The organism is Ruegeria sp. A3M17, assembly GCF_003318255.1.
In the GTDB taxonomy this organism is placed as follows: domain Bacteria; phylum Pseudomonadota; class Alphaproteobacteria; order Rhodobacterales; family Rhodobacteraceae; genus Ruegeria.
Genome location: NZ_QOCF01000011.1, coordinates 1 through 54,635, shown reverse-complemented (window position 1 = coordinate 54,635; position 54,635 = coordinate 1). Strand labels below are relative to the sequence as shown.

Genomic DNA, 54,635 nt, shown 5'->3' with positions numbered 1-54,635 from the left:
TACCGAACCCGAGGAACCGACACCCGGAACCGAAGAACCGGAAGAAGTCGCCTGTTTTGACGTTCAGGAGTTTCTTGCCGAGATCCGGGCATTCGTCCAATCGATTCAGGCGCAGTTCGACCAGTTTGATTGGAACGAAACGGACTATGCCGATGCGGAACCCGAAACCGACGATTTCGATATGGTGATGACCGGCGGTGACAATCCTGTCGACGATGTTGAGACTTGCTCTGACATGGCCGGCGACAATTCAGGTGATGTCTTTGTGTTCAACTATTATGATTTCGACTGCATGATGGACGCCGCTTAACGGATACCACGGTGCGAGGCGGGGGCGAACCTGCCTCGCACTAATTTCTACTTCAATAGTTCAATAGACCTTTGGAACATACAGATCGTCTGGCAAAATCCGGCGTTCATATTCCGGGTTATACTTTCGATCCGGCAGATCGACCTTTTCCTGCGGCACATCCGAATACGGGATCTTGGTCAGCAGGTGTTCGATACAATTCAGGCGTTCGCGCTTTTTGTCGTTGCCTTCGACGATGTACCAGGGCGCTTCGGGAATGTTCGTGCGGAACAACATGTCCTCTTTGGCCTTGGTGTAGGATTCCCACCGAATGCGCGATTCCAGATCCATCGGCGACAGCTTCCACTGCTTCATCGGATCGTGAATGCGCATCAGGAATCGCAACTGCTGTTCTTCGTCGGTGATCGAGAACCAGTATTTCAGCAGGATGATCCCCGACCGGACCAGCATCCGTTCGAATTCGGGAACGTCTTGAAAGAACTGTTTGACCTGATCTTCACTGGCAAAACCCATGACCCGTTCGACGCCCGCACGGTTGTACCAGGACCGATCGAACAAAACGATTTCGCCAGCCGCGGGCAGATGCGGCACGTAGCGTTGGAAATACCATTGGCTTTGTTCCCTGCGACTAGGCGCGGGCAACGCGACCACACGCGCAACGCGCGGGTTCAGGCGCTGGGTAATCCGCTTGATTACCCCCCCTTTACCGGCACTGTCGCGACCTTCGAACAGGATGCACACTTTGGCGCCCGTGTGTTGAACCCAATCCTGAACCCTGATCAGTTCGGCCTGCAATCGCAGCAGGTTCTGGAAATAGACCTTGCGGTCCAGCATGTCAGGATGCTGTTCCTTATAGATCTTACGAACTTCCATCGACAGCATCGGCTCGCTGAATTCGATTTCGAGATCTTCATCCAGCGTGTCTTCGAGCTCGGCTTCCAGCCAGTCTTTTGGGGCATCATTGTTTTGGTAAGCCAAGATCTGCTCCTTATCAGTCAACGGGTTCCGACCATACCCAGAGAGTGTGACCGCCTGATGTCATCAGAAATAATTGATGAACGCTCCGCGCCGGTTCAATTTCAAGTTGGTGCGGGGCCGTAAAACAGGCAGACGTTCGGTCATTCCTATAATTGAACCGACCTGCGCCTAGATACAAGCGTCTGATTTGACGCAACGCCAGCCGTTAAGCACAGGCTGACCCTTGCACGGCCTTGCCATTTGGGGTTGTCCGACGGCATCAATACGCACCTGAATACATGAGAGAGCCGTGGCGCATTTTGTATCCCTTCTGCCATTGATATGGCCCTGGTTCATACTAACCGCCGGCATGGTCAGTGCGGCCTCGGGCCGGCGGCAACTTGGCCTGACGCTGCTGTTGGTGTTTGGTCTTGCCGCCCTCGTCCTGGGGCTGGTCACGCCTTTGGCTATTGGAATTGTTGCAGCCGGATTGCTGGGTGCTTCGACCCTGAACCATCTCACGGGTACCGGCGCGGCGGTTGGCCACGTCATGTTGATCGGCTGGTGTCTTGCATTGGGCGCGCATCTGGTGCCCGGATTTCAAAACCTGCTGGTGCTGGACCGGGTCTACGCCGGGCCGGACAGTTCGGCGTTTTCCATGTACTTGAACCTGGACAAGCCAATGGTGCTGTTCGCGGTTCTGCTGGCCTGGCCGGGAATGACCAAATCAGCGAGACCTGTCCGGAGAACTCTGCTTCTGGTGGGCCTTGCGACCTTGCCCGCCCTCTTCGCCGTTGGGCTGGCCGTGCAGGCCATCCGGCCAGAGCTCGGCCTGCCGCCCTGGTGGCTGATTTTTGCATTGTCGAATCTGTTTCTGACCTGCCTGACGGAAGAGGCTTTTTTCCGCGGGTACCTGCAGTCGCTTATTGCTTCCAAACTTGGTGCAGCGCTTGGCGTATCTCTGGCCAGCCTTCTCTTTGGTCTGGCACATTTTGCCGGGGGTCCGGCCCTGGTCGCTTATGCCGCGATTCTTGGTGCGGCCTGTGGCTTGGGATTTTATGCGACCGGTCGGTTGTGGGTGCCCGTTATGATGCATTTCGGCTTCAATGCCGTGCATCTGATCCTGTTCACCTACCCGACCCCAGCCTGACAGTCACACCGGCAAGGCCGTCGTCTTGAACACAGTGCGCAACGCAAATGAGCTTTGCATTTGCGCCACGCCGGGCAAACGCGACAGGTACTGACGGTGAATTCGGGCAAAATCCTCGGTGTTCTCGGCGACAACCTTCAGAATATAGTCCGCCGTCCCCGCCATAAGATGACACTCCAGCACATCCGGAATGCGCGCCACCGCTTTTTCGAACGCGTCCAAAAGCTCTTCGGCCTGGCCCTGCAACGTGATCTCGACAAACACGGTGGTCGGGACGTTCATCTTGCGTGCATCCAGCAACGCCACATAGTTTCGAATGTACCCTTCGGCCTCAAGCCGTTGGACACGCCGATGACACGCCGACGGCGACAGATTCACCTGATCTGACAGCTCGGCATTCGACATCCTGCCGTTTCGCTGCAGGGCGGCCAGAATCTTTCTATCAGTCGTATCGAGGCTCATACGCGCAAGTCCTTTGCAATAAATTCCAATAATACCGAAGATTCTCGCAAAGAAAACCCAAATGACAGGCAGAGTTTCACAGAAATTGCATCCCGAATTGCACATAATTTGGGCAGTTTATGAATGGAGGAGCGAGAAATGAAAATCGGTTGCCCCAAGGAAATCAAACCCCAGGAATTCCGTGTTGGCATGACCCCCAACGCTGCGCAAGAAGCTGTTGCGCGCGGCCACGAGGTCATCATTGAAACCAATGCCGGCATGGGTTCCGGCTTTGACAACGACTCGTACGTCGCCGCAGGTGCGCGCATCGTCGACACCGCAGAAGAAGTTTTTGCGACCGCGGACATGATCGTAAAGGTCAAAGAGCCTCAGGCGGTTGAGCGCAAGATGCTGCGTGAAGGCCAGCTGCTGTTCACCTACCTGCACCTGGCACCCGATCCGGACCAGACCCACGACCTGCTGGCGTCGGGCTGCACCGCGATTGCCTATGAGACCGTAACCGATTCCAAAGGCGGCCTGCCGCTGCTGGCGCCGATGTCCGAAGTTGCCGGTCGTCTGGCACCTCAGGTTGGTTCGTGGACCCTGCAAAAGGCCAATGGCGGCCGCGGTGTTCTGATGGGTGGCGTTCCCGGCGTTGGCCCGGCCAAAGTCATCGTGATCGGCGGCGGCGTTGTTGGCACGCACGCAGCCAAGATCGCGGCCGGCATGGGCGCTGATGTCACCGTTCTGGACCGGTCTCTGCCACGCCTGCGTTACCTCGACGACGTCTTTGGCGGCACATTCAAAAGCCAGTACTCGACCGCTGGTGCCACGGCCGAGCTGATCCAGGAAGCCGACATGGTCATTGGTGCGGTTTTGATCCCCGGCGCTGCGGCACCCAAGCTGATCTCGCGCGCGCAGCTGTCCACCATGAAACCCGGTGCGGTTCTGGTTGACGTTGCGATCGACCAGGGCGGCTGCTTTGAAACCTCCAAAGCCACCACCCATGCTGACCCGATCTATGAAGTGGACGGCGTCATGCACTACTGCGTCGCCAACATGCCGGGCGCGGTTGCGCGGACCTCGACCATCGCATTGGGTAATGCGACCATGCCGTTCCTGCTGGCGCTGGCAGGTAAAGGCTGGAAGAAAGCATGTCAGGACGATCCGCATTTGCTGGCAGGTCTGAACGTCCATGCCGGTCAGCTGACTTACGAAGCTGTTGGTACGGCGCTGGGTCTGGACGTTGTCTCGCCCGAGGCAATCGTCAACGCCTGAAGCACTCCCGCCCCTGAAAGTAGCCGCTGAAGCGGCTGCTTTGCAGCGTTGGGCATGGCGGCGCGCCTTTGGCGCGCCGCTTTTCTTTTGATCGAACGACTTTTGCACCAACAAAAAAAACGCCGCGCTAAAAGCGCGGCGCCGGGCCCAACCGGAGGAGGCCATTTCCAATGCCCGCGCGACGGGCGGGAGTTTTACCCTTCTTTGTGAATTTCCACCGAATGCGGGTAGGGAATCGAAACACCTTTGGCGTCAAACGCTTCCTTAACGGATTTGGTCAGGTCGAACTTCACATCCCAATAGTCCACGGCCGCGCACCACAGGCGCGCCGTCAAATCGACCGAGCTGTCACCCAGATTTGTCACACGCACCCAAGGTTCCGGATCACTGTGGATACGGTCATCGGCCTTTGCCACATCCAGAATGATCTTCATCGCCTCATCAGCGCTGTCACCGTAATCAATGCCAAACACCAGATCGACACGCCGCGTGTCATGCGCCGAGTAGTTCGTGATGATCGATCCCCAGGATTGCCCGTTCGGAACGATGATCTGAACGTTATCCGGCGTCACCAGTTCGGTCGTGAACAGGTTCAGATCCTTAACTGTGCCTGCGGTGCCACCGATATCGACATACTGACCCAGCTTGTAGGGGCGGAAGACGACCAGCATAACGCCTGCCGCAAGATCGCTCAGCGTTCCCTGAAGGGCCAAACCGATGGCCAGAGAGGCAGCACCCAGAATGGCGACGATGCTTGTCGCCTGAATGCCAAAGATGCCCAACACAGCAACCAGTACCATGGCCAATATGACCCACTTCACCAGACTGGCGACGAAATTCCCAAGTGTCTGATCAATATTCGGCGTCGCATTGATCCGACGCCGGACTACACCGGCAATGGCACCAGCTATGATCCATCCAAGGATCAGTACGACCAGCGCTTTGACCGCGCTTATGATCAGCGGGGCAAATGCACCCACCTGTGTTACGACCTCATCCACGCGCATCTCCTTTCGATTCACGGCAAACCCGCGTCTCTCAGCGCGGGGTTGGCGGAATAGTGGGCCATAAAGGCGCTTCGGTCTAGGTGTGAGATACGCAGGTTTTCCCCGTTGTTCTCACGTACACAGCCCCTGACCTTGTATGCACGACCTGGATACTGGCAAGACTGGGCAATTGTACCTACCTATTGCAGGCAACCCATGACAGGAGCCCCCCATGCTGGACACCGCCTCTCACCCGATCACGGCCCGCTGGCCCGCGCAGTTTCCCGACAGGATTCAGCTCTATTCTTTCCCCACGCCGAACGGTGTCAAAGCGTCGATCATGCTGGAAGAAACCGGTCTGCCTTATGAACCCCATCGGGTTACTCTTTCAGACTCGGATGTCAAAAGCCCCGAGTTCCTGTCGTTGAACCCCAACAACAAAATCCCGGCGATCATCGACCCGAATGGTCCGGACGGAGAGCCCATTGGTCTGTTCGAAAGCGGAGCGATCCTGATATATCTCGCCGAGAAAAGCGGCAAGTTTCTCGGTCAGACCAAAGCCGACAAATATCGCGTGATCCAATGGGTGATGTTCCAGATGGGTGGCATCGGTCCGATGTTCGGGCAACTGGGCTATTTTCACAAATTCGCAGGCAGCGAGATCGAAGACCCCCGCCCGCGCGAACGCTACGTGAACGAGGCCAAGAGACTGTTGAATGTTCTGAACCAACAGCTTGAAGGTCAGGATTGGATTGCCGGAGACTATTCGATTGCCGATATTGCTATCGCGCCGTGGTTGCGCGGGCTCGAATTCTACAATGCCCACAATCTTGTCGGCTGGGAAGACCACGCCAATCTGGTGGCCTATCTCGACCGGTTCCTGGAACGACCCGCGGTGCAAAAAGGCCTGATTACGCCGCCCCGAGACTGATTGCTTCGGCGATTTTTTCGGCAATCATGATAGTGGGCGCATTGGTATTTCCGCCGACCAGAGTCGGCATGACTGATGCGTCCACCACCCGCAGCCCCTCGACCCCATGAACCCGGCCTTCGGTATCGACAACGGCCATATCGTCGACACCCATCTTGCAGGTGCCCACCGGGTGATAAATCGTGTCGGCACGGCTGCGGATATCAGCCTCCAAGGCCTGATCACTGCCGTCATGGGCATAGAGCCGCTTTTTGCGCCAGGGTTCCAGCGGTTCGGATTCGAGAATTGATTCCATGATACGTGCCCCGCGCTTCAACAGATCCAGATCGCGGTCATCACTGAGATAAGCCGGATCAATACGCGGCGGCTCTCCGGCCCGGTCCGAGGTTATCCCAACGCTGCCCCTGCTGAACGGGCGCAACACACAGACATGGCACGAATACCCGTGCGGCAAGTGAATCTTGCGCATGTGGTCATCAACGATTCCGACAACAAAGTGCAGTTGAAGATCCGGTTTGGCAACGGATGGATCGGATTTGAAGAACGCGCCGCCTTCGGCAAAGGGGGTCGCAAACAGCCCCTCTCCGGTGCGGCGCCAGTCCAACCCCGCCTTAGCCAGGTTCCACAACCCGCCCGGGGTCAGCCCGATGACATCCTTACGTTTCGAATGATAGCTGAGGACATAGTCTAGATGGTCCTGCAGATTCTGACCAACGCCGGGCAAGTCGTGCAAAACAGGAATACCGTGCTGTTTCAACTCGTCTTCGGGCCCGATACCGGACAACATCAGCAATTGTGGCGAACCAAAAGCACCCCCCGAAAGGATGACTTCCCGGCGGGCGCGAATTTCGACTTCTTTGCCTTTTTGACGCAGCAACACGCCAGCCGCGCTTTTTTTGTCAAAAAGGATCTTCTGGGCTTCTGCCCCTGTCATGATTGTCAGGTTCGGTCGCGTCTTGACGCCCCGCAAATAGGCCGCAGCTGCCGAGCAACGTTCACCCTTATGCGCCCCGTCGTGGAACTGCGTGACCTGATACAGGCCTGCGCCTTCCTGCTCTGGCCCGTTGAAATCCTTTGTCTCGCGAATTTGTTGCTGGCCGCAGGCCTCGACAAACGCATGAGAGATGGCACGCGGCTCAGACTGGTCCGACACGCGCAAGGGACCGTCACCGCCATGGAGATCATCCGCACCGCGCGCATTGCCCTCGGCCTTGCGGAAGTAAGGCAGGGCACTCTTCCAGTCCCAACCTTCGCACCCCAAATCCGCCCATTCATCATAGTCGCTGGGATGACCACGCACATAAAGCATCGCGTTGATCGCCGATGAGCCCCCCAGCGCTTTGCCGCGTGGCTGGAACCCTTTCCGACCATTCAACCCGGGTTGGCGCACCGTTTGAAAAGCCCAATTGTTCAGCTTGGGTCGCCCCGAAACCATGGCCGCCACCAGGGCCGGAGCCCGGATCACCAGATCCTCACCCGCCCCGCCCGCTTCGATCAGGCAAACGCTTGTGTCTGGTTGTTCGCTCAGCCGCGCGGCCATCACACAACCAGCGGACCCGCCGCCTACGATGACATAATCGAATTCCATGGCTGCTCTCCCCTACTGCCCTATCAGACGGTAGAAAGCGCCCTGAAATCAGGCAAGCAAAACGTAGCGTGAGCTATTTTGGCAGGGCGCCCGTCAGAACATAGCGCAGCACATCAACCACTTGGCCCGGGTGCTCGGCCACAGCCAGCGCCGCTGCGTCCACTTCTTTCAGCGCGTGCTGGTGGTCAGCGCCGTGTAGCACGATCAAAGACTTGCCCAAAGCCGCAGCGTAGCCCGCATCAAAGGCCGCATTCCACTGTTTGTACTTCTCGCCGAACCGGACCACGACCACATCGGCATCCGCAATACCCTTGCGGGTGCGGATCGCGTTGACCATCGCGCCCTTGTGGTCATGCCAATACTTGTTCGGCTCGGCCCCCAGAATGGCCACACCGCAATCGTCGCTGGCCGCGTGATCGGTGACGGGGCTGTTGAAAGTGATATCCAGACCCTGAGCACCCTCAATGATCTGTTCCCGCCAGTCGGTGTGGATTTCGCCAGATAGGTAAACGTTCAGCATCTTTCGTCCTCCGCAATAACAGAAAGGGCGCGACCGCCCCTTCATCTTTTCAAAAACACTCCCGCCGGAGGCGGCCAAGAATCAACCGCGTAAAGTACCGCCAGTTGCCTTGGTAACCTTGGCGATGATCTTTTCGGCCACCGCTTCGATGTCTTTTTCCTTCAGCGTCGCATCCGTCGGCTGCAGGCGCACGGTGATGGCCAGTGATTTCTTGCCTTCACCCAGGCTGCCGCCGATGAATTCGTCAAAGACGCGGACGTCCTCGACCAACGCCTTGTCGGCGCCGGCTGCGGCGTTCACCAGTGTCAGCGCCTCGACGCTTTCGTCGACGACGAATGCAAAGTCACGCTCGACCGCCTGCAAATCGCGCAGTTCAAGCGCGGCACGGGTAGCGCCGGATTTACGCGGCAGAGGCACCTCTTCCGGCCAGATGGTGAAGGCCATCGCCGGGCCTTTGATATCCATCGCCTGCAACACCCGCGGGTGCAATTCGCCGAACACGCCCAGCACCTTTTTCGGACCCAGACAAATTTTGCCGTGACGACCCGGATGCCACCAGGCGTCACCGTCGCGCAGGACCTGCACCTTGGCGGGTGCACCAATGGCCGTCAGCACGGCCTCGGCATCCGCTTTGGCATCGAACACGTCAATCGGGCGCGAGGCACCGTGAACGTCCTTGGGGCCGTTGCGACCGACAAGCAGACCGGTGATCTGGGTTTTCTGATCGCCGGGCTCACCGTCATGGAACACCGGACCAACTTCGAACAGTGCAACATCAGCATACCCGCGGGCCTGATTGCGGGCGGCGGCCTGCAGCAGACCGGGCAGCAAATCTGGACGCATATGGCTCATCTCGGACGAGATCGGGTTTTCCAACTGAGTCGCTTCATCCCCACCACCAAACAAGGCAGCCGAAGCCTGATCAATGAACGTATAGCTGACGCATTCATTGTACCCCAGCGCCGCACAAGTGCGACGCGCCATCGACTGACGCCGCTGCGTCGGGGTCATTACCGGCTTGGGGATACCATCCGTCACACGCGGCAGTGGCTTGCCCTGCAATTTGGTCAGGGACGCGATACGCGCGACCTCTTCCACCAAATCAGCTTCGCCCATGATATCAGGACGCCAGCTGGGGACACGCGCCATCTCGCCTTCCAGACGGAAGCCCAAACGGGTCAGGGTCTGGCGTTGCTCGCTTTCCGGAATATCCATGCCCACCAGCGACTGCACGCGTTCAGCGTCCAGCTTGAAGGCGCGCGAGTGATCCGGTGCCTTGCCAGCTTCGACCACTTTCGAGGCTTCGCCACCGCAGATATCCAGGATCATCTGCGTTGCATGTTCTAACCCTTCCAGCGTGTATTCAGGGTCCACGCCACGTTCGAACCGATAGCGCGCGTCCGAGTTGATTTTAAGCGCACGACCGGCCAACGCGATCTGCACATGATCCCAAAACGCGCTTTCAAGGAACACATTCACGGTGTCCTCGGTACAACCGGTTTCCTCACCGCCCATAATCCCGGCAATCGACTCCGGGCCCTTATCGTCCGAAATCACCATCATACCGGGCTTCAGGGTGTATTCTTTCTCGTCAAGCGCAACCAGCTTTTCGCCGCTTTTGGCACGGTGAACGCGCAGGTTACCCTGCACCTTGTCCGCATCGAAAACGTGCAGCGGGCGGTTCTGGTCGAACGTCATGTAGTTGGTGATATCCACCAAAGCCGAGATCGGACGCAGGCCAATTGCCTTCAACTGATCCTGCAGCCATTGCGGGCTGGGGCCGTTTTTGACCCCTTTGATCAGGCGACCGGTGAAATGCGGCGCACCGTCCAGCGTATCCTCGTCGATCGTCACCTTGATCGGGCTTTCGAACTCACCCGGCACCGGTGTATAGCCGCGTTCTTTCAGCGTACCGACGCCACGTGCAGCCAGATCGCGAGCGATCCCGGCCACGCCCAGCGCATCAGGGCGGTTCGGCGTGATCGCGATCTCGATCATCGTATCGACTTTTGCCGGCTCGTTCTGGGCCAACCAGTCGACGAATTTGTCACCGACTTCGCCCGAGGGCAGCTCGATGATGCCGTCATGTTCTTCTGACAGCTCCAGCTCACGTTCCGAGGCCATCATGCCAAAGCTTTCGACGCCGCGGATCTTGCCCACGCTGATCGTCAGATCCAGACCGGGGATATACATGCCCGGCTTACAGACCACGACCGTGATACCTTCGCGTGCGTTGGGCGCGCCGCAGATGATCTGCAGATCGCCCTCGTCGGTCGCGACCGTGCAAACACGCAGCTTGTCGGCATCAGGATGTTTTTCCGCGTGCTTCACATAGCCCAGCGTAAAGCCCGCCAGACGGTCCGCAGGGTTCACGATCTCTTCGACTTCCAGTCCAAGATCGGTCAGCGTCTCTGCAATCTCATCCACCGACGCATCGGTGTCGAGGTGGTCTTTCAGCCAGGAAAGAGTGAATTTCATCGGTCGGTTTCCGCCAGTAAATCTAGGGTCAGACCGCGTGTAACGGATATTGCGGACAGGGGAAAGAGGGTGCGGGGGGCTTGGGCGCCTACTCTTCCGCGACCGTGTTGGAAACGCCCTCTGCACCGGCAAACACGGCCAGAATCCGCGCGATATCTTCGCCTGAATTCACGCCTGCATGAGGTGAGCGGAATGCCTCAACCAGCGCATCACCGGTTTTGTAGGTTTTGGTCCCGGCATCCCCGTAATCCACGGTGATTTCACCCTCTAGCATGTAAGCCGCCAATGGGGCCTCGTGCCGGTGCCAGCCGGTTTTTTGGCCGGGCTGCATGGTCACGATGGCCATGGTTATCTGCGCCTTGCCTTCGGGGTATTCCAGCGGTTCACCAATCACGGACTTACCGGTCTGCAACAGCACCTCAACCGGCGGATAGGTGTCGCGCGCCAGAACAGGTGTGGTGGCAAGGATCAGTGCGCTTAAAAGCAGGGTTCTCATAGGACCGTTCCATTCTCGGATCATTCCGGGCTAGTCAGATGTTCAGGGGTAGGTCGGTTCCCGCCCCAAAAGCTCATCCAGTTGTCGTCCGATCCAGCCATGCGGGATGAAGTGCCCGCCGGGATGCGTATCCAGCGAAACCTGTCCCTGTGCGCAATCGGTCCATTCCACCCGGCTGAGCGTCAGGATCGGCACCACGCTCCAATCCCCGCGCGGCGTCGCTGTTTCACACCCGAACTTCTGCAGCCACAGCGCCACCGGATAGGTCGTGTCCCTGCCCGGCCCAAAGGGGAAATCCATCACGGTGTCGCTGGTCCCGTGCACATGGCGCACCTCGGCCGGGGCTTGCGGGCAGTGCTCGGTTTGACGGATCGACCCCGCGACCGCCAGCAAAGCAGCCGTGTCATTGCCCGACTGGCACACATAGCGCCACGCCATCGCACCACCAAAGGAATAGCCCGAGACATAAATGCGTTCCGGGTCAATCGGATAGCGTTTGGCCACATCCTCAAGCACCCGGTCGGCGAAGGGGACATCGCGCGTGCCCGAAGTCCAAAAATCCCAGCTTTTGCCCAACCCGTTGGGCGCCACCAGCAGCACGCCGCGCAGCTTTGTGGCTCCGGCAATACGCTCATGGTTCACCACCACCGTCCCCTGCCGTGCCCAGCCATGGAAATGCAGCAACACCGGCAGAGGCGTTTCGCCGTCCCAGCCGTCGGGTTCAAGCACATGATAGGAACGGTCGCCGACCTGACAGGCGGTATCGCCGTGGCATGTATCCACGGCGGCGGCTTGGGTGGCGATGAGCAGAAACAGGAAAATCAGTCGGTAAATCATGCGACTGAACTTAACGAGCCCGCTCTCAGTGTCACGTCACAACCCCGTGGGATTCTGTGACAAGCCGCGCCTATTTTTTGAGCCGGTCAATGAGTTTTTTTGTTTTCCACAACTGGGACTGTTGATCACGCAATGTCTGATCTCGCATTTCCCAAACACGATGATGCGCCAACAAAAAAAGCCCTTGAAACGGCGAGGCCGCAAGCAGAATCAGAATGCTCAACCAACCGGGAAGAAAACTCGCGAGGCCGCAAAAGACCACGAACCATCCAAATAGCAGCACTGTCCCCACCCACCGGCGATTGCGTCCCGAAAACGCAAAACACCAGTCGTAATACTTGGAGAGATATACCCCAAGCAGGTACAATTAACGGCTCAAACCACCATGCAGGTTCGGCATATCCAGCGCCGCGAACCCGTAGTGGCGCAGCCAGCGCAGGTCGCTATCAAAGAATGCCCGCAGATCGGGAATGCCGTATTTCAGCATAGCCAGACGGTCGATGCCGATGCCAAAGGCAAAGCCCTGATAGACGTCCGGATCAATCCCACCGGCAGCGATCACCTTGGGGTGGACCATGCCCGAACCCAGAATTTCCATCCAGTCGTCGCCCTCGCCGATCTTCAGCTGACCGTTATCCCAGGAACAGCGGATATCGACCTCGGCCGACGGTTCGGTGAAGGGGAAGTGCGAGGCGCGGAAGCGCAACTCGACATCGTCGACCTCGAAAAACGCCTTCACGAACTCTTCCAGAACCCATTTCAGGTTCGCCATTGAGATGTCCTTGTCGATGGCCAGCCCTTCGACCTGATGGAACATCGGGGTGTGGGTCTGGTCATAGTCGGCACGGTACACGCCGCCCGGACAAATGATGCGGATCGGCGCGCCCTGTTTCTCCATCGAGCGGATCTGGACTGGCGAGGTATGGGTGCGCAGCACGTGCGGCGGGCGATTGTCGCCCTCGGCGCGGTGCATATAGAACGTGTCCATCTCGGCCCGCGCGGGGTGGTGGCTGGGGATGTTCAACGCGTCGAAATTGTGCCAGTCGGTCTCAATCCGCGGCCCTTCAGCCACCGAGAAACCCAGTTCGGCAAAGATCGCGGTCAGCTCCTCGGTCGCTTGGCTGACCGGGTGGATCGAACCCTGACGGCGCGCGCGGGTCGGCAAGGTGACGTCCAGCCATTCGTTGCGCAGACGTTCGTCTAGCGCAGCATCGACCAAAGCGGCTTTCTTGGCGGACAGGGCCGAGTTGATCTCATCCTTCAGGGCATTCAACGCAGGGCCAGCGACCTGGCGTTCCTCAGGGGTCATCTTGCCCAGCTCGCGCATCTTCAGCGCGACTTCGCCCTTTTTGCCGACAGCCGCGACACGGATCGCTTCGAGCGCGTTTTCTTCGCCTGCATCGGCGATCTGACCCAGATATTTTGCCTTAAGATCGTCCATGACGGTTCCCTGAATGCTGTTGAAGCTCTGCTATCACAGCAGTCTGCGAAAGCAAGAGGGGCGGATCAGATCGCCCGCAGCATTGCCACTTGTGGGCCGCACCGGACCGGGCGAACGGTTGGGCCATAAGTTTGCGGTTGATCCAAAAGCTCGGGGAACAGGGCGAACAGCTCGTCCGCGGCTTCGCGATCAAGACTCGACAGGCCCTGCGCGCCGGGAAAGAAGCTTTCCGAGATCAGGCCAGAGGTCGACACCAGTTGATGCCGGTCAAAGAACAGATGAACATAGTGGACAAGGTCGCAAGGCGCGGATGTGATGGTCGTGTCATTGACCATTGATTTGGCCGCCACAAGAACCTCATCTTCTCCGAACAGCAGCTGCGCCTGCCAACCTGAGACCAGCAGGCGGTGTTGCGGCGAGACGTAAATGTCCCCTTCCGCCCCCAACGCGTCGGAACGGATGCGAACGGGTGCAAAACGACCCCGTCCTGAAACAGTGCAGCCACCGGCCCAACGAATGATGCAAGCACCATCGTCCTGCGTCAGCACCAGATCACCCGGCCCCAGAGTTTCAACCCTGCGCGGACCATCTGGCGTGTCGACCAACGTGCCAGCCGCGAAACACGGCGCGCCTGAATCGCCGGGCGAGAGCGGCGCATGCACCAGTGTGTCCGGGTTGGGCTGATTGAATTGCAGGGTCGTTGTCGTTTGGTTAGGCCCCACAAGAACCGGAAGATTTTCCGAAGTTTCCCCGGCGGCCAACCCGTTTTGGGCGACGATATCTGTGGTTCCGCCACCGATATCGTAAAAATCAATGACCTCATCCGTCGACGTATTGGTCAGCGCATAGGCTTCATAGTTCGTAGAGCCACCGCCATTGGGATCGGTCAGCAGGATCGGAAAGAAATCCGCTGAAATCACAAAGACCTGTTCGTTGTTATCAGGGTCTGTCGAGACCTGAACCGACGGGTGATCCAGCGGAATTTCGATCCCGACCTGACCATTCGCCTGATAGAAGGACACAGTGAAATTGGCCGGATCCTCATCGGATCTCAGCGCAACCTCTAGGAACTCGGACACGCCGCTTTGGGCGGCGTAGGCATTGGAATAATGCAGTTCGCTGATACGGGCCATGACGCCATCACGCTCGGGAATATCCCGCCAATCATACTCGAAGGACCCTGCCACATGGCAAGGTCACATCGAATTAGTTGGCAAAAATTCTCCTAAAGGCAACAGGCCTAAAAGACGGTTAGTAACTGAAATCGGGATAAATCCGGGTCAGATCGCCGTTCCAGTCGCCGTTATAGTGATCCAGCAATTCATCCGCAGGAACCTTGCCGGTTTCGATACTGTCCTTGAGCGCATTCAGGAAATGCGTCTCATCCGGTACCAACCCACCTGCACCGGGAAAGGCGCGGGATTTCAGGCCGGCTTGGGCGATCGAAACCACCTCACCAGCCAGATCGTGCATGTTGATGTCGCCGACCTGCGCCTGCAGGCCGTCCCGGGCCGCGGCCACCCGCAGCTCTTCGCGCGTTTCGGCATCCCAGCCTTTGACCAGATCCCAGGCCGCATCCAACGCACCCTGATCATAGGTCAGACCGACCCAGAATGCGGGCAAGGCACACAGGCGCCGCCAGGGGCCACCGTCGGCCCCGCGCATCTCCATGAACTTCTTGATCCGCGCCTCGGGGAAGGCTGTGGTCAGGTGATCCGCCCAGTCAGACAACGTCGGCGTTTCGCCCGGCAATGCAGGCAGTTTGCCTTCCAGAAAGTCACGGAAGGACTGGCCCAGCGCGTCGATATACTTGCCGTCGCGATAGACGAAATACATCGGCACATCCAAGGCGTACTCGACCCAGGCTTCGAACCCGAACCCGTCTTCGAACACAAAGGGCAGCATACCGGTGCGCGCATCATCCAGATGACGCCAGATATAGCTGCGCCAGCTTTTCTGACCGTTTGGCTTGCCCTCAAAAAAAGGAGAATTGGCAAACAGTGCGGTTGCCACAGGCTGCAACGCTAGCGCGACGCGCAGTTTCTGCACCATGTCAGCCTCGGACCCAAAGTCGATATTGACCTGAACTGTACACGTCCGGCGCATCATCGACCGGCCCATGGTGCCGACCTTTTCCATGTAGTCATTCATCAGCCGGTAACGCCCTTTGGGCATCAGCGGCATTTCCTCATGGGTCCAGATTGGCGCAGCACCAAGGCCGATGAAGCCGACACCAATCTTGTCAGCGATATCCTTCACGTCACGCAGATGCGCGTTCACCTCGTCACAGGTTTCGTGAATGGTCTCAAGCGGCGCGCCTGACAATTCCAACTGCCCACCGGGTTCCAGCGAGACATTGGCGCCGTCTTTTTCCAGCCCGATCAGCTTGCCGGCCTCTTCCACCGGGGCCCAGCCGTGCAGATCGCGCAACCCCTGCAGCACTGCAAGAATGGAACGCTCACCCTCAAAGGGCAGCGGTTTCAGCGTGTCTTTGCAATAGCCGAACTTCTCATGTTCGGTTCCGATGCGCCAATCCTGTTTGGGCTTGCAGCCCGATTCCAGATATTCGGCCAGTTGCTCATGGCGTTCGATCGGTCCGCCGCCGGACTGGGGAATGGACATGAACCGTGCTCCGATCCTGATGTGTCTGTCGTTTGGTCAGTCGTGGTCTTAAACCGCGCCAGTGTCAATGCAGCCTCAAATGGGCCGGACGCAGAGGGGTACGTTCCCAAATAACCACAGGATGCGTCGCGCCACCGTTTAGTTCCGACAGCATTTGTTCGGTTTTCAAACCCGGAAGGGCCGAGAACACATCGAACAGCGCTTCGGCACCTTCCGCATTCACAGGAATGTGAAGCGTCGGCTGCCCCTGTTGATCCAAAATCCAATGCGCCGGGGACGATGTCGGGTCCAGCGCCAGGCGCTCGATTTCACGTGTCGCAACGATGCCGCCTGTCAGCGGCCCAAGGTAAGTGATCTGACCTTCATCGATTGTCACCAGACCGGGGCCGCCTGCACCGGTTCGAAACCGGGCACGTTGAATGCCAATAACGGCCAGCGCCACCGAGACTGCAATCAGAACCCAGCCCAGCCAACCCAGCAATCCACCGGGTCCGCCGATCCAGCTGAGGCCGACCAACAAGACGACCCCTGCCACCAGCACTTCACGCCAGCGCCACAGGGCCAGTTTGGCTTCGGGTCGGATGAAACTCATGCCGTGTCCTCGGGGTTTTTGAACAGAATCAGGGAATAGTGGCCTGCTGGCCGGAACCCAATTGCTATATAGGCACGCGCGGCGGCATCGCTAGCGGCAAACAAGACAGCGCGGGTTGCGCCGTTGCTGTGCGCCTCGCGTAGATGCAGCGCCACTGCCAGTCGTGCATATCCATACCCCCGAAGATCGGGCGGCGTATAAACACCGCCAATCTGGACAACCTCTGGCAAACGCGAGTTGAACCCGGTCATTCCTACTGGCCGACCATCAATCAACAAGGCCCGATGGGAATCGCGGTCGATATAGGCAGCGATATCTTTTTGTGCCTGAGGTTGCGCGCGTTCGGGGTCAAAGCCCATTGCTTCGATCAGATAGTCTTGCCGCCATCCCACTGTTATGGATCGGTCCAGTTCATCCAGCGGCACCAGTTTCGCGCCGGTGGCGTCCGGCATGACAAGATTACTCAGTTTCAGCGAGAATCCCGGCTCGTCGCTGTTTAGGGTTGCAGGCCGATCTTCCCATCTCGAAAGCTGCATGATCCGACGGGCTTGAGTGGCCTCAGCCGCCAGACCGAACAACTTGCGCCCTCGGATCAGGCGAATCGCCTGCCTCAGCTCGTCATCCGAGCATTCGGGGCATTGCGGCAGGACCATGCCTTCGTTGGTAATCCCAAAAACAGCCCGCGGGCCATCACCCAATGTCCACAAGTTCACGGCGCGCCGGTCTGAACCGCGCAAGCCGAAGTCCCGCAGGTTCGCCAGAGGGAACATGGACGTCTGGATGTGTTCGAACAGGAACCCGTCGATCTTTGGAACGTCTGCGCCTTGCGCTTCTCGCCAGCTCACACCCAGTCTCCCAGCGCCTGCTGCCACATGGTCAGCGCCGCAACGGCAGCCGTATCCGCGCGCAGGATGCGCGGGCCAAGGCTGACCACATGTGAAAAGGGCAACGCGGCCAGCCGCGCGCGTTCACGCTCGGAAAAGCCACCCTCGGGGCCGATGAGAATAGCCCAGGGCAGGTCCGTTTCATTGCCAGCCAACCGCCGGGCCGAGCCTACCTCGGCCTCATCGCAGAACATCAGTTGCCGCCCTTCCGGCCAGCTTTCCAATACGCGATCCAATCGCTTCAGATCAGCCACCTCGGGTACATAGGTCCCACCGCATTGCTCGGTCGCCTCAACGGCGTGCGCCTGCAATCGGTCCTGACGAATGCGGTCCGAATTGGTGAATTCCGTCTGCACCGGCATGATCCGCGCCGCCCCCATTTCCGCTGCCTTTTCAACGATAAAGTCAGTGCGCGCCTTTTTGATCGGCGCGAACAGGAACCACAGATCTGGGGGCAGTTGCAGCGGTTTGGTTTGCTCAAGGCACGCCAAAACGCCGCCCCGCTTGCCCGCCTCTGTCACCTCGGCCAGCCACTCTCCGTCTTGCCCGTTGAACAGCGCGACCTGTCCACCAACGGACAAGCGCATGACGCCAAACAGGTAATGGGCCTGCTCGCGCGTCAAAGGAACCGATTGCCCCTGACCCAGAGGGTGCTCTACATACAGTCTGATCTTTGCACTCATGAGACCTTACATATGCAAGGCAATGCCCCAACACCAGACGGTCAGGTTGCCGACGCTGTCAGCGGCAACTGGGTCGATTCATATGCGCCCGCGTTCACCCGCCCCTACCTGCGCCTAAGCCGGGCGGACCGGCCCATCGGCACATGGTTGCTGTTGATTCCCTGCTGGTGGGGATTGGCGCTGGCCATGCTCAGCGACGGCAACCCCCGGTGGGAGGATCTTTGGATCGCCATTGGCTGCGCCTTCGGAGCCTTTCTGATGCGCGGTGCGGGCTGCACATGGAACGACATCACCGACCGCGAATTCGATGGTCAGGTCGAACGCACACGATCCCGCCCAATCCCGTCCGGTCAAGTCAGCGTGCGCCAGGCCGTGATCTGGATGGGGCTGCAATGCCTGCTGGCGCTGATGATTCTGCTCACATTCAACCAAGCCGCAATTGCGATGGGTGTGCTATCGCTGTTGCCAGTAACGATATACCCATTTGCCAAGCGCTTCACGTGGTGGCCGCAGGTGTTTCTGGGGCTTGCCTTCAACTGGGGCATCCTGCTGGCCTGGGCTGCGCACACGGGAACCGTAAGCATACCCGCAATCACGCTATATCTGGCCGGGATCGCGTGGACGCTGTTTTACGACACAATCTATGCCCATCAGGACGCCGAGGATGACGAGTTGATTGGAATCAAGTCCACGGCCCGGCTGTTTGGTACCGACACTGCGCGATGGTTGAAATATTTCCTGGTGGCCACCGTGGCACTGATGGGATTGGCAATCATTGACGCCGCGACGACCCAGGTATCAATTATTGCCCTGGTGGTGGCCCTTGGCGGGCCTTGGGCGATGGGGTGGCACATGGCATGGCAACTGCGTGGGCTTGATATCGAGGACAACGCCAAACTGCTGCAATTGTTCCGCGCCAACCGTGACACCGGCCTTATTCCGCTGATCTTCCTTTGCGTCGCCTTGTTGCTCTGATTGCACCCGGGCCTAGGCCTCTGTAAGAGTTCTGAACACTCACCCGAGGAGTCGATTGTTCGCACATGCGTCTGCCTTATATCTTCGTCGTTGCCTTTGTCTTCCTTGCGTCCGCTGGGCTGTCCTTGCTGGCCGCAAGCTTTGCCGTAACAAAGGTCGAAGAAGCCTCGGAATTTGCCGTTCGGCGTGCGCTGGACCTGAAAGGCCATAACTGGGCCGAGGTCCAGTCAGACGGGCTGCGGGTGGTTCTGACCGGCACTGCCACGGATGAGGCAACACGATTTAACGCCCTGACGGCAGCGGGGACCGAGGTCGACACCTCGCGCGTGATTGATGAAATGGAAGTCGCGCCCACGACGCAGCTGGCCTCCCCACGCTTTTCTGCCGAAATTCTGCGCAATGACAGCGGTATCTCGGTTATTGGCCTTATCCCGGCCAGCGAAGATCGCGACGCTCTGACAAAAAGACTGCGCACGCTGAATGACGGGCCGATATCCGATTTGCTGGAAACCGCCGACTATCCAAAGCCCAAAGGCTGGGACGATGCGATCGCCTATGCCGTTGAGGCGCTGGCCCGACTGCCGCGAGCCAAAATCTCGGCCAGCCCCGGGCTTGTAAAGGTGACGGCAATTGCCGACAGCCAGCAGGAAAAAGAACGGCTTGAGCAAGCGCTGACGCGCGCGGCACCACCCAGCCTGCGCATTGGCTTGTCCATTTCCGCACCGCGCCCGGTCATTACACCTTTCACCCTGCGTTACCTGATCGACGAAAATGGCGGGCAATTCGATGCCTGTTCTGCCCAGGACGAACAGGCGCGGGACCGGATCGTCGCAGCCGCACAGGATGCTGGTCTGACCGGGCCTTATTCCTGCACCATAGGCCTGGGTGAACCCTCGCCGCGTTGGCCTGACGCTGCCGTGTTAAGCATTCGGGCGCTGTCGGAAATCGGCCAGGGTACGGTGACCTTGTCAGATGCGGATATCACTCTGGTCGCGGCCGAAGGCACTGGTGCCGCGCTGTTTGACCAGGTGATCGGCGAACTGGAAAACGCACTGCCCGAGGTCTTTGCCCTGCACGCGGTTCTGCCGGAACCCGAAACGGAAAACCAATCCGGCCCGCCCGAATTCTCAGCAACACGAAGTCCCGAGGGCCTGATGCAAATGCGCGGCCGGCTAGGGGATGAAACCCTGCGTGACATGGTCGACAGCTATGCCCGTGCAGCCTTTGGTTTCGAACACGTCCATACCGCAACCCGCGTGGCCCCTGACCTGCCCGCTGATTGGCCCATTCGCGTCCTCAGTGGGCTTGAGGCGTTGTCGCAACTGCACAATGGCGCGCTGACCGTGACACCGGACGAAGTGGTTCTGAACGGCATCAGTCACGACCCCAAAACCCGGGCCTATATTTCGGGGCTCTTGTCGGAAAAACTGGGCGAGGCACAAGATTTCAGCCTGTCGATCACCTATCAAAAGCCACCCGAGCCCGCAGACAAGCTGCCCGATCCGGATGTTTGCGAAGAGCGCATCGCCGAGGTTCAGGCGGGTTCCAAAATCGCCTTTGAACCAGGTTCTGCCACGGTCGCCGCCGAATCGCGCGATACGGTCAATCAGATCGCCGACATCCTGCGGGAATGCGGACCCATCCGGCTGGAGATTCAGGGCCACACTGACAGCCAAGGTCGCGAAGAGATGAACCAGCAGCTCAGCCAATCACGGGCACAATCCATCCTCAATGAGCTGCGCGCGCGGCGCGTGCCCACAGCCAGCTTTACCGCCTTGGGCTATGGTGAAACCCAGCCAATCGCCGACAATGACACCGAAATCGGGCGGGAAGAAAACAGACGCATCGAATTCCGCCTGATCCGGCCCGAATCCACCGCCGAATCTCAAACCGCGCTGGAAGCGATGGAAGACGAAACAGAGACGTCACAAGACGCAGAGCCAGAGGCCGAAGCCGCGGAAACGGATGCGGAAACCGACTCGGGCGCAGGGGACCAGTAAATTGAACAGAATCGAATTCATTATCGCGACCGCCGTCATATTGTTTGCCGCCTTTAGCATGGGATGGTTCGCCAACTGGCTGGCCCATCGCCTGTCGCGCGTCCGCCAAAGCGACGTCGCCGATCTGGACCGCATGAGCCAGGAGCTTCACGAAGCAGAGGAAACCCGTGACCAGGCGATCACCTATCTGCAACAACGCGAGGCCGAGTTGACCAACCAGCTGACCCAGACCGAGGCAGAACTGGCCGCCGCCATGGACGGCCTGCGCGCGGCGCGGCAAGAGGCTGAAGAATTGCGTGGGCGTATCAACAACGCGGATTGATCCCAGCCCCGGACTTAACAGCTGACCTGGGTTGGGGCAGACTGCACTTTCGGCACAAATCAGCCGATCGGAGGCAATCGCCTTCAATTTTTACAACAAATTCAATATTAGGAATTGGTGCATTTTTACACATGCACATGACTGTTCACTATCCAGAAAATTGGAGTGTACTATGAATTTCAAATCATCATTAACAACCGCCGCAACTCTAAGCATCTTCTCTGCTGTAGCCGCTTGGGCTTCAAGTGACGTGATACCTTCAGAGAACGATACCTTCACCAACTGGGGCGAAGAATCTGGTTGGACTATCTTTGTGGATGACACACGCGAGTCTTGCCTGATCGAACGCATGGACGAAAACCAGAACGTCGTTCAGATGGGTCTGACCAAGGACCACGAGATGGGCTATCTTGGTGTGTTCACGAAGAACGACATTGGCCTGAAGGGTAAGAAGGAAAAGATCTTCCTGTCACTCGACGGCAACGTCTACGAAGCTGAGGCGCACAAGAAGACTAAGCATCTCGCCGACGGATATACAGGCGGATACATCCTTGCGAACAACGCCCAGTTTGTGGATGACGTCATGAACAAATACGAAATGACCGTGTTTCCGAAGAAAGAGTTCGCATTCACCGTTAGTCTGGATGGTACTAAAAAAGCCATCGAAGCGGCACGGCAGTGTAACACCGAACAAAGCACCTAACTCGCTATGATAGACCCGGCACCAGATAATCCGGTGCCGGGCACAGAACCTACCACCGCGTCAGCGCATCTTCATCCTCATCCTTGGCTGCGACCCATTCCGCGCCGGATGTGGTGATTTCCTTTTTCCAAAAGGGAGCACGGGATTTCAGGTAATCCATCAGGTATTCTGCCGCCTCAAACGCATCCTTGCGGTGCCGCGCGGCAGTGGCCACCATCATGATCCGATCCCCCGGGGCAAGGCGCCCGTGGCGGTGGATCACCAGCACATCGCCCAACGACCAGCGCTGCTGTGCCTCTTCGGCTATTTTGGTTAGCGCGCGTTCGGTCATGCCGGGATAGTGTTCGATTTCCATCACATCCAGATCGCCGGATGCCAGATCGCGCACCACGCCGGTAAAGGTCACAATGGCGCCGTTGGCATCGTCCCCGGCGGCGAAAGTATTGGCTTCGGCGCCCAGATCGAACTCTTCCTGCTGAACCGAAATGCGCATCGTTTCAGCCGCCGGTCATCGGCGGGAAAAAGGCCACTTCGCGCACACCAACAAGCGATGCGTCAAAGTCAGACAGCTCTTGATCCAGTGCCACGCGCAATGCGGACAGGTCCGCAAAAGCGGCGGCATAGCGGTCTTCGCGCGCGCTCAGCTCGGCGACCAGATCGGAAACGGTCGCGGCCTCGGTCTCAATCCGTTCTTTCGGCAGGCCGATCCGTTCACGCACCCAGGCAAAATACAGCACGTCCATCCCTTAGCTCTCCTTCAGATGGGGCATGGCTTTACGTAGGTAGTCATAACCGGTGATCAATGTCAGCGCCGCGGCGATCCACAGCAACCACAGACCGACCCGGCCAGACCAGAACATCGCCTCAAGGTGCCAGCGCATATGATTTAGGTCTTCCAGCTGACCCGTTAGGACCAGATCCATCGTTTCGGCATCCATGCCGAACGTGGCCATCACAAAATTGTGCTCGAATATCCCCTGCGAAAACAGAACCGCGATCGCTACCATCTGAGCAGTCGTTTTCCATTTCGCCAGCTTGGTCACCTTCAGCGTTCCGGCCGTATCGCCCAAATATTCACGCAGGCCCGAGACAAACACCTCGCGGAACAGGATGACTGTCGCTGGCAGCACCAACCAGGGCGTCCAGTGCTCAGCGGAGTAACCCACAAGGATCATCAGCGCGATCACCACCATCGCCTTGTCCGCAATCGGGTCCAGCATAGCGCCGATCTTGGTTTCCTGTTTCCACGCTCGCGCCAGATATCCGTCGAACCAGTCGGTAATGGCTGCGGTCAGAAACAGGATCAGCGCAAACCAATCCGCATAGGGTCTGGTAAAATACAGAAACATTACGGCCAGACCGGGCGCGGCCACCAGGCGCAGGACGGTCAGGATATTCGGCAGGTTCCACTTCATGAAGCAGACCCTACATCGCCGACCGGGGACAGGAAAGACGGGGCGGAAAAAAACTGTACCGATCACAGAGGCTTGGTCAAAGCGCCGCAGTCCGGCGCGGCACCGGTTATTGACCTTGGCCCCGGGCCGGATTGTCGTCAGAGTGCAGCCGACCAAGCCCAATGGCAAAGACGACCCGATGACCCCAAATATTGAGACCGACGCGCGCGCCAACCTGATCGGTAGCGCATGGATGATCGGCGCGATGGCATGTTTTGCATTGGAAGACGCGCTGCTGAAAGCGGCGGCGGTTGCCTTGCCCGTCTGGCAAATTCTTGTCCTGTTCGGATTGGGTGGCGCGGTCATCTTTGCCTGTGTCGCCATCGCACGGGGCACGCGGCTGCTGCAACCGGATGTGCTGTCGCCTGCAATGAAGATCCGCGCGGTGTTCGAAATCCTTGGGCGGTTGTTTTACGTGCTGGCCATCACATTGACCCCATTGTCATCAGCAACTGTTATCCTGCAGGCCACCCCGCTTGTGGTCGTCGCCTGTGCCGCGCTTCTATTCGGAGAGACTGTTGGTTGGCGGCGGTGGAGCGCCATTCTCGTTGGCCTGATCGGCGTTGTCATCATCATCCAACCGACCGGAGACAGTTTCACCATCCTGTCCCTGTTGGCCGTGCTCGGGATGTTGGGATTTGCCGGCCGTGACCTGGCCAGCCGGGTCGCACCCGCCAGCCTTGGAGCCGAAGTTTTAGGGTTCTACGGCTTTGTCAGCGTGATTGTCGCTGGGTTTGCCTACAGCTTTTGGGAACAAGCCCCCATCGCGCCTGTGCCGTTGCTAACAAGCCTGCATATCGCCGGGGCGGTGGGCCTTGGCGCAATCGCATACACATCCCTGATGAAAGCCATGCGAACCGGAGAGGTGTCTGCCGTCACGCCGTTCCGCTATTCCCGCCTGCTGTTCGGTGTTGCCTTGGGCGTGATCTTTTTTGGCGAGGATCTGGACCAGACAATGTGGATTGGTAGTGGTCTGATCGTGGCCTCCGGCCTCTACATCCTGTGGCGCGGGCGCAAGGCCTAGCCCTTGTCATGGAAGAAATCATAAACTTTCTGCGCCAACCCTGCTGAGATCCCCTCGACCGCTTTCAAATCCGCCAGATTGGCCCGGCTCACGGCCTTGGCACTGCCAAAATGTGCCAGTAGGGCGCGTTTGCGTGCTGCCCCCACACCCGGGATTTCGTCCAGTGGTGTCGCGCCGACGGCCTTGGCCCGTTTCGCGCGGTGGGTGCCGATTGCAAACCGGTGCGCCTCGTCCCGCAGACGCTGAATAAAATACAGCACCGGGTCGTTGCGTTTTAAGGCAAAGGGGCGCTGACCGGTACGGTGGAACTCTTCCTTGCCGTGATCGCGATCAACGCCCTTGGCAACACCGACCATAGGGATGTCTTCGACCCCATGCTCGACCATGATTTCGCGCACAGCACTCACCTGCCCCGCGCCGCCGTCGATCAGTAACAGGTCGGGCCACAACCCCTTGTCACGATCCGGATCCTCTTTTTGCAGGCGAGTAAAGCGGCGGGTCAGAACCTCTTTCATCATGCCAAAGTCGTCACCGGGGGTCAGGTCATCACCCCGAATGTTGAACTTTCGATAGGCGTTTTTCATGTACCCTTCGGGGCCTGCCACGATCATCCCACCAACGGCGTTGGTGCCCTGGATATGAGAGTTATCGTAAACCTCAATCCGGTTCGGCGGGCTGTCCAGATCAAACGCTTCGGCCACGCCACGCAGCAGCTTGGCCTGCGTGGCGCTTTCCGACATCCGCCGTGCCAGGGATTCCCGTGCATTGCGCAAGGCCCCTGCAATCAGTTCCTGTTTCTCACCGCGCTGAGGCACTAGGATTTCGACCTTACGCCCCGCCTTCTCGCTCAGCGCCTCGTGCATCAGATCGGCATTTTCAACCGCATCCGACAGGATCAGCTGCCGGGGCGGTTCCTTGTTGTCGTAGAACTGGCCAAGAAACGCCTCCATCACCTCTGCGGCGGAAACATCCGCACCGACACGAGGATAGAAATCCTTGTTCCCCCAGTTCTGATTGGCGCGGATAAAGAACACCTGAACACATGCCTGCCCGCTGTCCATATAGAGGCCAATCACATCCGCCTCAGCCACGCCACGCGGATTGATGCCCTGCGAAGTCTGCACCTGCGTCAGCGCCCGAATGCGATCTCGCAGCCCGGCGGCACGTTCGAACTCCATCGCCTCGGACGCGGCCATCATCTGTTCGGCCAGCTCCTCTTGCACTTTGGTCGACCGCCCTGACAGGAACCGCTCGGCATCTTTGACGCTTTCGCCGTATTCGTCTTCCGAGATCAGACCAACGCATGGCCCCGAGCACCGCTTGATCTGATAAAGCAGACAGGGCCGCGTGCGGCCGTCAAACATGGAATCCGAGCAATTGCGCAGCAGAAACGCCTTTTGCAGCTGGTTCAACGTCCGATTGACCGCGCCTGCACTGGCGAAGGGGCCGAAATAGGTCCCCTTCTCTTTCTTCGCGCCACGGTGCTTTTTGATCTGCGGAAAGGCATGGTCCTTGGCGACCAGAATATTGGGAAAGCTTTTGTCGTCGCGCAGCAGCACGTTGTACTTGGGCTTGAGCTGCTTGATCAGGTTCTGCTCAAGCAGCAGCGCCTCGGTCTCGGTCCGCGTGGTCAGGAACATCATCGAAGCCGTCGCCGCGATCATTCGCTCAATCCGCCCCGAATGTCCCGGTCGCGCATAGTTCGACACCCGCGCTTTGAGGTTGCGCGCCTTTCCCACGTACAGCACCCGGCTGTCCGCATCCAACATGCGATACACACCGGGGGAGCTGTCCAATGTCTTCACATACCGCTGAATGCAGGCATAGCCGGTCAGTTGAGTGTCAGGGGTCGGTTCGCTGTTTGTTGTCATTTGCCTGAGATATGATTCTCTGACCATGGCTGCAATCTTGTGGCCCCCAGATCAAGAGAAAACAAATCCACGGTTTCTGTGGATAAGTGTGAAGATAAGTTTCTGAGCTTGGCTAATTTCCCTTGATTCATTAAGGAATCCTTGATTTGCACAAAAAATAGGCAGATATTTAACTCGTTGTTTTCATTGTAAATATTTTCATTCACAAGGCAAGTGTATGAAAAAAAAGACATTTTTGTAACGCGAAGGTAACGGAATCGAGAGCAGTGCAAAACTTGCAGCAGTTTTATCTATTCAGGGCCCAGAACATCCGGTGTTTTCCACCCCAGATGCTGACCCCCGTCGACGCACAATAGTTGGCCTGTGACCGCATGCGCATCCAGGAAATAACCCAAAGCCGCGGTGATATCGGATGGGTTCGATCCGCGCTCCAGAACCGTGTTCGCGCGCTGCGCATTGAAGTGTTCTTGGCTTTGCCGATGACCTTGCATCGTTGGGCCAGGCCCAATCGCGTTGACTCGGATCGCTGGCGAGAGCGCCTGCGCCGAGGTGCGCGTCAACGCCCACAAACCCATCTTGGCAATCGTATAGGTCATGAACTCTGGCGTGAGCTTGCGCACCCGCATATCCACCATGTTCACGATCAGCCCGGTGGCAACAGGCTCACCCGCCTCGTCCGTGCCCGGCTTCAGCCCCTGCGCAGCCATGGCCTGCGTCAGGACGAAAGGCGCGCGCAGGTTGCTGTCGAGGTGCCGGTCCCAGCTTTGCCGCGTGGCGGATTGAAGGTTGTCGTATTCAAAGATCGACGCGTTGTTCACCAGACAGGTGATTGGTCCGCCCAACGCCTCTGCCGCGCGGGGCAGCAAGGTCAGGACCTGCGCCTCATCCAGCAGATCGGCGTGCAAGGCGACCGCCTTGCGCCCAAGCGCCTGCACCTCGGCCACGGTTTCGGCAGCAGGTTGTTCAGACGTCGCATAGTGCACGGCGACGTCATATCCCCGCTTTGCCATATACAGGGCCATTGCCCGACCAAGACGAATACCTGCACCGGTCACCAACGCTCGGGCCATGGATTTCCCCTTATCTTCAGGTCACGCCAGCAGCGAGACGATGTAGACCGCATACAGCAGCGTCAACACCAGACCCCAGCCGCGCGTGATATCTTGTTTCAAGAACACGAACGGGATCAACAGAAGCGATGCGCCCAGCATGACCCACAGATCGAAACGCAGGAATTCCGGGTCCACCGGGATACGTCCAAACAACGTGGCGATCCCGACGATGGCCAAAAGGTTGAACATGTTCGACCCGATCACGTTGCCCAAGGCGACATCCGCCTGTCTGCGCAAGGCCGCCATGACGGTCGTGGCCAGTTCCGGCAGGGATGTCCCCACCGCGATCAGGGTCAGACCGATAATCGTTTCGCTGACGCCATATGTGCGGGCAATGATCGTGGCATTGTCGACCAATAGGTGCGCCCCCATCGGCAGGCCGATCAGGCCCAGGACCAGATAGATCGATAGTTTCCAATAGGGCATGTCCGGATCGGCCTCTTCCAGACCTTCCAGCTCATCCTCTTCCGCACAGGCTTCACCGCAGGCTTTGCGATGCGCGCGCGCATCGCGGAACGCGTTGAGCAGGACCAATCCCAAAGCAGCCAGCAAGATCGCACCACTGGCCATGTTGAACACGCCGCAAAATGCCAGGCCGATGAACAGCACCGTGGCCAGTAACATGAACACATAGTTTCTTCGGGTGTTGCATTCGCTGGTGTGCAGCGTGGCAAGCAAGGCTGGCAGACCCAGAACCAGCAAGATGTTTGCTGTATTCGACCCGACCACGTTACCCAGCGCAATCCCCGGCGCGTTTTCCTTGATCGCGCTGATCGCGATCAACAGCTCAGGGGCCGAGGTGCCAAAAGCGACGATTGTCAGGCTGACGATCAGAGCTGGCACACCCAAACGCAGGCTCAGGTTCACTGCACCGCGGACCAAAGCATCACCTGCCAGCAGCAAGATCAGCAAGCCGAGGCCGGATAACAGCCATGCCGTCATGTACGGCCTCCTTTTTCGCAGGAGCAAGGCCCCTTACCGATACTGAACCGTCCGCAGCGCGGGCATCTTGCAGACTGCAACTTCTTCTGCCCAGGAAAGCGCAGCTTGCCGAACATCGCCAGGACACCCATGGCGATCAGGAAAAGTGTGACAATCTTGACTATCACGTCACAAACCAAAGCGCGCGTAGGCCGCCCGCTCCTCAATTCCGGTTATGGCGTCCTGGGCAAGTGACGCCCCGAACCGCGACCAGAACGGTTTGCGGAGGCCATAGCGGCGGAACTTCACTTTGTCGCCGAACCGCTCCTGCATTTTCGGCCTCAGGTGCGCTACGCCGTCAATCAGGCCCAGTTCCTGCGCACGTCTGGCAAGCCAGACCTCGCCCGTGAACAGATCCGCACTTTGATCCAGCTTGTCACCGCGGCGGGCTTTGACATGGTCAATGAAGTTCGCGTGGATATCACCCAGCAAGCCTTGCAGCCGCGCGACATCTTCTTCTTTTTCCGGCGAGAACGGGTCGAGCATTGATTTTGATTTGCCTGCCGTATGTACGCGCCGCTCGATGCCTTGCCGCGCCAGAAGGACATGCGCGCCAAACCCGGCTGAAATCACACCGATCGACCCCAGGACCGAGCTGTCATCCGCCCAGATTTCGTCGGCGGCAGCGGCCAGCCAGTAGCCGCCAGACGCTGCAACGTCTTCGACAAAGGCAATAACGGGGATCTCAAGCTCTTCCGACAGCCGCCGGATTCGCGACCCGATCAGAGAGCTTTGCACCGGCGATCCACCGGGCGAGTTGATCTCAAGCGCCACGGCCGCAGGTTTACCCTTGCGAAACGCCTTTTCCAGAACGGGGGCCAGCGCGGTGTCGTTCAACGATCCACGCCCCGCCATTCCGATAGCGCCAGACAGGCGAACCACGGCCACGAGGGGCTGCTTTTTGACAAATGGCAGGCTGAGCTTCATGGGTGCCGATGTAGAGTGCGGCTGGGCCCTAAACAAGGGACCGTTCGAGCCTTAGACGTGACGTGAACCAAATTCACACACATGGCGGGCAAAAATGCAACGCCCTAGCTGCGAATGCGCCAACCGGTTTTGAAGATCCAGCCGATCACAGCCAGACAAGTCCCCGTGAAGACCAGAATCGCCAGCAGGCTGAATCCGATCGGGACATCGGCCAACCCGTAAAACGACCAGCGGAACCCGGAAATCAGGTAAACAACCGGGTTGAACAGGGTGATCGTCTGCCACACCGGCGGCAGCATCGAGATCGAATAGAACGTGCCGCCCAGAAAGATCAGTGGCGTGACAACCAGTTGGGGCACCAAAGAAATCTGTTCAAAGTTGCTGGCCCATATCCCGACGATAAAGCCCAACAGCGAAAAACTGAGGCAGGACAGGATCAGAAAGGCCGCCATCGCAAAGGGGTGTTCGATGCGTATGTCCACGAAGAATGTGGCTGTCACAAGAATTACCAGCCCGACAAAAAGCGACTTGGTGGCAGCGGCCCCGACGTAACCTATTACGATTTCGATGAAATTCACTGGCGCCGACAACAGTTCGTATATCGTACCAAGGAATTTCGGGAAGTAGATCCCGAAAGACGCGTTCGAGATTGCCAGCATCACAACGGACAACATGATAAGCCCCGGCACGATGAACGCGCCATAAGATACACCCTCGACCTCTTGGATGCGGCTGCCGATCGCAGTGCCGAAGACCACAAAATACAATGAGGTCGACAGGACCGGCGACAGAAAGCTCTGTGCCAGAGTGCGGAAGAACCGGGCCATTTCGAACCGGTAGATTGCAGCGATGGCAGACCAGTTCATGCGGGTTCTCCGGATACCAGGTTCACGAAAATCTCTTCCAGGCTCGACTGCCGGGTCTGAACGTCGCGCAGAACAAGCCCCGCCTGCGCCACATCGTTCAGCAAGGTGGTGATCCCAGTGCGGTCCGCGTGGGTGTCATAGGTATAGACAAGCGAGTCGCCATTGCCGTTCAACGTCAGGTTATGCACAACCAAACTGTCGGGAATGGCCTGAATAGGATCGGCCAGCATAACCTCGATCTGTTTCTTGCCCATCTGGGCCATCAGGGTGTTCTTGTCCTGCACCAGCCGCAGCTCACCCTTGTCAATGACACCTACCCTGTCGGCAATGGCCTCGGCCTCTTCGATGTAATGCGTGGTCAGGATGATGGTGACCCCGGCCTGTTTCAGCTCGGCCACGATCTCCCACATGTCCTTGCGCAGTTCGACATCTACGCCGGCGGTCGGCTCATCCAGGAACAGCACGCGCGGCTCATGTGCCAGGGCCTTGGCAATCAGCACGCGGCGCTTCATGCCACCAGACAGTTCCTTGATCGCGTTTTTACGCTTGTCCCACAGAGACAGCTTGCGCAGGATCTCTTCGATCCGGGCGTTGTCGCTGCCATATCCGAACAGGCCCCGCGAGAACCGAACCGTGTTCCAAACTTTCTCAAACGGCTCAAGCGCGATTTCCTGTGGCACCAGCCCGATCATCCGGCGCGCGGCACGAAATTCGGTCTGGATGTCATGCCCACCAACGGTAACGGTGCCCGAAGTCGGAGTGGTAATGCCGCACACGGTGGAAATTAAGGTCGTCTTGCCAGCCCCATTCGGGCCCAGCAACGCCAGAATTTCGCCCTGCTCGATATCCAAGGACACCCCTTTGAGCGCCTCGAATCCGTCGGCATAGGACTTACGCAAATCCCTGATGGACAGAATAGTTGTCATACACATTCCCTGTTCTGGCGGGGACACTACCGCGACCGCCCGTCACAGAACAGGTCAATTCCGCACATTGCTCTGCGCTTTTTTGTGGGCGCGCGGCTGGGTCAGGTCTGACTATGCTGCTGCAATTCGGCCACCCGTTTTTGTACAAGTTCGACATGCAACCGCGCGTCGTACAGTCCTTGCCGATAGGCCGCGGGCAGCCGCAACGTTGCGAGGCGTTCGTCCAAGGCGTTCAGATGCGCCTGCATCTCGCGCAGCTCGTTGACACCGGGATTGTTGGCCAGTTCCTCCTCAATTTCGCGGATTTCGGGGTAGTGCTGCCAAACTCGCCACCGCATCGCGTAGGCATAGGCCATAGGCACAAGCCGGATCAGAGGCACCACAATGAAAAAGAACGGCAGCAACAGCAAAAGAACCCGGTTAATCTGTGCTGCGATCCAATAGGGCAGCCAATTATGCCAGGTCGAAGGACCATCAACAATTAGCTGCCGGGCCGTATTGTTGATCGTCATCCCTGCACCTTCGAGGTTGGGGAATGCCCCCGGATCGGCGATAATTCCGCGGGCACTGTGCAATTCAATCGCCGCCATCGTCAGACGGTTGATCAGCGCGGGGTGCAAATCCGGTCGCACGACCAGACGGGCTTCGATCGCTATCAACTCTACCGGTCGCGGCGGAAGAACTGGGTCCAACGACATTCCTCCCGCCGGAACTGTCACCACCGTCGCGTATTCCAACCGCCGCGAAATCGCCTGAACATGGTCCAGCGCCAGCACGCGAAGCCCCGGCTCTGCATATGCGGCCTTCAGATAGGGAGCTTCGATGGGGGCAACATAGACGGCAATATCCAAATCTCCGTCCAACAAAGCCGCCGCGGCTTTTGCATAGGGGATTGAGAAATGTGTATTATCCCCCTCATTCAAGCCGACCGCCTTTTCGAAATCCCGAAAAGCCGCAGCCGTACCTGAGCCTGGTGCGCCGCTGTTGATCCTCAAACCGGTCCACAAGGCGGGGTTTTTGGGGATTGTTGCGCCTTCGTTGACCAAAAAGATGATGGGTTCAAAAAACGCTGCCCCGACGGCCTCAGCCTTTTTCGGATCAACCCGGATACCGCCTTGTAGAAATGCAGCGTCGACATCGCCCGCACTAAGCAGTTCAGCATTTTCGACCGAACCAGCGGTATCCAGTATTTCCAGTTGAATATCATCGCGCGCCAGAATTGCGGCGTAGTCCCGCGCAACGGTTTCATAAGCGCCGCCTTCTGGACCCGCCGCCAACATCATACTGCCAGGGGGATGCAGGCGCGAAAACACGCCTACCAACACCGCCAGCGCAACGGCGCCACCAAAAAGGAACCACAACCGCATCCGAGCCTCGCTCTCCATCCCGTTTGGAACGCTAAGGATCGCGTGACCATCTGGCAAGCCAACAGAATCCGGGCTTGCAATCCCCGGGTATCCCCGAAAACCTGCGCAGAAAGGAGAGGGCTCATGCTCAGCGGAATACGGATCATTGAAATTGAAGGTTTGGGGCCAGGTCCGTTCGCCGCCATGCTGCTGGCCGATCTGGGGGCGGACGTCATCACGATCCACCGCAAAGGCCAGCCTGCCGTACCGGGTATGCCCGAGCAATCCGTCCTGGACCGCGGCAAACGCTCGATTGACTTGAATCTGAAGGATGCCGCCGATCTGGACATCGCAAGGCGTCTGATCGCCTCGGCCGATGCGCTAATCGAAGGGTTCCGCCCCGGCGTGATGGAAAAGCTGGGGCTTGGCCCCGATGCTTTTCAGGAAACCAACCCAAAATTGATCTATGGTCGCATGACCGGATGGGGTCAGAACGGCCCGCTATCGGAAACTGCAGGGCACGATCTGAATTACATCTCGCTGTCCGGGGCACTGTGGTACGCGTCAGCAGCAGGCCAACCCCCGCAGACCCCGGCGACCCTAGTCGGGGATATTGGCGGCGGCGCCATGTATCTTGTCACCGGGATTCTAGCCGGGCTTCTCAACGCGCAGCGGACCGGACAGGGCACCGTGGTTGATGCCGCCATCTATGACGGATCGGCCCACATGATGAACCTGTTGATGAGCATGCGCCAATCCGGAAATCTGTCTGAAACGCGCGGTCACAGCCTGCTGGACGGCCCGCATTGGAGCCGCACGTACGCATGTCTGGACGGGGGGTTCATGTCCGTCCAGTGTCTTGAGCCCAAGTTCTACGCCGAATTCCTGCAAACACTGGGACTCACCAACGATCCCGAATTCAAAAACCAATATGTTCCGGCGCTATGGCCCAAACTCACACAGCGACTCACCGACTTGTTCGCCAGTAAACCCCGCGCCCACTGGGCCGATATGTTCCAGGGATCCGACGCCTGCGTTGCGCCCGTACTCGACCCGGTCGAGGCGCAAGCCCATCCCATGAACACCGCGCGCCAAACATGGATCGACCATGACGGCGCATTGCAGGCTGCGGCTGCGCCCCGCTTTTCGACCGAGACATGGCAGCCCAAAACCAGCCCCCGCCGAGGCGAGCACAAGCAGGATATTCTGGATCAACTGTCCACCAACGCGCCTCCCGACCCTTCACCTGGCTAAAAATATCCCGGGGTGAATTGGCCAGAGGCCAAGAGGGGCCGGCCCCTCTACGCGTCCCGCCAGGACCGAACCGTGTCTATCATCAGCTGAACATTGTCGGGATCGGCATCAGGTGTGATCCCGTGGCCCAGATTAAAGATGTGCGGCCCTTTCGAAAACGCCTCAACAATCTGGCGCGTCTCATCCACCAGCGCCTGTCCGCCGGTCACCATGTGCGACGAGGCCAGATTGCCCTGAACGCAGCCATCCACCTGCACATGCTCGACCGCCCAATCCGGCGACACAGAGTTGTCCAGCGCAACGCAATCCACGCCGGTGGTCTTGGCAAAACCTATGTAACCATCACCTGCCTCGCGCGGGAAGCCGATCACCGGTATACCGGGATGACGCGCTTTGATCGCCTGCGTGATCACACGGCAAGGCTCGACCGCATATTTCTGAAAGGCATCGCCCTTCAGCGACCCAGCCCAGCTGTCGAAAATCTTCACTACCTCGGCCCCGGCCTCGATTTGGGCCGAGAGATATTCGATGGTGGCCAGCGTGATCCGCTCCAGCAGCGCTTCGAACAGGGCTGTGTTTTCCTCGCGCAGCGCATGAGCCGGTCCCTGGTCCGGCGTGCCGCGACCGGCGATCATGTAGGTCGCAACCGTCCATGGCGCGCCTGCGAACCCGATCAGGGTCGTCTCGGACGGCAACTCACGCGACAGGATTCGCACGGTTTCATACACCGGCGACAACGTCTCATGGATATCCGATACCGGTTTCAGCGCGTCGAATTCGGATTGCTGCGTGATCGTGGATAGACGCGGGCCTTCGCCGGTGACAAACCACAGATCCGCGCTCAGCGCTTGCGGCACCAATAAAATATCCGCAAACAGAATAGCCGCGTCAAAGCCATAGCGGCGGATCGGCTGTAACGTCACCTCGGCCGCCAACTCGGGGTTATAACACAAAGACAAAAAGTCCCCGGCCTGCGCCCGGGTTGCGCGGTACTCCGGCAAATACCGTCCGGCCTGCCGCATCATCCAGATCGGCGGCACGTCCTGTACTTCACCCGCCAGCGCCCGCAGCAGTTTCTTTGTCTCGGCCATCTTTGTCCCCAATCGTCAGGTTTGTCGCCACGGGTCGTGCCTCAGTGGCAATTTGTCAAGCTCTGCCCCCATTGTCAGGGCAATGTGACGCGACTAAAGCTGTGCACATGACACTGACCCTGCCAACCCCCGCATCACCGCTCAAGATCGGCACTCGTGGCTCACCGCTGGCGCTGGCACAAGCCTATGAAACCCGGCAACGGCTGGGCAAAGCCTTTGATCTGCCCGAAGACGCGTTCGAGATTGTTGTAATCAAGACCACTGGTGACAACCGCGCCATGATTGATGCGGACCGCCCGCTGAAAGAGATTGGCAACAAGGGCCTGTTCACCAAGGAAATCGAAGAGGCAATGCTGCGTGGCGATATCGACATCGCGGTGCATTCCACCAAGGACATGCCGGTCGAACAGCCCCAGGGTCTGGTGCTGGACACGTTTCTGCCGCGCGAAGATGTGCGGGACGCCTTTATCTCACCCAGCCTGAGCTCGATCCGTGACCTCGCGCAGGGCGCAGTTGTGGGCACCTCATCGCTGCGGCGTCGGGCACAATTGTTGAACCGTCGCCCGGACCTGAATGTGGTCGAGTTCCGGGGCAATGTTCAAACGCGCCTCAAGAAGCTGGCAGATGGTGTGGCCGATTGCACGTTTCTGGCCATGGCCGGCATCCGGCGTCTGAATATGGAGGAGGTTCCCGCAACCGCCATCGCCGTCGAAGATATGCTGCCCGCCATCGCCCAAGGCACGATCGGCATCGAACGCCGTGGCGATGATTCCCGTGCGGCTGAAATGCTCGAGGCCATCCACAATGCTGAGACCGCGCAGCGATTGGCATCGGAACGCGCATTACTGGCCGCTTTGGACGGCTCTTGCGAAACGCCGATCGCGGGTTTGGCGGAAATAAAAGGTGATCAACTACGCCTGCGTGGTGAGGTTTTGCGCCCCGACGGGTCCGAATCAATATCCGAGGACACCTCAGGGTCGGTCGCAGATGGCCCGGAAATAGGTCGCGCCATGGCAGAATCCCTGCTGAAACAGGCAGGCCCAGGCTTTTTTGATTGGAAAAAATAAAAAAGTTTATGAAAAGTGAACTACTTCACTGAGACAGCGCCGTCGATGGTGCATAAAGTATTCATACCGGTTGTGAAGTCGGGTCGGTCTCGAAATAGTCGAAAGTTTTTTTAGTCCGTTCTCTTTTAAGTGGTATTCGAGGGGGCGAGACCAGACCCTGAAGTCCAACCAGTTAGGGCCGCTGTCAGAAATGACAGCGGCCCGCTTATTTTTATGACCTTGTGACCTCTATTCTGCGCTGATCGCCTGAACCGCTTTCTCAACGGCCATCCGCGTCTGATCCAGATCTGCTTGGGTCACAGCCAGAGACGGATAGAGTTTGCCGGGGGCTTTGAAAATCCCATGTGCGCGCAGCGAATCGTTGTAGACAACGTTAAGTCGGGGGTCGTCATGTTTGGCGCGTCGGTAGTCACGACAGTCCGTATCGGTGAAATAGATGTCGAAAAGCGTTTCGTCCCCGCAGATCTGATGCGGGATGCCGGCCCCGGTCAGCGCATCCATCTGCATCTGCTGAAGCTCGGCACCGATCGCGCGCAGACGGTCATACATGCCGTCGCGCCGCAAAACCTCCATTGTTTTCAACCCGGCAGCCGAAGCGACGGGGTTACCCGACAGCGTGCCCAACTGCATCAGCCAGCCTTCCTCGCCTACTTTCGCTTTGTCGAAATGCTGCATGATCTCGGCGCTTGCGCCCAGCGCGGCTAATGGGAAGCCGCCGCCGATGATTTTGCCCAAGGTGCAGATATCGGGCGTTACGCCATATTTCTCTTGCGCACCGCCATAGGCCAAACGGAATCCAGTGACGATTTCATCGAAAATCAACAGGACATTGTGTTTGTCGCAGAGATCGCGCAATCCCTGAAGGTATCCGGGTGCCGGAGGGACAATTCGTTGCAACGGCTCAATCATGATCGCGGCAACGTCATCATGCTCGGCCAGCAGGTTGGCAACGGCTTCCAGATCATTAAAAGGCGCGATCAGCATCTGCTCGGCCACGCTGTCGGGAATGCCCGCGCTGTCCGGGACCGCCTGGGGGAAGTTGACGTGCCGGCTGGGGGCCAGACTCATCTGTGCCTCGGCGCTCATCCCGTGATAGCCGCCTTCGAATTTCAGGATCTTGCTACGGCCAGTATAGGCACGGGCCAGACGGATGGCGTACATATCCGCCTCCCCCCCCGCGGCCACAAAGCGGACCTGCTCGCAACACGGCACCGCGTCAACGATGGCCTCGGCCAGTTCGATGCCCCGGGCGTTGTTGGCAAAGAAAGTCATACCCTTGGGCAGCTGTTCCAGCACGGCTTCTATGACCTCGGGGTGACCATGGCCCAGCAGCATCGGGCCCGAACCGATCAGGTAGTCCACATATTCATTGCCGTCTTCATCCCAGACATGGCTGCCCTCGCCGCGCGCGATGATGATTCCGGGATCGAAATTACCAAACCCACCGGCGGGCAGTACCTCATTCGCGCGGGCGATCCATTCGGATTGGGTGTTGATTTTCAGCATCTCAAACGATCTCCAAAATTGGCGGACCAAGAACCTCTGGGTCTGGCACAACACCTAACCCCGGTCCGTCGGGCGGGGCAATCCGGCCGTTTTCACGGTTTGGTGCGTCGGGGCAAATGCGGGGTGACACATACGATGACAGGTCGCACGTGTTCATCAGTGACCCGTGCGGGGTCGAGGCCGCAAAATGCAGCGAAGCGGCGGTGACTATATCCGAGCCCCAGGTGCATTCGGCACAAATCTCAGCCCCGAAATGCACGGTCAGATCGCGCGCCCGGCGCATGGCCGACAAACCGCCGAACTTCGAAAGTTTGAGCACGACAGCATCCATGCAGCCCAGCTCATGTGCCGCTGCAGCGACGCCAAATCATGGGCGTTCTCGTCGATCTTCATAGGTAAGCCAGTGGCCTGTCGAACCGCCGCACAATCCTCCAGTGTTTTGCAGGGCTGTTCCAGCATCACATCCAGATGCGCCACCGCCCTGCCCGTTCGCGTAGCTTGCAGGCGTGACGCACCGCAGTTCCAGTCGCCATAAACTAGAGGCCTCGGTCCAACAGCCTCACGCACTTTGGTCAGGCGTTCGGCGTCGGCCTGCCAATCACCCTCGACCCCCAGCTTGACCTGAAACTGGCGAATGCCGGTCTGGTAAGCCGTCTTGGCGATCCGCGCCATATCATCCGGCGCGATGCAGGTGATCGAGTGATAAAGCGGCATGTCTTTCCGCGTCCGCCCACCCAGCAACGCATAGACCGGTTGACCCGTCGCTTGTCCGAACAAATCCCACAGCGCGATGTCGACGAGGGACTTGGCATAGAGATGCCCCTGCAGGAACCCGTCCAGCTTTCGCATCGGCGCATCTACCCCGAAGGGGGACATGCCCAGAATCTCCGAGCCCATCTCTGTTACGGCGCCCGGTACGCCGCCTGCAAAGGCTGGCAGGTAATGCGGGATCGGGCAGACCTCACCCCAACCCCTTAGGCCTGTATCTGTCTCAAGGCACAGGATATGAGAGGTCACGGTCGCGCAGGTCTTACCCTCGGCCATGTGATAGGTCTCATGACTCGTCAGATTGACGGCCCAGAGCGTTATCCTGATGATCCTCAATGATAAACCCCGACGGGATCGCCCAATGCATCTTCGTCAGGGCGCACACCAAGTCCCGGCGCCTCTGGTAAATGCAGATGGCCATCGATGTTTCGTGGGCCTCGCCCGCCAGCGACATCGACGGTGATCATGTCCTGACAGGCCCAGACGGCGTGGCAATTTTCATCCGGGATGGTGGCCGCCAGATGCAAGGCCTCGGTATCGGCCAAAACCGAACCACCGGTGGCCATCACGAACATGTCGATTCCATGCGCCAACGCGATGTCCCGCATCCGTGCCGCCTTGGTCAGGCCACCGACACGGTTCAGCTTTATTCCGAACACCTCAGCCAACCCTTCGCGGGCAATGCGGGCGGCGTCTTGCAGGGTCACAAGACTTTCATCCACCGAAACGGGTGAGGCATGGCGGCCCGAGATCGCGGCGATATCGTCCAGCGACTCGCAGGGCTGTTCAAACATCACGTTCAAGTCCTCACAGGCGCTCATCACCCGCAAGGCTTGTTGGCGGGTCCAGCCGCGGTTTACGTCATAAAGGACGATCTCGCCGGGGCGTCGGATGCTTTCCACGTCGCGGACGCGGGCAATGTCGCGTTCTACATCGCCGCCGATTTTGACCGAATGCGCAACGTAGCCCCGGCTGCGATAGCGTTCCATCACTTCACGCGTTTCTTCGACGGTCTTCGCGCCGACCGACGAGGCAATTGGGCGCGGTGTGCGAGACCCGCCGCCCATCAGATCGGCAATTGGCAGACCGGCGGCCTGACCCGCAATATCCCAGCAAGCCATATCTATGGGGCTTTTGGCATAGAGGTGGCCGGGCAGAGCGATATCCATCGCCCGTTCGACATCCAGCACCCGACGCGGATCAAGGCCCAGAATGAATGGCGCCATCGTCTCAATCCCGGCGCGAATACCCGGCCCGTGTGCCGGGACATATGTGTGCCCCCACGGCGTACCCTCGCCCCAGCCGGTCAGACCCGTATCGGTTTCGATTTTGGCCAACGTTGCATCCAGCACGTCGAACTTCAGCCGGCCACCGGACAACCAGTAGGGATGCTCAAGCGGTAGGTCGACATGGTAGACCGAGAGACGTGTGATTTTCATTTCAGTTCCACTTCAACAAAGATCATCGGCGCATCCCCGGCATTGATCACGTTGTGTTCGACACCTTCGTCGCGGCGATAAGTTACTCCTGCAGCAACCGTTACTTCGTTGACCGAACCATCGGGCAGTTCCAGCCGCATATGGCAATCGGTTACGGCGGTGATGACGTAATCCATTGCGTGACGATGCCATCCCGTTTCGGCCCCCGGCGCAAAGTCAAATCGCGTCACACGCACGCGGGCGTCATCAATCATTTGGGTTGCAACGGCTTGCGGTCTCATAGGCTGAACTCCTCAATCGGCGCACCGAGGCATTCGAAATCGGGCACTACGCCCATTCCTGGGGCATCCGAGGCATAGAGCTTGCCATTCCGCGACATTGGTCCGCCGATTCCGGTGGATCGTGTGTTGTAGTTCATCAAGTCGGTGGTGTTCTGCAGGTATTCGGGCGATGTCGAGGCTGCAAAATGGGCGACTGCCGAGGTCGCAATTTCACCACCCCATGTATCCTCGCAGACCACAGCAATACGGTTCTCTACCAGATAGTCTCGCACCCGCCGCGCTTTGCTGATCCCGCCGAGGTTGGAAATTTTGAGACAGCAGATCTCGGCCCCGCGATCCGCGACGATGCGCTGCGCCATGTGTATACCGGTGAGACATTCATCCAGCTTCATCGGTTGCTCGGCCACGCGGCGCACCTGCCGGCATTCCTCATAGGTACGGCAGGGTTGTTCCAGGATGTAGTCCAGATCCCGCGTTGCCCGCGCCACCCGAATTGCGTTATCCACGCGCCAGCCCTGATTGGCATCGGCCATCGCTACTTCACCGGACATCAGCAAAGGCACAGTTGTCCGAATGCGGTCTATGTCGGTCGCCCAATCTCCGCCCACTTTGACCTGAAACTGGCGATAGCCCTGCGCGCGGAATCGATCCATTTCGGCGACTGTCTCATCCACAGCTTTCTGCGGCGCTACCCGGTACATCGGCGCGCCATCGGTCAACTTGCCGCCCAGCAACATCCAAACGGGTTGATCGCAAGCTTGCCCCAGAATGTCCCAGCATGCTGCATCGAACGGGGCCTTTGCATAACCGTGGCCCTGCACCAGATGATCCAAAAGTTGTTCGATCCGTCCCACCTGGCGTGGGTCTTCGCCCAGCAGTTTCGTGGCCACAAGCCGGGCCAGCGCAAGCACGCCTTCAGAATGCGCCACCATATAGTTTTTGCCACAGGGTGTGAACTCTCCACAACCTTGAAGACCCGCATCCGTATCGATGACCACAACCGAGGCTATGGCCGTTTCGATCGCATTACCCGCACCCCAAACGTAAGCGCCGCCTACATATGGCAGCCTGGATTGGTAAATGCGGATGCGGGAGATTTTCATGCGGCGTCCATTCTGGGCAAATCGTTCAATCCATCACCTCGCCAAAGGACAAAGGTCAGGATTGACTGTTCGGTTGTTGTCATGGCGTGGCTTTGCCAGCTGCTGTGATGTCGTGTCTGATTGGGGCCGACGTAAGTCTCGTCTTCTTCGACGCGGAACATCGCCCCGCCGCCCACGATCAGATAGAGCTCTTCGGCCTGATGGCTGTGCCAATCATAATCCAGACCCGCCCCCCAGTAAGCGACGTAGCCGCGCATTTGGGTCGAGTGGAAATGCCCGGTTGGGCCGAACAGCTCATAATAGCCATAGCGATTGAGGAAATCGGCTCCGACCTCCTCCTCAGTATAGGTGTGTTGCCACCGCGCCAGATGTGCGGTTGCCCTGATCGCGTCTGAAAGGGATCGCGTTGCGTGCCCGGTCGCGAAGTCAATTTGCTGAACGAGTTCAACGGCTGGGATTTGGTATGGCTCCAGATCGGCCGGCGTAAGGTCATCAGGCCAAGCGCCGAATTCTGAAAGTTCAGGATGTGATTGATGCAGCTGTCGGGCAGCTTCGAGAACGTCGTCCATCGTCATGGGATCACCACGATGTTCCCGGTGTGCTGCTTGGCAATGAAAGCGGCCTGTGCCTCGCGCAACTCTTCCAGGGGATAGGTCGCGGCCAGGGCGGGCTTGATCTCACCGGCCTCGATATACTGAACGATGTTACGCATCACCTGCGGGTCAATCACGGTAGAGCCGGTGAAGGTCAGGTCACGCAGGTAGAACGTGCGCAGATCGAATTCGACCATCGGCCCGGCAATCGCGCCCGAGCAGGTATAGCGCCCCCCACGTTCCAGAACGTCGATCAGGTTGGGCCAGTAGGGGCCACCAACCACATCGGCCACAACGGTGACCTTTTCATCGCCAAGCGCCGCGCGCAGATTTTCCGGGGCACGAGACAAGATTTTGTCGGCACCCAGTTCGGCAACGTCTGCGTGTTTTGCATCCGACGCCATCGCGATCACCCGTGCACCCCGGCGTTTGGCCAGTTGCACCAAGGCACCGCCAACTCCGCCCGAGGCTCCGGGCACCAGAACCGTGTCAGTGTCAGTTACATTTGCGCGGGTCAGCATGCCTTCGGCGGTCGAATAGGAACACGAGAACGTGGCCAGTTCGGCATCCGACAGGTCGGACCGGATCGGCACCGCGTTAACCGCCAAGGTCGTGGCATATTCGGCGAATCCACCGTCCCGTTCCGAGCCGAAATAGCCGGTTTTGTCCTTATTGCCCGGATCAGACGGGTCGCGCAGCCAGCCATCGGTGATAACGCGTTGACCGATCAGCCCGGGATCGACACCGCCACCCGCGGCGACGATTTCCCCGCAGATATCAGCCCCTTGGATTCGGGGAAAAGTGATGGGCGCGCCGCCCCATGTCGGATCCTCGTCACTAACTTCCTCGAACGCGCTGCCCGTAGTCGCATCGGTCACGGCTTTTGAGTACCAGCCGGACCGCGTATTGACGTCCGTGTTGTTTAGCCCGCAGGCAGCGACTTTGATCAACACCTCGCCGGCCGCGGGTTCCGGGCGCGGCCAGTCCTTATGCAGCACCATTTGTTCCAAGCCGCCATGGCCCATCGTGACCATGGCCTTCATTGTGTCAGGCAAGCTCATTATGCAGTCTCCAGAATAGCGTCGGTGCGGGGCAGCAGGCTTTGCGGATCGTAAGCAGGTTCGCCCAGAACACGGGCCGCGCGGGGTTGGCCGTGGATGACGACCTCCAATTCGGTGCCGGGGTCGGAAGCCTCGGGCTTGATGTACGCAAAGGCCAGGATCTTGCCCACCGTGTGCCCATAGACGACCGAGGCTGTTGAACCCACAACGCGTCCATCCAGCATCACCGCTTCTCCACCGTGGCCGTCAATTTCACCATCCGGCTCGATCTGCAGATACGCGCAGACCCATGGCAAATCGGCGTTCAAGGTTTTGTCTTTGCCCAGATAATCTTTGTCTGTACGCGCAAAGCGCAGCACGTCAGCCTCAGCCAGCGTGACCTCGTTGGTCAGCTCGCCCGCGCCTTTGAACCCCTTCTCCATCCGCATCACGTTCATGGCAAAGCTGCCATAGTCAGCGATGCCGTGCGGCTCACCCGCTGCCCAAAGCGCATTGTAGACATCGAGGCAGGCGGCATTGTGCATGTGCAATTCCCACCCCAACTCACCGGCATAGGACATGCGGAAGGCCCAGACCTTGTGACCCGCGACGGTGATTTCCTGTGCCGACAACCAGCGGAAACCAGCGTTGGTCAGATCGGCATCGGCACATTGCCCTAGAACGTCGCGCGACCGGGGACCGTTCAGCGACACGGCCGACCAATCGGTGGACAACGCGATTATCTGAACATCCTCGTGCGCGCGCTGTTGTGCCAGATGATCCAGCAGACGCTGTTCAAAGAAGGCGGCGCAGACCAGATAGAAGCGGTCTTCGGCCATGCGAACAATCGTGGTCTCCAACTCGATCCGACCACGGCGGTTCAGCATATGCGTCAGCGTGATTGAGCCGACCTTTTGCGGCATCCGGTTGGCGATCAGCCGGTCCACCAGCGCGTAGGCATCAGGGCCCGAGACTTCGACCTTGGTGAAGGCGGTCACGTCCATGATGCCCACGCGTTCGCGCACCGCCTTGACCTCAGCCGCGACCATGTCATCCGCAGGGGTCCGGCGGAAGGAGTAGTGATCACGCTGCTCGACCTCATCCCGCGCGAACCAGCGGGGGCGCTCAAAGCCATAAACCTCTTCATGTACAGCACCCTTGGAATTCAACAGATCATAGAGAGGCGACGGCTTGATCGGACGCCCTTCCAAACGGTTGAAATGCGGGAACGGGATCTCGTGGCGCAGGCAGTAATCTTCCTCAGCCTTGATCACCTGCCAATTCTTGGTCGCATAGCTGCCGAACCGGCGCGGGTCGAAGTCGCGCATCGAGATATCGGCCGCGCCATGCACCATCCAGCGTGCCAACTCGCGGGTCAAACCCGGCCCCCAGCCGATGCCGATCTGCGTCCCGCAACAACACCAATAGTTCCGCACACCCGGCGCCGGCCCGATCAGAGGGTTGCCATCGGGCGGATGCGAAATCGCCCCATGCACATCGCGCTGAATGCCCAACTCGGCAAAGATCGGCATGCGGTTCAGACTTTCCTCAAGCCACGGCATCACCCGGTCGTAATCCGCGTCGAACAACCAGTTCTCGTATTCCCACGGGCAGTGATCGTGCCAAACCGAGTTCGGGTTCTCTTTCTCGTAAATCCCGATCAGGCCGCGCTGCTGCTCCATCCGGATATAGCCCGAGACCTTGCGATCATCGCGGATCACCGGCAATTCTTTGTCCAGGTTCTGAAACTCGGGCACCGGCTCGGTCACAAAGTAATGGTGCGTCATCGAGGTCATAGGCAGCTGCAGACCCGACCATTCGCCCATCTGACGTGCATAGGTGCCGCCAGCGTTCACCACATGCTCGCAGGTGATGGTGCCCCGCTCGGTCTCAACCAACCATTCGCCATTCGCGGCCTGCGTGATGTTGGTCGCACGGCAATTGCGGAATATGCGCACGCCCTTCTGACGCGCGCCGGTCGCCATCGCCATGGTGACGTTGGTCGGGTCCACATGCCCATCATCCGGCGTGTATAGCGCACCCAATACGTCTTCGAGATTGTAGAACGGGTGCAGTTCGGCCACTTTTTCAGGTCCGACCAGTTCAATGTTGAACCCCAGCGACCGGCCCACCGACAGCGTATGCCGCAGCCAGTCCATCTCATCCTGGGTATAGGCCAACCGAAACGAGCCGCAGCCATGCCATGTCACCGGCTGGCCGGTCTCGGCCTCCAGCAGGCCGGAATACAAACCGATGTTGTAGTCGACGCATTTGCCCAACCCAAAACTGGACGTCGAATGCGTGATCTGCCCAGCGGCGTGCCAGGTGCTGCCGCTGGTCAGCTCGGCTTTTTCAAGCAGGACGGTATCACCGCCCCAACCTTCATGCGCCAGATGATAGGCCAGACCGACCCCCATGACGCCGCCACCGACAATCACCACGCGTGTATGGGACGGCAGATTCTTCTCGGACATGATTTTTCCTCTTCCCGAGTCGCGTTTCTGCTCGACAGGCTAATTCCACAGATGTACCATCGTCAATCATGAATGACACAAATGTATCATCAACTGTTCTGGATCGCTTGTCCGAAGAATGGGACGCGCTAACGCCGGAAGCGCAGAAGGCCGCGCGCTACGTGCTGGAAAACCCAACGGACGTTGGGGTTTCTACTGTGCGCGAGATTGCCGAGGCCGCCAGAGTAAAACCGAACACCTTCGTGCGGATGGCCCAGCAGGTGGGGTTCGAAGGCTACGAAGATTTCCGCGCCCCGTTTCGGGATGCGATCCGGCAGGGCCGTGTGTCGTTTCCGGACCGCGCCCGCTGGTTGCAGGACATCGGCAAGTCGGGGGAACTGGGTGGCCTCTATGCCGACATGATCGGCGCCGCGATCTGCAATATCGAAGAAACCTTTGCCGGGATCGACGCCGCAAACCTGAAGGCCGCGGCCGAGGATATCTGGAATTGTCGCCAGATTTTCACACTGGGTGTGGGCGTCAACAATTCGAACGCGCGCAACTTCACCTATCTGGCCTCAACCGGCATGAAACAGTTCCACGCCATACCCCGCCCCGGCTCGACCCCGGTGGATGATCTGGCTTGGGCTGACCAGCAGGACGTACTGATCGCGATTACCTGCCATCCCTACCGCACCGAAGTCATCGACGCGATCAAGCTGGCGCGGCAACAGGGGCTGACGGTCATCGGCATCTCGGACAGTCCGGCCAGCCCTGTGATCCTGAACGCACAGCATGGTTTTGTCGTGGCTGCTGACACGCCGCAATTCTTCCCGTCCTCCGTATCGACCATCGCTGTGCTGGAAACGCTGCTGTCCTTTGTGATCGCCGTGTCCAGCGATGAGATCGTCGAGCGGGTAGAACGGTTTCATCTTCGCCGCCACCAGCTTGGCCTTTACGCGGAGGAACCCGAATGAACGCCCCTCTGACGCATTCGCTCGACGCGCGGTATTATACCGACCCCGCCATTTTCGAGCAGGAGATGCAGGGGCTTTTGGCCCGCACGTGGCAGTTTGCCGGGCACGTGGCGCAGGTCCGGGAATCGGGCGATTACTTTGCTTTTGAAATCGCCGGGCAAAACCTGTTCTGCATTCGGGGCCGAGACGGCGAAATTCGCACGTTCTATAACGTGTGCCAGCATCGCGCACATGAGATGGTAACAGGCGCAGGCAACACCCGCGTCGTGGTCTGCCCCTATCACGCGTGGACCTATGAGCTGTCAGGCCAATTACGCGCTGGACCCAACATCAAGTCCGTTCCGGGTTTTGATCGCAGCGCCATCTGCCTGACCTCGGTTCGGACCGAGGTATTCAACGGATTCATCTTCGTCAATCTCGACGACGATGCCGCTCCAATGGACGACTGGTACCCCGGCGTGCGCGAGGAAATCCGCGCGTTCGTTCCGCATATCGACGATCTGGAACCGCTGGAGTGGGTCGAAATCCTGGAAAACTGCAACTGGAAAGTCAGTATCGAGAATTATTCGGAGTGCTATCACTGCCCGACCAACCACCCGACCTTTGCCGAGGGTATGGTCAAACCTGAGACCTACGACATCCAGCCCGATGCAGGCGGCGGTTACGTGCTGCGTCATACGACCGAATGCCAAAGTCTCGACAAGATGACCTACCCGATCGACCTGTCGGTGCCGCGTGCCGGCGACTACCAGTCATGGTTCTTGTGGCCGATGTTCTCGTTCCAATGCTATCCCGGCAATGTGCTGAACACTTATCACTGGCGCGCCATTGATGCCGATCACTGCACCGTCTGGCGCGGCTGGTACACCGAGGGTGGATCCGAAAGTGCGGTGATCCGGCAACTGGCCGTGCAAGACCGGGAGACCACAGTCGAGGAAGACATCCATCTGGTCGAGAGTGTCCATCGCGGCCTGAAATCCCGCGGGTATCGCCCCGGTCCGCTTGTGCTGGACCCCAGTTGTGGGGTGATGTCGGAACACTCAATTGCCCGGTTGCAACAATGGATGCGCGAGGCGGTGGATGGGCAGGCTTAGTATATTTTCTTCCGCGTTGGCGATTGCAATTTGTCTGACGTCCCCCTCAGCCGCATGTGGTGTATATACGGGCGAACGGACGTTTCTTGAGCATTTGCCAACAAAAGCAAAGCATTCCCAATTTGTCGCTTTCGTCGAGATCTCCGAGCTGACAACTGAGCCTTCGTGTTTTTCTGGAGAGCGCCTTTGCCTAGCCGAAGTAGTTTATGTAAAAGTTATCAATCCCTTAAAGAGTGCAAAATCAGATCAACGCGTGCGGGTTGCCCATGTGAAGAATAGTTGCACCGTCGATGAAAACATTCGTGTTGGGGAACAATATTTTATAGCAGGTGAAATAATCGACGGCACAGTCTGGAGCGGCCCAGCGGGCGCACAGGGATGGGATCGGACATGGCAGCCACCTTGGGATTGACCAAAGCCTACGTTGCGCGCGATTCCTGCAACGGGTGAAACCAAGACATAGTCGATCTAGATACGGTATGACGCCTTGACCGAACGGAGACCATACATGGCAGATATTTTTGACGAAGACCTGTTCCTGAAAGGCCTGGAGCAGCGCAAGAACACGCTTGGTGCGGAATATGTGGAAAAGAACCTGGCGGCGGCCGATGACTTTACCCGCCCGTTTCAAGAAGCGATGACGGCGTGGTGCTGGGGGTTTGGCTGGGGCGATGACGTGATCGATGCCAAAACGCGATCGATGATGAACCTGTCCATGATCGGCGCGCTTGGGAAGATGCATGAATGGGAAATTCACTGCAAAGGCGCGATCAACAACGGGGTCTCGCCTGAGGAAATCCGTGCCATCATCCATGTGATTGGCATCTACTGTGGCGTTCCACAAGCGCTGGAGTGTTTCCGCATTGCCCGCAAGGTACTGGGCCACACCTGACCCAGAGACCGTCTTATCCTACAAAAAGCGGCCGCTGGGGCTGCTTTTTTCATGCCTTGTGGGTCGCGCTTATTCGAGTGACACCCACAGCACTTTCGCGTCTTCCTCACTGGTTGAAATGCACCCGTGCCCCATTCCGCTGTCATAATAAAGCGAGTCACCAGCCTTCATCGGCAGAGGGCGATAATGCTCTGATACAAAGATCAGCTCGCCACTGATGACATACATGAACTCTTCACCTGTATGACGGATCCAGTTTTCGAACTCTGACAGGTCGCGGGCTTTGATTGTCGCGATATAGGGCAGCATCCGCTTACTGGTCAGCTCGGGACACAGCAATTCGTGCAAATAGGTCGGTGTGCTTTTTATCTCGCCTTCACCTTTCGGGGTAAAGTCGCGCCTTCCCGAAATCCCCGATTGCCCGGACTGCAGAAACAGCTGCGGTGTGCTCATATCCAGCGCCTGTGTCAGCCTGCGCACGATGTCGAAACTTGGCCGCGTCTGGTTGTTCTCGATCTTCGACAGGGTGGACCGACCGATTCCCGCCGCGCGTCCGGCCTCCTCCAAAGTCCAGCCTTTTGCACGTCGTGCGTCGCGGATGGAACGCCCCAGAACCTCACCTTCGTCCTGATCTTCCGGTGTGGAAACATCACCGCGAGTCTCGTCGCCCATAAAAATCTCCCTGTTTTATCAGAGGTTACAGATTTCCCTCAAACCACACAACTTCACAAATGTGAGATAAATGTTGCTTTAGCTACCCAAATTCCACTATAGGAAACAAAATTTCGTACTGAGGATTCGGTGCCTGAGGAGGAAACCATGTTCAAAACGTCGCTTACCGAAGCAGATCCGGTTGTCGCCGCGTCAATTGCGCGAGAAGGCAAACGTCAGGCTGAACAGATCGAATTGATCGCGTCCGAGAATATTGTCTCGCAAGCTGTGATCGACGCGCAGGGGTCAGTCCTGACCAACAAATACGCCGAAGGATACCCTGGCCGCCGCTACTATGGCGGATGCGAATTTGTAGACGAAGTTGAATCCGAGGCCATCGACCGCCTGAAACAGCTGTTCGGCTGCGAATACGCAAACGTTCAGCCGCATTCGGGCGCACAAGCCAACGGCGCCGTCAAACTGGCCCTGCTCAGCCCCGGCGACACGATCCTGGGCATGTCACTGGATGCAGGAGGCCACCTGACGCACGGCGCCAAACCAGCACAATCCGGCAAGTGGTTCCGCCCGGTTCAGTACGGCCTGACCGATGCCGGTCTGATAGACTATGATCAGGTCGAAGAACTGGCGAAAGCCGAAAAGCCGCAACTGATCATCGCTGGCGCATCCGCCTATTCGCAAAAGATCGATTTTGCCCGCTTCCGCGCCATTGCGGATGAGGTCGGCGCTTGGCTACTGGCTGACATGGCCCATATCGCCGGTCTTGTCGCAACCGGGCTGCACCCCTCACCCATCGGCCATGCGCATGTGATCACGTCGACCACACACAAGACCCTGCGCGGTCCGCGCGGCGGGATCATTCTGACGAATGACGAAGCGCTGGCGAAAAAGATGAATTCGGCCGTGTTCCCCGGCCTTCAGGGCGGCCCCCTGATGCATGTGATCGCCGGTAAGGCCGTCGCGTTTGGCGAGGCGCTAAAGCCCGAATTCAAGGACTACATGCAACGCGTTGTCGACAGCGCATCGGCGCTGGCAAACATCATGATGGCGCGTGGATGTGACATCGTTTCGGGCGGCACGGAAAACCACCTAATGCTGGTCGATCTGCGCCCGCTGGGCGTGACCGGCAAAGCCGCAGAAGCCGCGCTGGAGCGTGCCGGGTTCACCTGCAACAAGAACAGCGTGCCGGGCGATCCGCAAAAACCCACGGTGACCAGCGGTATCCGGCTGGGCACAGCAGCAGGCTGCAGTCGCGGGTTTGGACCGGAAGAGTTTAAACAGATCGGTCACCTGATCGGCGACGTGCTCGAGGCCTTGGCTCAGTCCCCCGAGGGCGACGCGAAGATCGAAGCCGAAACCCGCGAAAACGTCCGCGCACTCTGCGCCAGCCACCCGATCTACTGAGAGACTGCCCAATGAATATCTACGACCTCATCGTCATCGGGGGCGGACCCGGCGGATATGTTGCAGCAATCCGCGCAGCACAGCTGGGCCTGAAAGTGGCCTGCGTTGAAGGCCGTGGTTCGCTTGGCGGGACTTGTCTAAATGTGGGGTGCATACCCTCCAAGGCGTTGCTGACCTCCTCGGCCAAATATTCCGAGCTTGCACATCTCTCCTCCCATGGCATTGCTGTCGAGGGGGCCAGCATCGACCTGAGCTCGATGATGGGTCGCAAGGACAAGATCGTCGGCGATCTGACCAAGGGCATTGCATTTCTGTTCAAGAAAAACGGCGTCGATCTGATCGAAGGCTGGGCCAGCATCCCCACCGACGGTCAGGTCAAAGTCGGCGACGACACCTACGAAGCCAAGAACATCTTGATCGCAACCGGCTCAGAACCCACCCCGCTGAACGGGATCGAGATTGACGAGCAGGATATCCTCAGCTCGACCGGAGCGATCGCGTTGGACACGGTTCCGGAACATCTGGTGGTCGTCGGTGCCGGCGTGATCGGTCTGGAACTTGGGCAGGTCTGGTCCCGGTTGGGCGCGAAGGTCACAGTTGTTGAATATCTTGATCGCATTCTGCCCGGAATCGACGGCGAGATAGCAAAACTCGCTCAGCGCGCCCTGTCAAAGCGTGGCCTGAAGTTTCAGCTGGGATGCGCACTGAAAACCATCGACAGAACCAACGTTGGATTGACGCTGACACTGGACCGGGTCGGCAAAGACAAGGAAGAGGTGATCGAAGCCGACAAGGTTCTGATCGCCGTCGGACGCCGCCCCGTATCGCGCGGGCTTGGGTTGGAAGATCTGGGGATAGCTCTCGACCCGCGCGGCTTTATTCAGGTGGACACGTCGTTCCGCACCTCGGTTCCCGGCATCTACGCAATCGGCGACTGTGTCCCCGGCCCGATGCTTGCCCACAAGGCCGAAGAAGACGGTGTCGCCTGTGTCGAGATGCTGGCAGGTGAAGCCGGTCATGTGGATTACAACACCGTTCCGGGTGTAGTGTATACTGACCCCGAGGTCGCCTCGGTCGGTTTGACTGAAGAAGCGCTGAAAGAGGCTGGCACCGAATATTCGGTTGGCAAGTTTGCCTTCATGGCCAACTCACGCGCACGTTCGACCGGCGAGACGGACGGTGCCGTCAAGGTTCTGGCCGACCCCAAAGGCAAAATCCTGGGCGCCCATATCTGCGGCGCACATGGCGGTGACCTGATCGCCGAGTTGGTTCTGGCCATGACCAAGGGCGCAACCGTCGGCGAAGTCGCCTCAACCTGTCATGCGCATCCGGCAATGGGCGAGGCCGTCAAAGAAGCCTGCCTGGACGCCATGGGCCGCGCAATCCACGCCTGAGAGGGAACAGCCAGATGACCATCCAGCTTCGCACCCGCCATCCGGAAAAAGCCAAAAAGGCTGACAGCGTCATCCCGCGAAAGCCCAAGTGGATTCGCAAGAAAAAGGTCGACGGGCCCGAATATTACGAGACCCGCCGCCTGATGCGCGACCACAATCTGACGACGGTTTGTGAAGAGGCTGCATGCCCCAACATCGGCGAATGCTGGTCCAAGCGCCACGCCACCATGATGATCATGGGCGAGGTCTGCACCCGCGGCTGTTCCTTCTGCAACGTCTCAACAGGGCGCCCCGATGCACTGGACCTGTTCGAGCCGGGCCGTGTTGCTGCAGCGGTTAAGAAACTAGGCTTGCGCCACGTGGTGATCACCTCGGTCGATCGCGATGATCTGGCAGACGGCGGGGCCGAGCATATCGCCCAGACCATCCGTGCCGTGCGTCATCAGAACCATGGCACCACGGTCGAGGTTTTGACCCCTGATTTTCTGGGCAAAGGCGATGCGGCGGATCTGGTGTTCGATGCTGCCCCGGACGTGTTCAACCACAATCTGGAAACCGTTCCGCACCTGTACCCGACCGTTCGCCCCGGCGCACGCTACTATACTTCACTGCGACTTCTGGATGATGCCAAGCGCGCCAACCCAGAAATCTTCACGAAATCCGGCCTGATGGTTGGCCTGGGCGAGAGCCTGAATGACGTGCGTCAGGTCATGGACGATCTGCGCGCGGCTCAGGTCGATTTTCTGACCGTGGGTCAATACCTGCAGCCGACCCCAAAACACCATCCAATTGACCGGTTCTGGTCACCGGAGGAGTTCGCCCAACTGGAACAGATCGCAAGGTCCAAGGGCTTTTTGCATGTGTCGGCGACGCCGCTGACACGTTCCTCGTTCCACGCCGACGAAGATTTTGCCGCCCTCAAGCAGGCCCGCCAGCGGGCCATCGCCAACGGGGCATAAACCAAACGCAAATGGGAGGGAAACCATGGAAGCGTTAAATTCAATCGTAGGAGCCATCAATGGCGTCGTATGGGGGCCGCTGATGCTGGTCCTCATCCTTGGCGTCGGCTTCTTCCTGCAGGTCGGGCTGAAATTCATGCCGATCCTGAAAGTCGGCACCGGCTTCAAGCTGCTGTTTGCTGGCCGCGAAGGCCAAGGTGATGGTCAGATCAGCCCGTTCAACGCGCTGATGACGTCGCTGTCGGCAACCATCGGTACGGGCAACATCGCCGGTGTGGCCACTGCTGTCTTCCTGGGCGGTCCGGGCGCATTGTTCTGGATGTGGATGACCGCCCTGGTGGGCATGGCCACCAAATATGCCGAAGCCGTTCTGGCCGTGAAGTATCGCGAAAAGGACGAACTGGGCAACTTTGTCGGCGGCCCGATGTACTACATCAAAAACGGCCTCGGCGCGAAATGGGCCTGGTTGGGCGGTGCGTTCGCCCTGTTCGGCGCAATCGCGGCCTTCGGCATTGGCAACGGTGTGCAGGCCAATGGGGTGGCACAGGTTCTGGAATCGAATTTCGACGTGAACACTTCGGTCACCGGCATTGTCCTGATGGTTCTGACCGCAGCAGTGATCCTTGGTGGCATCACCCGCATCGGTGCGGTCGCCGGTAAACTGGTTCCGGCCATGGCGATTGCCTACATTATCGCTGGTCTTCTGGTTCTGCTGATCAACATCGGCGAGATCGGCAACGCCCTGTCGCTAGTCTTCACCTACGCCTTCACCCCGTCGGCCGCCGAAGGTGGTTTTGCTGGTGCAGCCGTTTGGGCCGCTATCCGCTTTGGTGTGGCACGTGGTGTATTCTCGAACGAAGCCGGTCTGGGTTCCGCTCCGATCGCGCACGCCGCAGCCGAGACCAAAGGTCCGGTCAACCAAGGCCTGATCGCGATGCTGGGGACGTTCATCGACACCATCATCGTCTGCTCTATCACCGGTCTGGCAATCATCTCGTCCGGTGCATGGACCTCTGGTGAATCCGGTGCGGCACTGACATCATTAGCTTTCCATGTCTCTCTGCCATTTGGGATTGGTGGCCCTCTGATCGCAATCGCCTTGTCGATCTTTGCCTTCACCACCATTCTGGGTTGGTCGTTCTATGGCGAGAAATGCGTCGAGTTCCTGCTGGGTGTCAAATCCCTGATCCCCTACCGGGTGCTCTGGATCATTGCGATCTACTTCGGCGCGACCGCAGATCTAGGCTTTGTCTGGCTGCTGGCGGATACGCTGAACGCCATGATGGCCATCCCGAACCTGATCGCCCTGGCATTGCTGAGCCCGATCGTCTTCAAACTGACGAAAGAGTTCTTTGCCTCGGGTGGCAAGTCCGAAGAACCGGGTGGAACACCTGCCGAGTAATCCGGCCCCAAAATAAAACGGGGGGCCGCGCCGGCCCCCCGCACTCAAACAGAATTCCATATCTCGAGGAGAGACGTGATGGCCACGAAAATCCTGCTGCCAATTGATCACAGTGACGACCGCTCGTGGAAACTGGCCCTGCCTGTCGCATTGGAACAGGCGAAATTCTATGGTGCTGAACTGCACGCGATCGCCGTCATCCCCGAGATCATCCAGCTGCCGAACCTGCCCGCCAACTATGGCGCTGGCGCCAAAGAACATGTGCGCAATGCGGTTCAGGCCATACTGGATCACGGCAACGCTTCTGACGTGCAAGTGCATGTCGAAGAAGGCAGCGTCTACCGCGAAATCCTGAAGCTGGCCTACAAGGACGGCTTTGATCTGATCGTCATGGCGTCAACCAAAGGCGATTTCCCGAATTATGAGATTGGCCCGAACCTGGCCCGTGTCGTGCGCAACGCGCATTGCACCGTCATGGTCGTTCGTGACCAGTCCCGCTGATCGAAAGGCTAGAGATATGACCGATTTAAAACGCACCCCTTTGCATT

At 58.7% G+C, this 54,635-nt stretch carries 52 protein-coding genes and 2 pseudogenes; 20 read left to right on the top strand and 34 right to left on the bottom strand.

What is annotated here, in order from left to right:
* Positions 1 to 310, top strand: a pseudogene (locus DS906_RS22150) (hypothetical protein); the annotation flags it as partial.
* Between the two features lie 60 nt (positions 311 to 370).
* Here DS906_RS22150 and ppk2 read toward each other — a convergent pair.
* Entirely contained in the window at positions 371 to 1,288 is a 918-nt protein-coding gene (gene ppk2, locus DS906_RS06360; RefSeq protein WP_113789385.1) for a polyphosphate kinase 2, read from the bottom strand.
* A gap of 289 nt (positions 1,289 to 1,577) precedes the next feature.
* Here ppk2 and DS906_RS06355 point away from each other — a divergent pair, with 289 nt between their 5' ends.
* Entirely contained in the window at positions 1,578 to 2,417 is an 840-nt protein-coding gene (locus DS906_RS06355) for a CPBP family intramembrane glutamic endopeptidase (RefSeq protein ID WP_199528494.1), read from the top strand.
* A 3-nt stretch (positions 2,418 to 2,420) separates the two neighbouring features.
* Here DS906_RS06355 and DS906_RS06350 read toward each other — a convergent pair whose 3' ends face one another.
* Positions 2,421 to 2,879 (bottom strand): Lrp/AsnC family transcriptional regulator, encoded by a 459-nt coding sequence (locus DS906_RS06350; RefSeq protein ID WP_058278916.1) that lies wholly within the window; start codon positions 2,877 to 2,879, stop codon positions 2,421 to 2,423.
* Positions 2,880 to 3,017: 138 nt separating this feature from the next.
* On the opposite strand from DS906_RS06350, the gene ald reads away from it, so the two are divergent.
* On the top strand, positions 3,018 to 4,136 hold the full coding sequence (ald, locus tag DS906_RS06345; RefSeq protein WP_108860695.1) for an alanine dehydrogenase: 1,119 nt from the start codon (positions 3,018 to 3,020) through the stop codon (positions 4,134 to 4,136).
* A 194-nt stretch (positions 4,137 to 4,330) separates the two neighbouring features.
* Here the strand turns inward: ald and DS906_RS06340 are convergent, their stop codons facing one another.
* The gene (locus tag DS906_RS06340; protein ID WP_369934201.1) at positions 4,331 to 5,143 is read right to left on the bottom strand and encodes a mechanosensitive ion channel family protein; all 813 of its coding nucleotides are present in this window, start codon (positions 5,141 to 5,143) and stop codon (positions 4,331 to 4,333) included.
* 211 nt (positions 5,144 to 5,354) lie between these two features.
* Between DS906_RS06340 and DS906_RS06335 the strand changes: the two genes are divergently transcribed.
* Entirely contained in the window at positions 5,355 to 6,053 is a 699-nt protein-coding gene (locus tag DS906_RS06335) for a glutathione S-transferase family protein (protein WP_113789377.1), read from the top strand.
* Here DS906_RS06335 and DS906_RS06330 read toward each other — a convergent pair.
* The 11 genes from DS906_RS06330 to DS906_RS06275 all read right to left on the bottom strand — a co-directional run bounded on the left by DS906_RS06330 (position 6,034) and on the right by DS906_RS06275 (position 18,194).
* Positions 6,034 to 7,641 (bottom strand): GMC family oxidoreductase, encoded by a 1,608-nt coding sequence (locus DS906_RS06330; protein ID WP_113789376.1) that lies wholly within the window; start codon positions 7,639 to 7,641, stop codon positions 6,034 to 6,036. The genes DS906_RS06335 and DS906_RS06330 overlap by 20 nt on opposite strands.
* 73 nt (positions 7,642 to 7,714) lie before the next feature.
* A complete protein-coding gene (locus tag DS906_RS06325; RefSeq protein WP_113789375.1) occupies positions 7,715 to 8,161 on the bottom strand; it encodes a YtoQ family protein in 447 nt (148 codons plus the stop codon).
* Positions 8,162 to 8,242: 81 nt separating this feature from the next.
* On the bottom strand, positions 8,243 to 10,639 hold the full coding sequence (gene pheT, locus DS906_RS06320) for a phenylalanine--tRNA ligase subunit beta (RefSeq protein ID WP_113789374.1): 2,397 nt from the start codon (positions 10,637 to 10,639) through the stop codon (positions 8,243 to 8,245).
* An 88-nt stretch (positions 10,640 to 10,727) separates the two neighbouring features.
* Complete coding sequence (locus DS906_RS06315) at positions 10,728 to 11,135, bottom strand: cupin domain-containing protein (RefSeq protein WP_158541290.1); 408 nt, start codon at positions 11,133 to 11,135, stop codon at positions 10,728 to 10,730.
* Positions 11,136 to 11,177: 42 nt separating this feature from the next.
* Positions 11,178 to 11,972 (bottom strand): PHB depolymerase family esterase, encoded by a 795-nt coding sequence (locus DS906_RS06310; protein WP_113789372.1) that lies wholly within the window; start codon positions 11,970 to 11,972, stop codon positions 11,178 to 11,180.
* A 367-nt stretch (positions 11,973 to 12,339) separates the two neighbouring features.
* Positions 12,340 to 13,413: a phenylalanine--tRNA ligase subunit alpha gene (gene pheS, locus DS906_RS06300; protein ID WP_113789370.1), complete on the bottom strand. Its 1,074-nt coding sequence runs from the start codon at positions 13,411 to 13,413 to the stop codon at positions 12,340 to 12,342.
* A 65-nt stretch (positions 13,414 to 13,478) separates the two neighbouring features.
* The gene (locus DS906_RS06295; protein WP_233494705.1) at positions 13,479 to 14,600 is read right to left on the bottom strand and encodes a Hint domain-containing protein; all 1,122 of its coding nucleotides are present in this window, start codon (positions 14,598 to 14,600) and stop codon (positions 13,479 to 13,481) included.
* 64 nt (positions 14,601 to 14,664) lie between these two features.
* Positions 14,665 to 16,035 (bottom strand): glutamate--cysteine ligase, encoded by a 1,371-nt coding sequence (locus DS906_RS06290; protein ID WP_113789369.1) that lies wholly within the window; start codon positions 16,033 to 16,035, stop codon positions 14,665 to 14,667.
* Positions 16,036 to 16,099: 64 nt separating this feature from the next.
* The gene (locus DS906_RS06285; protein ID WP_058273616.1) at positions 16,100 to 16,627 is read right to left on the bottom strand and encodes a hypothetical protein; all 528 of its coding nucleotides are present in this window, start codon (positions 16,625 to 16,627) and stop codon (positions 16,100 to 16,102) included.
* Positions 16,624 to 17,472: a GNAT family N-acetyltransferase gene (locus DS906_RS06280; RefSeq protein ID WP_233494704.1), complete on the bottom strand. Its 849-nt coding sequence runs from the start codon at positions 17,470 to 17,472 to the stop codon at positions 16,624 to 16,626. The genes DS906_RS06285 and DS906_RS06280 overlap by 4 nt, the downstream gene beginning before the upstream one ends.
* Positions 17,469 to 18,194, bottom strand: a complete 726-nt coding sequence (locus DS906_RS06275; RefSeq protein ID WP_113789368.1) for a 16S rRNA (uracil(1498)-N(3))-methyltransferase — start codon at positions 18,192 to 18,194, stop codon at positions 17,469 to 17,471. Before DS906_RS06275 ends, DS906_RS06280 begins: the two co-directional genes overlap by 4 nt.
* A gap of 12 nt (positions 18,195 to 18,206) precedes the next feature.
* Between DS906_RS06275 and ubiA the strand changes: the two genes are divergently transcribed.
* The 4 genes from ubiA (at position 18,207) to DS906_RS06255 (ending at position 22,194) form a co-directional block, all read left to right on the top strand.
* Positions 18,207 to 19,169: a 4-hydroxybenzoate octaprenyltransferase gene (gene ubiA / locus DS906_RS06270; RefSeq protein ID WP_113789367.1), complete on the top strand. Its 963-nt coding sequence runs from the start codon at positions 18,207 to 18,209 to the stop codon at positions 19,167 to 19,169.
* A 65-nt stretch (positions 19,170 to 19,234) separates the two neighbouring features.
* Positions 19,235 to 21,169 (top strand): OmpA family protein, encoded by a 1,935-nt coding sequence (locus tag DS906_RS06265; protein WP_113789366.1) that lies wholly within the window; start codon positions 19,235 to 19,237, stop codon positions 21,167 to 21,169.
* A 1-nt stretch (position 21,170) separates the two neighbouring features.
* Positions 21,171 to 21,491, top strand: a complete 321-nt coding sequence (locus DS906_RS06260; RefSeq protein WP_058278866.1) for a hypothetical protein — start codon at positions 21,171 to 21,173, stop codon at positions 21,489 to 21,491.
* A gap of 172 nt (positions 21,492 to 21,663) precedes the next feature.
* A complete protein-coding gene (locus DS906_RS06255) occupies positions 21,664 to 22,194 on the top strand; it encodes a hypothetical protein (RefSeq protein WP_113789365.1) in 531 nt (176 codons plus the stop codon).
* A gap of 49 nt (positions 22,195 to 22,243) precedes the next feature.
* Here the strand turns inward: DS906_RS06255 and DS906_RS06250 are convergent, their stop codons facing one another.
* Genes DS906_RS06250 through pgsA form a run of 3 tightly spaced genes read right to left on the bottom strand, consistent with a single transcriptional unit; the run spans position 22,244 to position 23,609 of the window.
* Positions 22,244 to 22,687, bottom strand: coding sequence for a molybdenum cofactor biosynthesis protein MoaE (locus tag DS906_RS06250; RefSeq protein WP_113789364.1), 444 nt, complete (start codon positions 22,685 to 22,687; stop codon positions 22,244 to 22,246).
* A gap of 4 nt (positions 22,688 to 22,691) precedes the next feature.
* The gene (gene moaD, locus DS906_RS06245) at positions 22,692 to 22,937 is read right to left on the bottom strand and encodes a molybdopterin converting factor subunit 1 (protein ID WP_113789363.1); all 246 of its coding nucleotides are present in this window, start codon (positions 22,935 to 22,937) and stop codon (positions 22,692 to 22,694) included.
* A gap of 3 nt (positions 22,938 to 22,940) precedes the next feature.
* A complete protein-coding gene (pgsA, locus tag DS906_RS06240) occupies positions 22,941 to 23,609 on the bottom strand; it encodes a CDP-diacylglycerol--glycerol-3-phosphate 3-phosphatidyltransferase (protein ID WP_113789362.1) in 669 nt (222 codons plus the stop codon).
* 178 nt (positions 23,610 to 23,787) lie between these two features.
* Between pgsA and DS906_RS06235 the strand changes: the two genes are divergently transcribed.
* Complete coding sequence (locus DS906_RS06235; RefSeq protein ID WP_113789380.1) at positions 23,788 to 24,672, top strand: DMT family transporter; 885 nt, start codon at positions 23,788 to 23,790, stop codon at positions 24,670 to 24,672.
* Here the strand turns inward: DS906_RS06235 and uvrC are convergent.
* The 7 genes from uvrC to DS906_RS06200 form a co-directional block, all read right to left on the bottom strand.
* Positions 24,669 to 26,543 (bottom strand): excinuclease ABC subunit UvrC, encoded by a 1,875-nt coding sequence (gene uvrC / locus DS906_RS06230; RefSeq protein ID WP_113789361.1) that lies wholly within the window; start codon positions 26,541 to 26,543, stop codon positions 24,669 to 24,671. The two genes, DS906_RS06235 and uvrC, sit on opposite strands and share 4 nt — an antisense overlap.
* A gap of 290 nt (positions 26,544 to 26,833) precedes the next feature.
* Positions 26,834 to 27,613 (bottom strand): SDR family oxidoreductase, encoded by a 780-nt coding sequence (locus DS906_RS06225; RefSeq protein ID WP_113789360.1) that lies wholly within the window; start codon positions 27,611 to 27,613, stop codon positions 26,834 to 26,836.
* A gap of 21 nt (positions 27,614 to 27,634) precedes the next feature.
* Positions 27,635 to 28,597 carry a calcium/sodium antiporter gene (locus tag DS906_RS06220; protein ID WP_108860676.1) on the bottom strand — a complete coding sequence of 321 codons (963 nt, stop codon included), beginning with the start codon at positions 28,595 to 28,597 and terminating at the stop codon, positions 27,635 to 27,637.
* 168 nt (positions 28,598 to 28,765) lie between these two features.
* Positions 28,766 to 29,563 carry a S49 family peptidase gene (locus DS906_RS06215; protein ID WP_113789359.1) on the bottom strand — a complete coding sequence of 266 codons (798 nt, stop codon included), beginning with the start codon at positions 29,561 to 29,563 and terminating at the stop codon, positions 28,766 to 28,768.
* A gap of 104 nt (positions 29,564 to 29,667) precedes the next feature.
* Complete coding sequence (locus tag DS906_RS06210) at positions 29,668 to 30,429, bottom strand: ABC transporter permease (RefSeq protein WP_058273631.1); 762 nt, start codon at positions 30,427 to 30,429, stop codon at positions 29,668 to 29,670.
* The gene (locus tag DS906_RS06205; protein ID WP_113789358.1) at positions 30,426 to 31,355 is read right to left on the bottom strand and encodes an ABC transporter ATP-binding protein; all 930 of its coding nucleotides are present in this window, start codon (positions 31,353 to 31,355) and stop codon (positions 30,426 to 30,428) included. The genes DS906_RS06210 and DS906_RS06205 overlap by 4 nt, the downstream gene beginning before the upstream one ends.
* 101 nt (positions 31,356 to 31,456) lie before the next feature.
* Positions 31,457 to 32,779 (bottom strand): TAXI family TRAP transporter solute-binding subunit, encoded by a 1,323-nt coding sequence (locus DS906_RS06200; protein WP_147235190.1) that lies wholly within the window; start codon positions 32,777 to 32,779, stop codon positions 31,457 to 31,459.
* A 66-nt stretch (positions 32,780 to 32,845) separates the two neighbouring features.
* Here DS906_RS06200 and DS906_RS06195 point away from each other — a divergent pair, with 66 nt between their 5' ends.
* Entirely contained in the window at positions 32,846 to 33,955 is a 1,110-nt protein-coding gene (locus DS906_RS06195; protein WP_113789356.1) for a CaiB/BaiF CoA-transferase family protein, read from the top strand.
* A 47-nt stretch (positions 33,956 to 34,002) separates the two neighbouring features.
* Here the strand turns inward: DS906_RS06195 and hemE are convergent, their stop codons facing one another.
* The gene (gene hemE / locus DS906_RS06190; RefSeq protein WP_113789355.1) at positions 34,003 to 35,046 is read right to left on the bottom strand and encodes a uroporphyrinogen decarboxylase; all 1,044 of its coding nucleotides are present in this window, start codon (positions 35,044 to 35,046) and stop codon (positions 34,003 to 34,005) included.
* Positions 35,047 to 35,153: 107 nt separating this feature from the next.
* Here hemE and hemC point away from each other — a divergent pair, with 107 nt between their 5' ends.
* Positions 35,154 to 36,113, top strand: coding sequence for a hydroxymethylbilane synthase (hemC, locus tag DS906_RS06185; protein WP_113789354.1), 960 nt, complete (start codon positions 35,154 to 35,156; stop codon positions 36,111 to 36,113).
* Positions 36,114 to 36,341: 228 nt separating this feature from the next.
* Here hemC and DS906_RS06180 read toward each other — a convergent pair whose 3' ends face one another.
* The 8 genes and pseudogenes from DS906_RS06180 to DS906_RS06145 form a co-directional block, all read right to left on the bottom strand.
* The gene (locus tag DS906_RS06180) at positions 36,342 to 37,619 is read right to left on the bottom strand and encodes an aspartate aminotransferase family protein (protein WP_113789353.1); all 1,278 of its coding nucleotides are present in this window, start codon (positions 37,617 to 37,619) and stop codon (positions 36,342 to 36,344) included.
* A gap of 1 nt (position 37,620) precedes the next feature.
* A pseudogene (locus tag DS906_RS06175) lies at positions 37,621 to 38,663 on the bottom strand (mandelate racemase/muconate lactonizing enzyme family protein).
* Positions 38,664 to 38,719: 56 nt separating this feature from the next.
* Positions 38,720 to 39,826, bottom strand: a complete 1,107-nt coding sequence (locus DS906_RS06170) for a mandelate racemase/muconate lactonizing enzyme family protein (protein ID WP_113789352.1) — start codon at positions 39,824 to 39,826, stop codon at positions 38,720 to 38,722.
* Positions 39,823 to 40,107, bottom strand: a complete 285-nt coding sequence (locus DS906_RS06165; RefSeq protein WP_233494703.1) for a cupin domain-containing protein — start codon at positions 40,105 to 40,107, stop codon at positions 39,823 to 39,825. The genes DS906_RS06170 and DS906_RS06165 overlap by 4 nt, the downstream gene beginning before the upstream one ends.
* The gene (locus DS906_RS06160) at positions 40,104 to 41,210 is read right to left on the bottom strand and encodes a mandelate racemase/muconate lactonizing enzyme family protein (protein WP_113789351.1); all 1,107 of its coding nucleotides are present in this window, start codon (positions 41,208 to 41,210) and stop codon (positions 40,104 to 40,106) included. The genes DS906_RS06165 and DS906_RS06160 overlap by 4 nt, the downstream gene beginning before the upstream one ends.
* Positions 41,207 to 41,785: a dimethylsulfonioproprionate lyase family protein gene (locus DS906_RS06155; protein ID WP_113789350.1), complete on the bottom strand. Its 579-nt coding sequence runs from the start codon at positions 41,783 to 41,785 to the stop codon at positions 41,207 to 41,209. Before DS906_RS06155 ends, DS906_RS06160 begins: the two co-directional genes overlap by 4 nt.
* Entirely contained in the window at positions 41,782 to 42,864 is a 1,083-nt protein-coding gene (locus tag DS906_RS06150; RefSeq protein ID WP_233494702.1) for an alcohol dehydrogenase family protein, read from the bottom strand. The genes DS906_RS06155 and DS906_RS06150 overlap by 4 nt, the downstream gene beginning before the upstream one ends.
* Positions 42,864 to 45,317, bottom strand: coding sequence for an FAD-dependent oxidoreductase (locus DS906_RS06145; protein WP_113789349.1), 2,454 nt, complete (start codon positions 45,315 to 45,317; stop codon positions 42,864 to 42,866). Before DS906_RS06145 ends, DS906_RS06150 begins: the two co-directional genes overlap by 1 nt.
* A gap of 68 nt (positions 45,318 to 45,385) precedes the next feature.
* Here DS906_RS06145 and DS906_RS06140 point away from each other — a divergent pair, with 68 nt between their 5' ends.
* The 4 genes from DS906_RS06140 to DS906_RS06130 all read left to right on the top strand — a co-directional run bounded on the left by DS906_RS06140 (position 45,386) and on the right by DS906_RS06130 (position 48,259).
* Complete coding sequence (locus tag DS906_RS06140; protein WP_113789348.1) at positions 45,386 to 46,273, top strand: MurR/RpiR family transcriptional regulator; 888 nt, start codon at positions 45,386 to 45,388, stop codon at positions 46,271 to 46,273.
* Positions 46,270 to 47,367, top strand: coding sequence for an aromatic ring-hydroxylating dioxygenase subunit alpha (locus DS906_RS06135; RefSeq protein ID WP_113789347.1), 1,098 nt, complete (start codon positions 46,270 to 46,272; stop codon positions 47,365 to 47,367). The genes DS906_RS06140 and DS906_RS06135 overlap by 4 nt, the downstream gene beginning before the upstream one ends.
* A complete protein-coding gene (locus DS906_RS22030) occupies positions 47,354 to 47,779 on the top strand; it encodes a hypothetical protein (RefSeq protein ID WP_147235188.1) in 426 nt (141 codons plus the stop codon). The genes DS906_RS06135 and DS906_RS22030 overlap by 14 nt, the downstream gene beginning before the upstream one ends.
* A gap of 96 nt (positions 47,780 to 47,875) precedes the next feature.
* Positions 47,876 to 48,259: a carboxymuconolactone decarboxylase family protein gene (locus tag DS906_RS06130; protein WP_113789346.1), complete on the top strand. Its 384-nt coding sequence runs from the start codon at positions 47,876 to 47,878 to the stop codon at positions 48,257 to 48,259.
* 69 nt (positions 48,260 to 48,328) lie between these two features.
* Here the strand turns inward: DS906_RS06130 and DS906_RS06125 are convergent, their stop codons facing one another.
* Positions 48,329 to 48,931 carry a helix-turn-helix domain-containing protein gene (locus DS906_RS06125; RefSeq protein WP_113789345.1) on the bottom strand — a complete coding sequence of 201 codons (603 nt, stop codon included), beginning with the start codon at positions 48,929 to 48,931 and terminating at the stop codon, positions 48,329 to 48,331.
* Between the two features lie 147 nt (positions 48,932 to 49,078).
* On the opposite strand from DS906_RS06125, the gene glyA reads away from it, so the two are divergent.
* From glyA to DS906_RS06100, 5 genes are all read left to right on the top strand, one after another.
* Positions 49,079 to 50,332 carry a serine hydroxymethyltransferase gene (gene glyA / locus DS906_RS06120; RefSeq protein ID WP_113789344.1) on the top strand — a complete coding sequence of 418 codons (1,254 nt, stop codon included), beginning with the start codon at positions 49,079 to 49,081 and terminating at the stop codon, positions 50,330 to 50,332.
* A gap of 11 nt (positions 50,333 to 50,343) precedes the next feature.
* Complete coding sequence (lpdA, locus tag DS906_RS06115) at positions 50,344 to 51,726, top strand: dihydrolipoyl dehydrogenase (protein WP_113789343.1); 1,383 nt, start codon at positions 50,344 to 50,346, stop codon at positions 51,724 to 51,726.
* Positions 51,727 to 51,740: 14 nt separating this feature from the next.
* Positions 51,741 to 52,685, top strand: coding sequence for a lipoyl synthase (gene lipA, locus DS906_RS06110; RefSeq protein ID WP_113789342.1), 945 nt, complete (start codon positions 51,741 to 51,743; stop codon positions 52,683 to 52,685).
* Between the two features lie 25 nt (positions 52,686 to 52,710).
* Entirely contained in the window at positions 52,711 to 54,087 is a 1,377-nt protein-coding gene (locus DS906_RS06105; protein ID WP_113789341.1) for a sodium:alanine symporter family protein, read from the top strand.
* Between the two features lie 78 nt (positions 54,088 to 54,165).
* Entirely contained in the window at positions 54,166 to 54,588 is a 423-nt protein-coding gene (locus DS906_RS06100; RefSeq protein WP_113789340.1) for a universal stress protein, read from the top strand.
* Positions 54,589 to 54,635: the final 47 nt, after the last annotated feature.

What these genes read in the sequence shown, in the direction of transcription:
- DS906_RS06350 (WP_058278916.1), bottom strand. Translation starts at nt 2,879, where the DNA reads ATGAGCCTCGATACGACTGATAGAAAGATTCTGGCCGCCCTGCAGCGA.
- ald (WP_108860695.1), top strand. Translation starts at nt 3,018, where the DNA reads ATGAAAATCGGTTGCCCCAAGGAAATCAAACCCCAGGAATTCCGTGTT.
- DS906_RS06340 (WP_369934201.1), bottom strand. Translation starts at nt 5,143, where the DNA reads ATGCGCGTGGATGAGGTCGTAACACAGGTGGGTGCATTTGCCCCGCTG.
- DS906_RS06335 (WP_113789377.1), top strand. Translation starts at nt 5,355, where the DNA reads ATGCTGGACACCGCCTCTCACCCGATCACGGCCCGCTGGCCCGCGCAG.
- DS906_RS06330 (WP_113789376.1), bottom strand. Translation starts at nt 7,641, where the DNA reads ATGGAATTCGATTATGTCATCGTAGGCGGCGGGTCCGCTGGTTGTGTG.
- DS906_RS06325 (WP_113789375.1), bottom strand. Translation starts at nt 8,161, where the DNA reads ATGCTGAACGTTTACCTATCTGGCGAAATCCACACCGACTGGCGGGAA.
- pheT (WP_113789374.1), bottom strand. Translation starts at nt 10,639, where the DNA reads ATGAAATTCACTCTTTCCTGGCTGAAAGACCACCTCGACACCGATGCG.
- DS906_RS06315 (WP_158541290.1), bottom strand. Translation starts at nt 11,135, where the DNA reads ATGAGAACCCTGCTTTTAAGCGCACTGATCCTTGCCACCACACCTGTT.
- DS906_RS06310 (WP_113789372.1), bottom strand. Translation starts at nt 11,972, where the DNA reads ATGATTTACCGACTGATTTTCCTGTTTCTGCTCATCGCCACCCAAGCC.
- pheS (WP_113789370.1), bottom strand. Translation starts at nt 13,413, where the DNA reads ATGGACGATCTTAAGGCAAAATATCTGGGTCAGATCGCCGATGCAGGC.
- DS906_RS06290 (WP_113789369.1), bottom strand. Translation starts at nt 16,035, where the DNA reads ATGTCCATTCCCCAGTCCGGCGGCGGACCGATCGAACGCCATGAGCAA.
- DS906_RS06285 (WP_058273616.1), bottom strand. Translation starts at nt 16,627, where the DNA reads ATGAGTTTCATCCGACCCGAAGCCAAACTGGCCCTGTGGCGCTGGCGT.
- DS906_RS06275 (WP_113789368.1), bottom strand. Translation starts at nt 18,194, where the DNA reads ATGAGTGCAAAGATCAGACTGTATGTAGAGCACCCTCTGGGTCAGGGG.
- ubiA (WP_113789367.1), top strand. Translation starts at nt 18,207, where the DNA reads ATGCAAGGCAATGCCCCAACACCAGACGGTCAGGTTGCCGACGCTGTC.
- DS906_RS06265 (WP_113789366.1), top strand. Translation starts at nt 19,235, where the DNA reads ATGCGTCTGCCTTATATCTTCGTCGTTGCCTTTGTCTTCCTTGCGTCC.
- DS906_RS06255 (WP_113789365.1), top strand. Translation starts at nt 21,664, where the DNA reads ATGAATTTCAAATCATCATTAACAACCGCCGCAACTCTAAGCATCTTC.
- DS906_RS06250 (WP_113789364.1), bottom strand. Translation starts at nt 22,687, where the DNA reads ATGCGCATTTCGGTTCAGCAGGAAGAGTTCGATCTGGGCGCCGAAGCC.
- moaD (WP_113789363.1), bottom strand. Translation starts at nt 22,937, where the DNA reads ATGGACGTGCTGTATTTTGCCTGGGTGCGTGAACGGATCGGCCTGCCG.
- pgsA (WP_113789362.1), bottom strand. Translation starts at nt 23,609, where the DNA reads ATGAAGTGGAACCTGCCGAATATCCTGACCGTCCTGCGCCTGGTGGCC.
- DS906_RS06235 (WP_113789380.1), top strand. Translation starts at nt 23,788, where the DNA reads ATGACCCCAAATATTGAGACCGACGCGCGCGCCAACCTGATCGGTAGC.
- uvrC (WP_113789361.1), bottom strand. Translation starts at nt 26,543, where the DNA reads ATGACAACAAACAGCGAACCGACCCCTGACACTCAACTGACCGGCTAT.
- DS906_RS06225 (WP_113789360.1), bottom strand. Translation starts at nt 27,613, where the DNA reads ATGGCCCGAGCGTTGGTGACCGGTGCAGGTATTCGTCTTGGTCGGGCA.
- DS906_RS06220 (WP_108860676.1), bottom strand. Translation starts at nt 28,597, where the DNA reads ATGACGGCATGGCTGTTATCCGGCCTCGGCTTGCTGATCTTGCTGCTG.
- DS906_RS06215 (WP_113789359.1), bottom strand. Translation starts at nt 29,563, where the DNA reads ATGAAGCTCAGCCTGCCATTTGTCAAAAAGCAGCCCCTCGTGGCCGTG.
- DS906_RS06210 (WP_058273631.1), bottom strand. Translation starts at nt 30,429, where the DNA reads ATGAACTGGTCTGCCATCGCTGCAATCTACCGGTTCGAAATGGCCCGG.
- DS906_RS06205 (WP_113789358.1), bottom strand. Translation starts at nt 31,355, where the DNA reads ATGACAACTATTCTGTCCATCAGGGATTTGCGTAAGTCCTATGCCGAC.
- DS906_RS06195 (WP_113789356.1), top strand. Translation starts at nt 32,846, where the DNA reads ATGCTCAGCGGAATACGGATCATTGAAATTGAAGGTTTGGGGCCAGGT.
- hemE (WP_113789355.1), bottom strand. Translation starts at nt 35,046, where the DNA reads ATGGCCGAGACAAAGAAACTGCTGCGGGCGCTGGCGGGTGAAGTACAG.
- hemC (WP_113789354.1), top strand. Translation starts at nt 35,154, where the DNA reads ATGACACTGACCCTGCCAACCCCCGCATCACCGCTCAAGATCGGCACT.
- DS906_RS06180 (WP_113789353.1), bottom strand. Translation starts at nt 37,619, where the DNA reads ATGCTGAAAATCAACACCCAATCCGAATGGATCGCCCGCGCGAATGAG.
- DS906_RS06170 (WP_113789352.1), bottom strand. Translation starts at nt 39,826, where the DNA reads ATGAAAATCACACGTCTCTCGGTCTACCATGTCGACCTACCGCTTGAG.
- DS906_RS06165 (WP_233494703.1), bottom strand. Translation starts at nt 40,107, where the DNA reads ATGAGACCGCAAGCCGTTGCAACCCAAATGATTGATGACGCCCGCGTG.
- DS906_RS06160 (WP_113789351.1), bottom strand. Translation starts at nt 41,210, where the DNA reads ATGAAAATCTCCCGCATCCGCATTTACCAATCCAGGCTGCCATATGTA.
- DS906_RS06155 (WP_113789350.1), bottom strand. Translation starts at nt 41,785, where the DNA reads ATGACGATGGACGACGTTCTCGAAGCTGCCCGACAGCTGCATCAATCA.
- DS906_RS06150 (WP_233494702.1), bottom strand. Translation starts at nt 42,864, where the DNA reads ATGAGCTTGCCTGACACAATGAAGGCCATGGTCACGATGGGCCATGGC.
- DS906_RS06145 (WP_113789349.1), bottom strand. Translation starts at nt 45,317, where the DNA reads ATGTCCGAGAAGAATCTGCCGTCCCATACACGCGTGGTGATTGTCGGT.
- DS906_RS06140 (WP_113789348.1), top strand. Translation starts at nt 45,386, where the DNA reads ATGAATGACACAAATGTATCATCAACTGTTCTGGATCGCTTGTCCGAA.
- DS906_RS06135 (WP_113789347.1), top strand. Translation starts at nt 46,270, where the DNA reads ATGAACGCCCCTCTGACGCATTCGCTCGACGCGCGGTATTATACCGAC.
- DS906_RS22030 (WP_147235188.1), top strand. Translation starts at nt 47,354, where the DNA reads ATGGGCAGGCTTAGTATATTTTCTTCCGCGTTGGCGATTGCAATTTGT.
- DS906_RS06130 (WP_113789346.1), top strand. Translation starts at nt 47,876, where the DNA reads ATGGCAGATATTTTTGACGAAGACCTGTTCCTGAAAGGCCTGGAGCAG.
- DS906_RS06125 (WP_113789345.1), bottom strand. Translation starts at nt 48,931, where the DNA reads ATGGGCGACGAGACTCGCGGTGATGTTTCCACACCGGAAGATCAGGAC.
- glyA (WP_113789344.1), top strand. Translation starts at nt 49,079, where the DNA reads ATGTTCAAAACGTCGCTTACCGAAGCAGATCCGGTTGTCGCCGCGTCA.
- lpdA (WP_113789343.1), top strand. Translation starts at nt 50,344, where the DNA reads ATGAATATCTACGACCTCATCGTCATCGGGGGCGGACCCGGCGGATAT.
- lipA (WP_113789342.1), top strand. Translation starts at nt 51,741, where the DNA reads ATGACCATCCAGCTTCGCACCCGCCATCCGGAAAAAGCCAAAAAGGCT.
- DS906_RS06105 (WP_113789341.1), top strand. Translation starts at nt 52,711, where the DNA reads ATGGAAGCGTTAAATTCAATCGTAGGAGCCATCAATGGCGTCGTATGG.
- DS906_RS06100 (WP_113789340.1), top strand. Translation starts at nt 54,166, where the DNA reads ATGGCCACGAAAATCCTGCTGCCAATTGATCACAGTGACGACCGCTCG.